At 72.2% G+C, this 44,100-nt stretch carries 39 protein-coding genes; 25 read left to right on the plus strand and 14 right to left on the minus strand.

Features of this window, described 5'->3' with window-relative positions; all coding sequences use genetic code 11:
* Positions 1 to 145 precede the first annotated feature (145 nt).
* From ligD to AB0A74_RS15395, 4 genes are all read left to right on the plus strand, one after another.
* On the plus strand, positions 146 to 1,090 hold the full coding sequence (gene ligD, locus AB0A74_RS15380) for a non-homologous end-joining DNA ligase (RefSeq protein WP_358249763.1): 945 nt from the start codon (positions 146 to 148) through the stop codon (positions 1,088 to 1,090).
* Between the two features lie 85 nt (positions 1,091 to 1,175).
* The gene (locus AB0A74_RS15385; protein WP_358249765.1) at positions 1,176 to 2,387 is read left to right on the plus strand and encodes a cytochrome P450; all 1,212 of its coding nucleotides are present in this window, start codon (positions 1,176 to 1,178) and stop codon (positions 2,385 to 2,387) included.
* A 135-nt stretch (positions 2,388 to 2,522) separates the two neighbouring features.
* Positions 2,523 to 3,302 (plus strand): ion transporter, encoded by a 780-nt coding sequence (locus tag AB0A74_RS15390; protein ID WP_358249767.1) that lies wholly within the window; start codon positions 2,523 to 2,525, stop codon positions 3,300 to 3,302.
* A 33-nt stretch (positions 3,303 to 3,335) separates the two neighbouring features.
* Positions 3,336 to 3,920, plus strand: coding sequence for an XRE family transcriptional regulator (locus tag AB0A74_RS15395; protein WP_358249769.1), 585 nt, complete (start codon positions 3,336 to 3,338; stop codon positions 3,918 to 3,920).
* A gap of 30 nt (positions 3,921 to 3,950) precedes the next feature.
* Here the strand turns inward: AB0A74_RS15395 and AB0A74_RS15400 are convergent, their stop codons facing one another.
* The 3 genes from AB0A74_RS15400 to AB0A74_RS15410 all read right to left on the minus strand — a co-directional run bounded on the left by AB0A74_RS15400 (position 3,951) and on the right by AB0A74_RS15410 (position 6,174).
* Positions 3,951 to 4,571 (minus strand): class I SAM-dependent methyltransferase, encoded by a 621-nt coding sequence (locus tag AB0A74_RS15400; protein ID WP_358249771.1) that lies wholly within the window; start codon positions 4,569 to 4,571, stop codon positions 3,951 to 3,953.
* Positions 4,572 to 4,634: 63 nt separating this feature from the next.
* Positions 4,635 to 5,156: a hypothetical protein gene (locus AB0A74_RS15405; protein ID WP_358249773.1), complete on the minus strand. Its 522-nt coding sequence runs from the start codon at positions 5,154 to 5,156 to the stop codon at positions 4,635 to 4,637.
* An 88-nt stretch (positions 5,157 to 5,244) separates the two neighbouring features.
* Positions 5,245 to 6,174 carry an FAD-dependent oxidoreductase gene (locus AB0A74_RS15410; RefSeq protein WP_358249775.1) on the minus strand — a complete coding sequence of 310 codons (930 nt, stop codon included), beginning with the start codon at positions 6,172 to 6,174 and terminating at the stop codon, positions 5,245 to 5,247.
* A gap of 314 nt (positions 6,175 to 6,488) precedes the next feature.
* Here AB0A74_RS15410 and AB0A74_RS15415 point away from each other — a divergent pair, with 314 nt between their 5' ends.
* The 3 genes from AB0A74_RS15415 to AB0A74_RS15425 all read left to right on the plus strand — a co-directional run bounded on the left by AB0A74_RS15415 (position 6,489) and on the right by AB0A74_RS15425 (position 9,899).
* Positions 6,489 to 7,550, plus strand: coding sequence for a chitinase (locus AB0A74_RS15415; RefSeq protein ID WP_358249777.1), 1,062 nt, complete (start codon positions 6,489 to 6,491; stop codon positions 7,548 to 7,550).
* A gap of 94 nt (positions 7,551 to 7,644) precedes the next feature.
* Positions 7,645 to 8,301, plus strand: coding sequence for an HNH endonuclease family protein (locus tag AB0A74_RS15420; protein WP_358249779.1), 657 nt, complete (start codon positions 7,645 to 7,647; stop codon positions 8,299 to 8,301).
* 137 nt (positions 8,302 to 8,438) lie between these two features.
* Complete coding sequence (locus tag AB0A74_RS15425) at positions 8,439 to 9,899, plus strand: aldehyde dehydrogenase family protein (protein WP_358249780.1); 1,461 nt, start codon at positions 8,439 to 8,441, stop codon at positions 9,897 to 9,899.
* Here the strand turns inward: AB0A74_RS15425 and AB0A74_RS15430 are convergent.
* Complete coding sequence (locus AB0A74_RS15430) at positions 9,887 to 11,032, minus strand: MFS transporter (protein ID WP_358249782.1); 1,146 nt, start codon at positions 11,030 to 11,032, stop codon at positions 9,887 to 9,889. The two genes, AB0A74_RS15425 and AB0A74_RS15430, sit on opposite strands and share 13 nt — an antisense overlap.
* 118 nt (positions 11,033 to 11,150) lie before the next feature.
* Between AB0A74_RS15430 and AB0A74_RS15435 the strand changes: the two genes are divergently transcribed.
* The 4 genes from AB0A74_RS15435 to AB0A74_RS15450 are packed head-to-tail and all read left to right on the plus strand — an operon-like array spanning position 11,151 to position 15,005.
* A complete protein-coding gene (locus tag AB0A74_RS15435) occupies positions 11,151 to 12,146 on the plus strand; it encodes an adenylate cyclase (RefSeq protein ID WP_358249784.1) in 996 nt (331 codons plus the stop codon).
* A 2-nt stretch (positions 12,147 to 12,148) separates the two neighbouring features.
* Positions 12,149 to 13,129, plus strand: coding sequence for a hypothetical protein (locus tag AB0A74_RS15440; protein WP_358249786.1), 981 nt, complete (start codon positions 12,149 to 12,151; stop codon positions 13,127 to 13,129).
* The gene (locus AB0A74_RS15445; RefSeq protein WP_358249787.1) at positions 13,126 to 14,352 is read left to right on the plus strand and encodes an adenylosuccinate synthetase; all 1,227 of its coding nucleotides are present in this window, start codon (positions 13,126 to 13,128) and stop codon (positions 14,350 to 14,352) included. The genes AB0A74_RS15440 and AB0A74_RS15445 overlap by 4 nt, the downstream gene beginning before the upstream one ends.
* A gap of 11 nt (positions 14,353 to 14,363) precedes the next feature.
* Positions 14,364 to 15,005, plus strand: coding sequence for an NUDIX hydrolase (locus tag AB0A74_RS15450; RefSeq protein ID WP_358249789.1), 642 nt, complete (start codon positions 14,364 to 14,366; stop codon positions 15,003 to 15,005).
* A gap of 381 nt (positions 15,006 to 15,386) precedes the next feature.
* Here AB0A74_RS15450 and AB0A74_RS15455 read toward each other — a convergent pair whose 3' ends face one another.
* The 3 genes from AB0A74_RS15455 to AB0A74_RS15465 form a co-directional block, all read right to left on the minus strand.
* The gene (locus tag AB0A74_RS15455; protein ID WP_358249791.1) at positions 15,387 to 15,788 is read right to left on the minus strand and encodes an Imm1 family immunity protein; all 402 of its coding nucleotides are present in this window, start codon (positions 15,786 to 15,788) and stop codon (positions 15,387 to 15,389) included.
* The gene (locus AB0A74_RS15460) at positions 15,776 to 16,993 is read right to left on the minus strand and encodes a DddA-like double-stranded DNA deaminase toxin (RefSeq protein WP_358249793.1); all 1,218 of its coding nucleotides are present in this window, start codon (positions 16,991 to 16,993) and stop codon (positions 15,776 to 15,778) included. The genes AB0A74_RS15455 and AB0A74_RS15460 overlap by 13 nt, the downstream gene beginning before the upstream one ends.
* 600 nt (positions 16,994 to 17,593) lie before the next feature.
* On the minus strand, positions 17,594 to 19,087 hold the full coding sequence (locus tag AB0A74_RS15465; protein ID WP_358249795.1) for an amidase: 1,494 nt from the start codon (positions 19,085 to 19,087) through the stop codon (positions 17,594 to 17,596).
* Between the two features lie 174 nt (positions 19,088 to 19,261).
* On the opposite strand from AB0A74_RS15465, the gene AB0A74_RS15470 reads away from it, so the two are divergent.
* The 5 genes from AB0A74_RS15470 (at position 19,262) to AB0A74_RS15490 (ending at position 27,808) form a co-directional block, all read left to right on the plus strand.
* Positions 19,262 to 20,038, plus strand: coding sequence for a protein phosphatase 2C domain-containing protein (locus tag AB0A74_RS15470; RefSeq protein ID WP_358249797.1), 777 nt, complete (start codon positions 19,262 to 19,264; stop codon positions 20,036 to 20,038).
* 47 nt (positions 20,039 to 20,085) lie between these two features.
* Positions 20,086 to 22,458, plus strand: coding sequence for an HAD-IC family P-type ATPase (locus AB0A74_RS15475; RefSeq protein ID WP_358249799.1), 2,373 nt, complete (start codon positions 20,086 to 20,088; stop codon positions 22,456 to 22,458).
* Positions 22,459 to 22,584: 126 nt separating this feature from the next.
* Positions 22,585 to 24,645, plus strand: a complete 2,061-nt coding sequence (locus AB0A74_RS15480; RefSeq protein WP_358249801.1) for a diguanylate cyclase — start codon at positions 22,585 to 22,587, stop codon at positions 24,643 to 24,645.
* Positions 24,646 to 24,917: 272 nt separating this feature from the next.
* Complete coding sequence (locus AB0A74_RS15485; RefSeq protein WP_358249803.1) at positions 24,918 to 27,305, plus strand: hypothetical protein; 2,388 nt, start codon at positions 24,918 to 24,920, stop codon at positions 27,303 to 27,305.
* Positions 27,306 to 27,403: 98 nt separating this feature from the next.
* Positions 27,404 to 27,808 (plus strand): helix-turn-helix domain-containing protein, encoded by a 405-nt coding sequence (locus AB0A74_RS15490; protein WP_358249805.1) that lies wholly within the window; start codon positions 27,404 to 27,406, stop codon positions 27,806 to 27,808.
* Between the two features lie 28 nt (positions 27,809 to 27,836).
* On the opposite strand, the gene AB0A74_RS15495 is transcribed toward AB0A74_RS15490, so the two are convergent.
* Positions 27,837 to 28,484, minus strand: coding sequence for a transcriptional regulator (locus AB0A74_RS15495; RefSeq protein ID WP_358249806.1), 648 nt, complete (start codon positions 28,482 to 28,484; stop codon positions 27,837 to 27,839).
* 53 nt (positions 28,485 to 28,537) lie between these two features.
* On the opposite strand from AB0A74_RS15495, the gene AB0A74_RS15500 reads away from it, so the two are divergent.
* Positions 28,538 to 28,972 carry a GNAT family N-acetyltransferase gene (locus AB0A74_RS15500; protein ID WP_343933586.1) on the plus strand — a complete coding sequence of 145 codons (435 nt, stop codon included), beginning with the start codon at positions 28,538 to 28,540 and terminating at the stop codon, positions 28,970 to 28,972.
* 44 nt (positions 28,973 to 29,016) lie between these two features.
* Here AB0A74_RS15500 and AB0A74_RS15505 read toward each other — a convergent pair whose 3' ends face one another.
* A complete protein-coding gene (locus AB0A74_RS15505; protein ID WP_358249808.1) occupies positions 29,017 to 30,351 on the minus strand; it encodes a glycosyl hydrolase family 18 protein in 1,335 nt (444 codons plus the stop codon).
* A 94-nt stretch (positions 30,352 to 30,445) separates the two neighbouring features.
* Positions 30,446 to 31,075 carry a TetR/AcrR family transcriptional regulator gene (locus tag AB0A74_RS15510; protein WP_358249810.1) on the minus strand — a complete coding sequence of 210 codons (630 nt, stop codon included), beginning with the start codon at positions 31,073 to 31,075 and terminating at the stop codon, positions 30,446 to 30,448.
* Positions 31,076 to 31,160: 85 nt separating this feature from the next.
* Between AB0A74_RS15510 and AB0A74_RS15515 the strand changes: the two genes are divergently transcribed.
* Genes AB0A74_RS15515 through AB0A74_RS15525 form a run of 3 tightly spaced genes read left to right on the plus strand, consistent with a single transcriptional unit; the run spans position 31,161 to position 35,544 of the window.
* On the plus strand, positions 31,161 to 32,891 hold the full coding sequence (locus AB0A74_RS15515; protein WP_358249812.1) for an ABC transporter ATP-binding protein: 1,731 nt from the start codon (positions 31,161 to 31,163) through the stop codon (positions 32,889 to 32,891).
* Positions 32,888 to 34,741, plus strand: a complete 1,854-nt coding sequence (locus AB0A74_RS15520; RefSeq protein WP_358249814.1) for an ABC transporter ATP-binding protein — start codon at positions 32,888 to 32,890, stop codon at positions 34,739 to 34,741. Before AB0A74_RS15515 ends, AB0A74_RS15520 begins: the two co-directional genes overlap by 4 nt.
* A 5-nt stretch (positions 34,742 to 34,746) precedes the next feature.
* Positions 34,747 to 35,544 (plus strand): class I SAM-dependent methyltransferase, encoded by a 798-nt coding sequence (locus AB0A74_RS15525; RefSeq protein WP_358249816.1) that lies wholly within the window; start codon positions 34,747 to 34,749, stop codon positions 35,542 to 35,544.
* Here AB0A74_RS15525 and AB0A74_RS15530 read toward each other — a convergent pair.
* Positions 35,541 to 35,939: a helix-turn-helix domain-containing protein gene (locus tag AB0A74_RS15530; protein ID WP_358249818.1), complete on the minus strand. Its 399-nt coding sequence runs from the start codon at positions 35,937 to 35,939 to the stop codon at positions 35,541 to 35,543. The two genes, AB0A74_RS15525 and AB0A74_RS15530, sit on opposite strands and share 4 nt — an antisense overlap.
* 105 nt (positions 35,940 to 36,044) lie before the next feature.
* Here AB0A74_RS15530 and AB0A74_RS15535 point away from each other — a divergent pair, with 105 nt between their 5' ends.
* Together AB0A74_RS15535 and AB0A74_RS15540 are read left to right on the plus strand one after the other, a co-directional pair.
* Positions 36,045 to 36,869 carry an NAD(P)H-binding protein gene (locus AB0A74_RS15535; RefSeq protein ID WP_358249820.1) on the plus strand — a complete coding sequence of 275 codons (825 nt, stop codon included), beginning with the start codon at positions 36,045 to 36,047 and terminating at the stop codon, positions 36,867 to 36,869.
* A gap of 483 nt (positions 36,870 to 37,352) precedes the next feature.
* Complete coding sequence (locus AB0A74_RS15540; RefSeq protein ID WP_358249822.1) at positions 37,353 to 38,201, plus strand: NmrA/HSCARG family protein; 849 nt, start codon at positions 37,353 to 37,355, stop codon at positions 38,199 to 38,201.
* On the opposite strand, the gene AB0A74_RS15545 is transcribed toward AB0A74_RS15540, so the two are convergent.
* Entirely contained in the window at positions 38,174 to 38,566 is a 393-nt protein-coding gene (locus AB0A74_RS15545; protein WP_358249824.1) for a RidA family protein, read from the minus strand. The genes AB0A74_RS15540 and AB0A74_RS15545 overlap by 28 nt on opposite strands.
* Positions 38,567 to 38,638: 72 nt before the next feature.
* Here AB0A74_RS15545 and AB0A74_RS15550 point away from each other — a divergent pair, with 72 nt between their 5' ends.
* Positions 38,639 to 39,529, plus strand: a complete 891-nt coding sequence (locus AB0A74_RS15550) for a LysR family transcriptional regulator (RefSeq protein ID WP_358249826.1) — start codon at positions 38,639 to 38,641, stop codon at positions 39,527 to 39,529.
* 8 nt (positions 39,530 to 39,537) lie between these two features.
* Positions 39,538 to 40,338 carry a methyltransferase domain-containing protein gene (locus AB0A74_RS15555; RefSeq protein ID WP_358249828.1) on the plus strand — a complete coding sequence of 267 codons (801 nt, stop codon included), beginning with the start codon at positions 39,538 to 39,540 and terminating at the stop codon, positions 40,336 to 40,338.
* 2 nt (positions 40,339 to 40,340) lie between these two features.
* On the opposite strand, the gene AB0A74_RS15560 is transcribed toward AB0A74_RS15555, so the two are convergent.
* Together AB0A74_RS15560 and AB0A74_RS15565 are read right to left on the minus strand one after the other, a co-directional pair.
* Positions 40,341 to 42,101 carry a DUF5107 domain-containing protein gene (locus tag AB0A74_RS15560; protein WP_358249830.1) on the minus strand — a complete coding sequence of 587 codons (1,761 nt, stop codon included), beginning with the start codon at positions 42,099 to 42,101 and terminating at the stop codon, positions 40,341 to 40,343.
* A 112-nt stretch (positions 42,102 to 42,213) separates the two neighbouring features.
* Positions 42,214 to 43,122 (minus strand): AraC family transcriptional regulator, encoded by a 909-nt coding sequence (locus tag AB0A74_RS15565; RefSeq protein WP_358249832.1) that lies wholly within the window; start codon positions 43,120 to 43,122, stop codon positions 42,214 to 42,216.
* A gap of 162 nt (positions 43,123 to 43,284) precedes the next feature.
* Here AB0A74_RS15565 and AB0A74_RS15570 point away from each other — a divergent pair.
* On the plus strand, positions 43,285 to 44,100 hold an 816-nt coding region (locus tag AB0A74_RS15570), incomplete at its 3' end, for a hypothetical protein (protein WP_358249834.1).

The following is a 44,100-nucleotide window of genomic DNA, read 5'->3' on the forward strand; positions in this document are numbered from 1 at the left end:
GGCTGTCCGGACGCGGTGGGGTGGGGGCGGGCGGTGGCGGGCGGGGCGTGGTTCGTTCGGCGGTGCGGGTCGGTGGGCGGGTGGTTCGTTCGGCGGTGGGGGTCGGCGGGCTGTGCGGGTGGGGGTTTCGGGTTAGGTTCGGCGCATGGGCCAGTCGCCTGCCGTCGAGTTGGAGGTCGGGGACCGCACGGTGCGGATCTCCAACCCCGAGCGCGTGTACTTCCCCGCCCGCGGCGAGACCAAGCTCGACCTGGCCCGCTACTACCTCTCCGTCGGGGACGGGATCGTGCGGGCGTTGCGGGAGCGGCCCTGCATGCTGCACCGGTTCCCGTCCGGGGTGAGCGGCGAGAAGGTGCACCAGAAGCGGTTGCCGTCGGGGGCTCCGCCGTGGGTCCGGACGGTCCGGGTGCACTTCCCCCGGTACGACCGGCACGCCGACGAGCTGTGCGTGACCGACGTGGCGGACGTGGTGTGGGCCGTGCAGATGTCCACCGTCGAGTTCCACCCGTGGAACTCCCGCCGCGCCGACACCGAGAAGCCCGACGAGTGGCGCATCGACCTCGACCCCATGCCGGACTGCCCGTTCTCCCGCGTCCGACGGGTCGCGCACGTCGCCCACGAAGTGCTCGACGAACTCGGCGCGGTCGGGTGGCCCAAGACCTCCGGCGGGCGCGGCCTGCACGTCTACGTGCGGATCAAGCCCGAGTGGGGGTTCTCCGACGTGCGGCGGGCCGCGCTGGCGTTCGCGCGCGAGGTCGAGCGGCGGGCCCCCGACGACGTGACCACGACGTGGTGGCGGCGGGACCGGGACCCGAAGGAACTGTTCATCGACTACAACCAGAACGCCCGCGACCACACGATCGCCGCGGCCTACTCGGTGCGCGGCAACCCCGAGGCGACGGTGTCCACCCCGATCCGCTGGGACGAGATCGACGACGTGGACCCGCGCGACCTCACCATCGCCACCGTCCCCGCCCGCTTCGCCGAGCTGGGCGACCTGCACGCGGGCATCGACGACGCGGTGTTCTCGTTGGAGCCGCTGCTGGAGTGGGCCGACCGCGACGGCGACGAGCCACCCGAAGAGACGTGAACCGCTCTCGGGTTACTCCGGATGCGCGGCGAATCCCTCGTCTGGACCGCACCTCGGGCCGGCGGGGTCGGAGGAGACTGCGGACATGAGCGATTCAGCCATCGCGCCGCCGGACCTGTTCACCCCCGACCTGATCGCCGACCCGCACCCCGTCCTGCACCAACTCCGCACGCACAGCCCGGTGCTGTGGGCCGAGCCCCTCCACGGCTACCTGCTGACCCGCCACGCCGACATCGTCGCCGCCCTCAAGGACCGCAGGCTGGTCCCCGCCAACATGGGACAGGGCCTGGACCGGCTGAGCCAGGAAGAACGCGACGAGCTGGCCCCGGTCTGGCAGTCCGTGCAGCTGTGGATGGGCCACACCAACGAGACCGACCACCTCCGCTTCCAACAGCTCCTCAAGCGCTACTTCACCCCCTCGACGGTGAACAAGCTGCGCCCCCGCGTCCGCGAGCTGGCCGGGGAACTCATCGCCGCGGTCAAGGACCAGGGCGGCATGGACGTCGTCCGCGACCTCGCCTACCCGTTGCCCGCCAACGTGATCGCCGAGATGCTGGGCATGCCCACCGACGAGCGCGAGCGGCTCCAGGCGTGGTCCAAGGACATCCTCGCCCTGTTCGCCCCCGCCGACATGGCCGCGCTGCGCCGGTGCCAGCGCAGCGTCCTGGAGATGCAGGACTACGTCCGCGGCCTGGTGGCGGCCCGCCGCGCCGACCCGCGCGACGACCTGATCAGCATGTTCGTCGCCGCCGAGGCCGAGGGCGTGGTCAACGAGGACGAGATCGTCGCCAACTGCGTGCTGCTGCTGTTCGCGGGCCACGAGACCACCGCGAACCTCATCGCCAACGGCCTGGTGCTGCTGTTCGAGAACCCCGACCAGTTCGAGCTGCTCAAGAGCAAGCCCGAGCTGATGGCGAGCGCGGTCGAGGAGATGCTGCGCTGCGACGGCCCGGCCAGCGTGATCATCCGGGTCACCGCCGAACCCGTCGAGTTCTCCGGCCAGGAGATCCCCGCGGGCAAGAACGTCTACCTGGCGATGCTGGCCGGCAACCGCGACCCGGAGGTGTTCGCCGACCCGGACAGGTTCGACATCACGCGCACCCCCAACCGGCACACGGCGTTCGGCCTGGGCTCGTTCTACTGCCTGGGCGCGGCGCTGGCCCGGATGGAGGCCGACGTGTGCTTCACGGTGCTGCGCGAACAGCTCCCGGACCTGCGCCCGGCCTACGACAAGGTGGACTGGGTGGCCACCCAGGTCGCCTCGCGCCGCCTGGCGTCGCTGCGCGTGGCGTTCTGACCCGCTCGGCGCGGCTCCTCCCACGGCGGGGAGCCGCGCCGAGTTGATCACCCGGCCAGGTGAACCGGCTCAAGCGGGCCGGTCGGTCCGCCGATGCACGTCCTTGCCACACCCACTGGGCGAGGAGTGTTTCGGATGGCTTTGCGCGAACGGGTTGCCGAGGTCGTGGACGGCCGGCGCTGCCAGCAGGTGGTCATCGCGGTGATCGTGGTCAACGCGATCGCGCTGGGATGTGAGACCTCGCCGTCGCTGGTGGCCTCCTACGGCGGGCTGTTGACCTCGATCGACCACGTGGCGCTGGCGATCTTCGTCGTGGAGCTGGCGGCGCGGCTCTACGCGCACCGGGCGCGGTTCTTCCGGGACCCGTGGAACTGCTTCGACTTCGTCGTGGTCGGGGTGTCGTTGCTGCCGGCGGCGGGGCCGTTGTCGGTGGTGCGGTCGTTGCGGATCCTGCGGGCGCTGCGGCTGGTGTCGATGGTGCCCAGCATGCGGCGGGTGGTCAGCGCGCTGGTGCGGTCGGTGCCGGGGTTGCTGTCGTTGACCGGGTTGCTGCTGCTGTTGCTGTACGTGGGCGCGGTGATCGCGCACAACCTGTTCACCGCGAGCGGGGACCCCCGGTTCGCCGACCTCGGGTCCACCCTGCTCACGCTGTTCCAGATCACCACCGGCGACGGGTGGTCGGACATGATGCGGGACCTGATGGTCGCCCAGCCGCTGGCGTGGATCTTCTTCGTCGGCTACCTGCTGGTGGGGACGTTCACCATGCTGAACCTGTTCATCGCGGTGGTGTGCAGCGCGATGGAGTCCGACGCGGACTCGCCCGACCAGCAGGTGCTCAAGGAGGTCCAGGCGTTGCGGGAGGAGGTCCGGCGGCTGTCGGTGGTGCGGCTGCCCGACCACGTCAGCCGCAACTGACCCCGTTTGCCGGGCGGTTGCCGGTTCGGCAAGATGACAGCGGTGGACGACTTCGACGACGTGCTCAAGGCGGTCGGGCCGCGGCTGCGGGCGATCCGCAAGCAGCGCGAGGTGACGCTGGCCGACCTGTCCGCCCAGACCGGCATCTCCGAGAGCACGCTGTCGCGGCTGGAGAGCGGGCAGCGGCGGGCCAACCTGGAACTGCTGCTGCCGCTGGCCCGCGCCCACGGCGTGCCGCTGGACGAGCTGGTCGGCGCGCCCGACACCGGCGACCCGCGGGTGCACCTCAAGCCGGTGCGCCGCGGCGGGCGGACGATCATCCCGCTGACCCGGCGGGCGGGCGGGCTCCAGGCGTTCAAGATGATCATCCCGGGGGTGCGGTCGCACGTCGAGCCGGAGTTGCGCGTGCACGAGGGCTACGAGTGGATGTACGTGCTGGACGGCAAGCTCCGGCTCTACCTGGGCGAGCAGGACCTGGTGCTCAAGCCGGGCGAGGCGGCGGAGTTCGACACGCACGTGCCGCACTTCTTCGACGCCGCCGACCGCAACCCGGTGGAGTTGCTGACCCTGTTCGGCCAGCAGGGCGAGCGGGCCCACCTGCGCGCCCGCTCGCGCTGAGTCGCGCTGGTCGGGTTGTCGGACGCCGGCTCAGCGGAGGCGGCGGACGCGGACGACGTTGTCGGTGCGGGTGCCGGGCACGCCGTCGGGGCTGTTGTGCTCGCGCTCGACCACGTCGTCGGTCTCGACCACCCAGTCCTGGTCCAGGTCGAGGGCGGCCAGGACGTCGGCGGTGGTCGGGAAGCGGTGGTCCTGGTGCGGGTGGTCGTGCTGCCAGGTCGGCCACCCGGCGTGCCCGCCGACGACCAGCACCCCGCCGGGGGCGACGGCGTCCTTGGCGCGCTTGAGCACGGTGTCGCGCTCGCCGTCGCGTTCGACGGGCGAGTGCAGGAACTGGGCGGAGACCAGGTCGAACTCGCCCGCGGGGAAGGTCTCGGCCAGGTCGTGGCGTTCGAAGGCGATCTCGACCCCGGCCTGCTCGGCGCGGGCGGCGGCCCGGGCCAGGGCGGTGGCGGAGATGTCCACGCCGGTGACCCGCCAGCCGCGCTGGGCGAGCCAGATGGCGTCCCCGCCCTCGGCGCACCCGAGGTCGAGCGCGGTGCCGGGCTCCAGATCCCGCACTTCACGCTCCAACAGCGGGTTCACCTTGCCGCTCCACACCTGGTCGCGGTCGAGGTAGAAGGTCTCCCAGAACTCTTCGGCAGTCGTCATGGCCGCACTGTGCACCGGGGCCGCGCCGGCGTGCCACATTTCTTGCCGATCCGGCAACCGGTGTCAGGGGCGCGGGGTGCGGACGGCGACTTTCGCGACGTCCTTCAATAGGTCCGCGCTGGGTTCGCCCTGCACCGGTTCCGACTCGGCGACCACGACGGTCGTGTCCAGTTGTTGCGAGTCGTAGTGGTGGGCGGTGAAGGTGATGGGGTCGAGTTGGAGCAGGGACGGGGACAGCGGGGTGATGTCGCCGGTGCCGTGGATGTCCTCCACGCGTTTCCACTCCGCCGCCACCTCGGGGCGTTCGAACTGCACCCACGCCACGGACACCGCGATCAGCGTCCCCCGGTCGTCGCGGACGGTCATCAGCAGCCGGGTCAGGGAGACGCACGGGGTGGCGGTCAGCAGGTCGCGGACCTGGCCGAAGGAGTGGGACACGCAGTCGGAGTCGTCCTGGGTGGCCCGGTCGACCACCTCCAGGCCCAGTGCCTGCCACGGTTCGTCGTCGGGTGCGGACAGGCCGCCGGCACCGGCCGCCACCACGCCCGCCAGCGCCGCCGCGGCCACCACGCCACCGGATCCCACGTCCGCTCACCCCCTCTCCGCGTGGAAAAACGGTAACCCACGAGTTGCCCGCGCCGACCCGATCACAAACCGACTCACGAACCCGGGGTCACGAACCGATCAACCGCACCACGTCCTCCGCGCACCCCCAGGACAGCGTGACCCCGGACCCGCCGTGGCCGTAGCACGACACGACCGCCTTGCCGTCACGCTCGACCCGGTCCACCCGCACGGCGGACCGCGCCGGCCGCAACCCGACCGCCCGCGACACCACGGGCGCGTCCCGCAGTTCCGGCACCAGGGCCCGGACCCGGTCGAGGATGGCGTGTTCGACCTCCGGGGACGGGGTGAGGTCGGTGGCCCCCTCGTCGGCGGTGCCGCCGCACACCACGTGGTCGCCGCGCGGGATCACGTAGGTCAGGCCGGCGGGGTTGTCGTCGTCGATGAGCCACCGGTGCAGGCCCGGGTTGGCCAGCCGGACCACCTGGCCGCGCACGGGGACCAGGTCGTCGTCGCCGAGCAGCGTTCCGGAGCGCAGGCCGGCGGCCACGACGACGGTGGGCTGGGGCAGAACACCGAGGTCGTCGATCTCGGCCTGCCGGAACGTCACCCCGGCCGTCGTGCACTGCCGGACCAGCCACGGCAGGTAGGTGGGCATCGACGCGACGGGCAGTGAGCACTCGACGCCGGACAAGACGCCGTCGGGCAGCGAAGTCGCGGGGCGGTGGTCGGGGACGGCCGCGGTCCAGGACAGGTCGGGGTCGGGGGTGCGGTGCAGGACCACGCCGGGACGCCGGTGCACGCCGCTGGACGGGTCGTGCGCGAGTTCCGCGAAGCGGCGCAACGAGACCCGGCCCCAGCGCAACACCGCGTCGGCCGGCGCGGCCCGGTAGGGGAACCACAGCCCGCCCGCCACCGCCGACACGGTGTCCCGCGGCGGGGCCGCCGCCACCACCTCGACCCGGTGCCCCTCCCCCGCGAGCCGCAGCGCGCAGGTCAGGCCGATCACCCCGCCGCCGACCACCGCGATCTCACCCATACCGCCCGTCCTACCAGAGGTTCCGCCGATCGTCGGGTTGTGGCCCGTTCGAACCGACTGCTTCCATGGGGTTTCCGATAGATCACTTCTGGCGGCGCAAACCGGCGGCACCCCCGCCGGGGGCCAGTGAGCGAGAACCCCGGAGGTTCGTTGCGCTGCCCAGGACGCCCCCGTCCAGGACATCCCGTCCGGACACGCCTGCGCGCGGCCGGCTCGCGCGGCCCTGTCACCGCCCTGCCGACGGACCTCGCCAGGAACACGACTCCGGCGGGACGGCCCTGCGGACCCGGCCCGTCGGGATTGGAGTGGCGAAGATGACCCATCGGATCAAGCGGCTGCTCGCCGTCGCGGCGGCGGCACTGCTGGCCCTGCCCCTGACCAGCGCCCTGCCCCTGACCAGCGCCGTGGCGCAGGCGGCGGAGGTGTGCGCGGTGAAGTCCCGGCCCACCGGCAAGGTGTTGCAGGGCTACTGGGAGAACTGGGACGGCGCGAAGAACGGCGTGCACCCGCCGCTGGGCTGGATCCCCATCACCGACAGCCGGATCGCGGCCAACGGCTACAACGTGATCAACGCGGCGTTCCCGGTGATCCGCTCCGACGGCACGGTGCTGTGGGAGGACGGCATGGACGTGGACGTGAAGGTCGCGACGCCGGCGGAGATGTGCGCGGCGAAGGCGGCCGGCGCGACGATCCTGATGTCGATCGGCGGCGCGGCGGCGGGCATCGACCTGTCCTCGGCGGCGGTGGCGGACCGGTTCGTCACCACGATCGTGCCGATCCTGCAGCGCTACAACTTCGACGGCATCGACGTCGACATCGAGACCGGCCTGGTGGGCACCGGCAACATCAACACGCTCTCGCCCTCGCAGGCCAACCTGATCCGGATCATCGACGGGGTGCTGGCGCGGATGCCGGCGAACTTCGGCCTGACCATGGCCCCGGAGACGGCGTACGTGACCGGCGGCAGCGTGGTGTACGGGTCGATCTGGGGCGCCTACCTGCCGATCATCAAGAAGTACGCGGACAACGGCCGCCTGTGGTGGCTGAACATGCAGTACTACAACGGTTCCATGTACGGCTGCTCGGGCGACTCGTACCAGGCGGGCACCGTGCAGGGCTTCACCGCGCAGACCAACTGCCTGAACAAGGGCCTGGTCGTGCAGGGCACCACGATCCGGGTGCCGTTTGACAAGCAGGCGCCGGGGCTGCCGGCGCAGCCCGGCGCGGGCGGCGGGTACATGTCCACCGGGTCGGTGGCGCAGGCCTGGAACACCTACAACGGGCAACTCAAGGGGCTGATGACCTGGTCGATCAACTGGGACGGGTCCAAGGGCTGGTCGTTCGGGCGCAACGTGAAGTCGTTGCAGGGCAGGTGATCGGCTGACCGGCGCACGGCGTTGCGCCGGTCAGGGCCGTTAGGGCGGTTCCGGGGCGCGGGTACCTCACGAGCAGGAGTCCTTGGAGGTGCCCGTGTCCCGGTATGCCGTGTTGGCGTTGCTGTTGGTGTCCGGGTGCGCGTTCGCGCCCGGTGCGAGCACACCGATCGACAAGGTGCCGGAGGGCACGGTGGACACCGCGACCGCGCGGGTGCAGCTGGGCGCGTTGGCGGTGGCCGAACCCGGCGGCATGGACGGGTACGTGCGCGACTGCGACAACGGGGCGGCGTGCGTGTTCGGCCGGCCGTGGTCCGATGTGGACGGTGACGGGTGCGACCAGCGCAGCCAGGTGTTGGCGCGGGACATGGTGGGTGTGGTGCGCAAAGAGGGGCGGTGCGCGGTGAAGGAGGGGACGCTGCACGACCCCTACACCGGGCAGACCGTGACCAGCGTGTCCAAGGTGCAGATCGACCACGTGGTGCCGTTGGCGGAGATGTGGCGCAGCGGCGCGTCGGGGTGGCCGCCGGAGCGGCGCGTGCAGGCGGCCAACGACCTGCGCAACCTGGTCGCCACGCAGGGGAAGGTGAACCAGGACAAGGGTGATCGCACGCCGGACGAGTGGCTGCCGCCCAACGCCGGGTACGCCTGCCCGTACGCGCGGATCTACATCGGGGTGAAGGCGGCGTACGGGTTGAGCGTGCGCGCCGCCGAGCGGGCGGCGCTGGAGCGCGTGTTGGCGGGCTGCCCGTAGCCTTTTTGACAGTTGTCAGGGCTGAAGATCCGTGCACGCACGGCCAAACGGCGTACACATTGGCACAACCACGCCCCGGTTGTTGTGCCTAGGCTCGACGCACCGACCAACCCCTGCCTTGGTCAGGAGGCGCAGCCATGACCATCCACCGCACCCTGCTGATCGGCGGCGACGAAGTCCCCGCCGCGTCCGGCCGCACCGTCGACGACACCTCCCCCTACACCGGGGAGGTCTACGCGACGGTCTCGGCGGCCGGGCCCGAGGACGTGGCGGCGGCCGTGGCCGCGGCGGACCGTGCGTTCCCCGCGTGGGCTGCGCTGGGGCCGTTCGCGCGGCGGCGGATCCTGTTGGACGCCGCGGACCTGCTGGAGCAGCGGGCCGACGTGGCGGTGGAGCTGATGGCCTCGGAGGTGGGCGGGACGCAGCGGTGGGCGCGGTTCAACGTGTTCCTGGCGGCGAACGTCCTGCGGGAGGCGGCGGCGTCGGTGACCGCGCCGCTGGGTGACGTGCTCAGCGCCGAGGAGCCGGGGGCGTTGGGGCTCGCGGTGCGCGAGCCGGTGGGGGTGGTGGCGGCGTTCGCGCCGTGGAACGCGCCGCTGATCCTGGGGACGCGGGCGTTCGCGGCGCCGGTGGCGGCGGGCAACACCGTGGTGCTCAAGCCGAGCGAGGAAGCGCCGTTGGCGTCGGGGTTGTTCCTGGCGGACGTGCTGCGCGACGCGGGCCTGCCGCCCGGGGTGCTCAACGTGGTGACCAACGCGCCGGAGGACGCGGCGGCGGTCGGCGAGGCGTTGATCCGCGACCCGCGGGTGCGGGTGGTCAACTTCACCGGGTCCACCGGGGTGGGGCGGGTCGTCGGCACGTTGGCCGCTTCCTGCCTGAAACCGGCGGTGCTGGAGCTGGGCGGGAAGAACGCGATCATCGTGCTGGACGACGCGGACCTGTCGCACGCGGTGGACGCGGCGGTGTTCGGGGTGTTCATGAACTCCGGGCAGATCTGCATGTCCGGGGACCGGGTGCTGGTGCACTCGTCGCTGGCGGCGGAGTTCACGTCGCGGTTCGTGGAGCGGGTGGCCGCGCTGCCCCACGGTGATCCGCGGGAGCCGGAGACGGTGATCGGGCCGTTGGTGAACGCGGCGGCGGCGTCGCGGGTCGCGGCGCTGGTGGCGGACGCGCGGACCAAGGGCGCGTCGGTGCTGGTCGGCGGTGGCGAGCCGGAGGGGGCGGTGCACCCGGCGACGGTGTTGACCGGGGTGACGCCGGCGATGGAGGTCTACGCCGGGGAGGCGTTCGGGCCGGTGTGCGCGGTGGAGGCGTTCTCCTCCGACGACGAGGCGGTGGCGCTGGCCAACGCCACCGAGCACGGGTTGACCTGCGGGATCTTGACGGAGAACGGGACGCGCGGGTTGGTGTTGGCGCGGCGGGTGCGCACGGGGATCGTGCACGTCAACGACCAGTCGGTGGGCGACGAGCCGCAGGCGCCGTTCGGCGGGGTGGGCGCGAGCGGGTACGGGCGGTTCGGCGGGCGGTGGGGCGTGGAGGCGTTCACCACGACGCGGTGGATCACGCTGGCCACGCAGCACGCGCACTACCCGTTCTGAGCTTTCCCCGTTCCGGGGATGATCGCCACGGCCGCCGCCGCCAGGGTCGCGGTCAGCGCGAGCAGGCCGCCGCCGAGGGTGGTGGCGGTGGCGATCGCCCCGACCAGCAGCGGGCCGCCGGCGTCGCCGACCTCGCGGCCCACCTCGGCGCTGCCCATGGTCTGGCCGAGGCGTTCGGGCGGGGTCGCGGCGGCCAGGGCGGCGAACCCCAACGGGGTCGCGGCGCCCGCGCCCGCGCCGATCGCCAGCGCGGCGGCGAACAGCGCCACCGGGCCGGTGAAGGCGGCGGCTACCGCGTAACCGGCGGCGGCGACGAGCAGCCCGGTGGCCATGCCGGCGGTGTCCCGGACGCGTCCCTGGTCGCGGAGCCTGCCGACCAGGGGCTGGACGAGGGCCGCGGCGGCGGCCATCGTGGACACCGCCAGGCCCGAGACCAGTGGGCCGTAGCCAGCCGCCCGGACCGGAAGGAAGCCGACGCCGACGGCGAGCGCGGCGGTGGTGGCGGCGAGGGCGGCGGTGGGGCGCAGGAAACCGGGGTGCGTCAGTCGGCGGGCCAGGTCTTTCAGAGTCTGGCGGGCGCGGGGCAGGGGCGGGACGGCCGGGACGGTGATCGCCGCCCACGCGGCGACGAGCAGCGCCAACGCGGCCAGGGCGGCGAACAGCGCCGGGTAGCCGCCGAAGTGGATCAGGACGCCGCCCAGGACCGGGCCGAGCGTGTAGCCCAGGCCTTTCCACGCGCCGTAGCCGCCGAACGCGCGGCCGTGGCGGGACTGCGGGGTCAGGCGGGCGACCAGGGCGCTCGCGGCCGGGGAGAACGCCGCGGCGGCGGCGCCCTGGGCCAGGCGGGCCACGCCCACGGCGGCCGGGTCGCCGGCGACGACGAACGCGGCGGAGGCCAGGGTGAAGGCGATCAGGCCGCCCAGCAGGACCGGGCGCGGCCCGACGCGGTCGGCCAGCGACCCGAAGACGGGTTTGAGCACGATCTCCGCGCCGTCGTAGACCGCGAGCAGCAGGCCCAGGGTGAGCAGGGAGGCGTTGGTGTAGCCGCCGAGGCCGGCGGCGATGCCGTGCGCGCCGAACGCGGTGACGAACCCCGCCGCGTACAGGGGGGCGACGGTGACGCGGCTGAGCACGGGCCGGGACGCTACCCCACGGGTCCGGGCAGGCGGTGCGGGTGGGTTGCCGCGCGGGTCGGTGGTGACCGGTCGGCCGACGCTTGCCACGCAGGTTTGAGTCAGTTAGACTCAAACCATGTTCACGAGGGAAGAGGCGCTCCACCGAGTCGAAGGAGCCAGCCCCGCCCGCCTGTTCGGACCACCCGTCCCCGACCGCCGGGCCGAAGCCAAACGCCTCTACCGCGCCCTCGCCGGCGCCCTGCACCCCGACCGCGTCGCCCCCGACGACACCCGCGCCCACCGCGCCTCGGCCGACCTCACCCGCCTCTACCACGACTGGCGCCACGCCGAACCCGTCACCCTGCGCACCGGCCAGGGCACCTACCGCCTCACCGACCCGCACGCCGTCGGCAGCGTCGCCAACCTCTACCGCACCACCGGCCGCCACATCGTCAAACTCGCCCGCAACCCCAAGCTCAACCCGCTCCTGCACGCCGAGTGGCACGCCCTGCGCACCCTCGACCGCTTCACCGACCACCACCGCTGGCTCAAGCCCTACTACCCCACCCTCCACGACACCGGAGACGTCGACCGCGGCCAACGCGCCTTCACCGTCCTCGAACCCCTCGTCGACGGCTTCGTCACCCTGACCGAGGTCAACGCCGCCCACCCGCACGGACTCGACGGCCGCGACTACGCCTGGATGCACCGCCGACTCCTGCGCGCCCTCGCCGGCGCCCACAAAGCCGGACTCGTCCACGGCGCGGTCACCACCGACAACGTCCTGGTCCACCCCGAACAGCACGGCATCGTGCTCGTCGGCTGGTCCTTCGCCGTCGAACCCGGCCAACCCGCCCTCGCCACCGACCGCACCACCACCTACCCACCCGAAGTCACCCGCAAGCAACCGCTCACCCCCGCCACCGACGTCCACATGGCACACCAGCTCATGCTCGACGTGTTGGCGCACAACGAAAAGCGGCAACGCACCTTCGCCCGCGGCTGCATGCAACCCGACCCGGCGGCCCGCCCCGAGACCGCCGACCTGCTCGACGAGTACGACCAACTCCTGGAAAACACCTACGGCGCAAGGGTGTTCCGACCCTTCGCCCTCCCCCGACGAGGAGCCTGACCATGGGACACGGACGCTGGGACGACAACGCCTACGCCGCCGCCCGCACCTTCCGCGCCGCCAAGGGCCTGGACGACTTCGGCTACACCGCCAAGCTCAAGTCCGGCCCCCGCGACAAGTGGAAGGCCGACCCCACCCTCGACCCGTACGGCGTCACCGTCCGCGAATGCCGCGACTCACCCGACCACGCCGACTCGACCCCCATCGCCGTGCTGTTCGACGTCACCGGCTCGATGGGCCAGGTGCCCAAGATCATGCAGCGCAAGCTCGGCAAGCTGCACGGCCTGCTCCAGCGCAAGGGCTACCTCACCGACCCGCAGATCCTCTTCGGCGGCATCGGCGACGCCGACAGCGACCGCGTGCCCCTCCAGGTCGGCCAGTTCGAGTCCGACAACCGCATGGACGAACAACTGCGCACCATCTTCCTGGAAGGCAACGGCGGCGGGCAGAAGAGCGAGTCCTACGAACTCGCCGCCTACTTCATCGCCCGCCACGTCACCACCGACGCCTGGGAGAAGCGCGGACGCAAGGGCTACCTGTTCCTCATCGGCGACGAGCTCAACAAGCCCCGCCTCGAAGCCCGCCACATCCGCCGACTCATCGGCGACGACGTCCACCAGGACATCGACCCCGCCTCGGTCTACCGCGAACTGGCCCGCAAGTGGCACGTCTACTTCGTGCTGCCCGACCAGTCCCACTACTACGACGACCCCGACATCGCCGACCACTGGCGCGGCCTGCTCGGCCAGCACTTCCTCAAGCTCGACGACCCCGGCGCGGTGTGCGAGCTGATCGCCGCCACCATCGGCATGGAGGAACGCGTCGTGGACCTCGACCAGGCCATGGTCGACCTCGCCGAGGTCGGCTCCGCCGCCGAGAGCCGCGCCGTGGGCAAGGCCCTGGTCCAGGTCGGGTCGCGCGCCGTCGCCACCTCCGGCGCGCCCGACGACCTCGACGGCCCCGACGACGTCACCCTCGCATGACACCGCACGTGATCGTGGTCGGCCTGGGCTTCGGCGACGAGGGCAAGGGGGCGGTGGTGGACGCCCTGTGCGCCCGCGGACCGGCCACCACCGTCGTCCGCTTCAACGGCGGAGCCCAGGCCGCCCACAACGTCGTCGCCGACGGCCGCCACCACACCTTCAGCCAGTACGGGTCCGGCACGCTCGCGGGCGTGCCGACCCACCTCTCCCGGCACGTCCTGGTCGAACCCATCGCCCTGGCCACCGAAACCCGCGAACTCGCCGCCCTCGGCGTCCCCGACCCGCTGGCCCTGCTCACCGTCCACGCCGACGCCCTGCTCACCACCCCCCTGCACATCGCCGCCAACCGCGCCCGCGAAGACGCCCGCGGCAACGCCCGGCACGGCTCGTGCGGCAAGGGCATCGGCGAAACCGTCTGGTACTCCCTCCTCACCGGCCACCACCCCGGCGACATCGTGGAACACCAGGAAGTCCTGGGCGACCCCGGCCCCGCCCCCACCGTGGGCGACTGCCGCAACCCCACCCGCCTCCGCCACAGGCTCGACACCCTGGCCCGCTTCTACCAACCGCTGATCGGCGACGGCACCCAGGTGGACGACCTGGTCCACCTCTACACCGCCTTCGCCGACGCCGTCCGCATCGTCGAGGGCGACCACGTGGGCTTCCTGGCCGACACCGGCCCGCTCGTCTTCGAAGGCGCACAAGGCGTGCTGCTGGACGAAACCCACGGCTTCCACCCCCACACCACCTGGTCCACCACCACCCCGCGCAACGCCCTCGACCTCCTCGGCGGACGCCCCGCCCGAGTCCTCGGCGTCACCCGGACCTACCACACCCGCCACGGCGCGGGCCCGTTCCCCACCGAGGACAACACCCTGCAATTTCGTGAGCTCCACAACGACACCGGCGTCTACCAGGGCGCATGGCGCACCGGCCACTTCGACGCGGTCCTGTTCCGCCACGCCCTCGCGTGCGCCCGCCCCGACGCCCTCGCCGTGACCCACCAGGACACCCCGGCCACCCACCTGGCCACCGCCTACCACTCCCCCACCGGCCCCACCACCACCCTGCCCACCACCGACCCCGACTACCTGCGGGCGTGCACCCCCGTGCTGGGACCCTTCTCCCCCGACTGGTTCGACCACCTCGACATCCCCGTCGAAGTCACCGGCCACGGCCCCGACCGCGCCTCCTACAACATCCGCACCCCCACCCCCGCCTAGGCTGGGCAACCATGAACGCGCCGCGCATCGAATCGACCCTGGTGTCGGTGGACGTCCTCACCCTCCGCTTCGACGCCGAGGCCCACACCGTCCTGCTCGCGATAGCGCCCCGCGCGTTCGACCCGTTCGCCGGCGAGCTGGCACTGCCCGGTGTCCTGCTGGGCAAGGGAGAACGCCTACGCGACGCCGCCCACCGCGCCGTCACCACCAAGCTCGGCCTACCGGAGGTGACGGCCACCGGCCAACTCGCGACGTTCGACGAACCCTCCCGAGACCCCCGCGGCCCCACCCTGTCCATCGCCCTCTGGGCCACCCTCGACCCGGCCGCTTCGGCCTCCGGCCCCACCTGGACCCGCCTGTCCGAAGTCCCGGCCCTGGCGTTCGACCACAACCGCATCGTCACCGACTGCCGCCCGATCCTGGCCGACAAGCTCTGGCGAGACCCCACCTTCACCGCCGGCCTCCTGGGCCGGGAATTCACCACGGCCCACGCCCTGGACGTCACGGAGTCCCTGACCGGCGACCGCCCCTACCCCGCCAACCTGGGCCGCACCATGGACCGCATCCCAGGCCTGGAACGCACCACCCAACACGCCGCCGCCCTCCCCCAAGGCGGCCGCCCCCCACTGGTCTGGCGCTGGACCACCCCCTGACCCGGACAGTGGCGACGATCAAGACGCGCAAGCACGGTGACGGCACGACGGCGTACCGGCTGAAGTGGCGGTACTCGGGTAAGCGCGAAGGCGCTCCGCAGAGCATCACCTACGACGACCACGGCGACGCCAAGAGCGCTGGACCTGTACCGGAAGAACGCCGACGACGACATCCGGCGCGTGATCGGAAACCGGCGGGTGGTGTTGGCCACCAGCCTCGCCGGCGCGGCCCCGGGCCGTTCCCGCCGCCCGGCCGCCCGGCCGCCCGCAAGACGACCGACACGGCACCCAAGACCCGCAAGGACCCTGAGCGCACCGGCAAGGCGCGGAAGGCCAAGGGTGAGGACAGCAGCGCCACGACCGCCCGGGCGCGAGCAACGATCAACGCGGTTGCCAGTCGATACCGGCCGGCCGCGCACCCCCGCTGGTCATGTACTCGTGCGCGGCCCGACGAACCACATCCAACGGAAGTTCCCCATCCACGGGGTATTCGGTGGGCGAGGACATGTAGAAGTAGATCGGTGTTTCAGCGGCCGTGTCGGTTCCCCTGCTGAACCACGTCTCACGGTTGCGAGCCGAGTAGTACAGCGCACCGCGTTCCTGTTTGCCGTCAATGGCCACGTCGAAAATCGCGTGCCCCGGATCGTCGGCCACGAGCAGTTCCACGACGTGCCGACCACCCCACCCGGCCACAGTGTCCAACACGTCGTCCAACTCGGCCGCCGTGTTGATGATCGTCGGTTCGTCCGTGTCGCCGTCGAACCAGGCTTCTAGCGCCACCACGGCCGGGCCCCTCCTGTGTATCGCTTGCGGAACGGCTGCCCCTCGGGGGTCACCCCGTGCACCGTCAGTGTGAACCCCTCCGGGAGCAAGATCGGCACGAGGGTGTCACATCCGAACCGACCACGGCACGGCGTGTAGTTGATCACCACGGTGGCATGGCGGATTCCCTCCCGCACCATGCGTGCCGCCAACTTCATTTCCACATCCGCCGCACGTGCGGCCCGACCCGGCATGTCCAGCTTTTCCAACTGTTCGTCCGCCGAATCCGCGTCGGCGTCCCTGCCGCTCACCATCGGCTCGACGGTGCCATCCGGTCTGATCCATCGGCCGTGGGTCTTCTGACCACTGCTCACGCGCGTGATGGGTGGAGGCAGTTCCCGCTGTAGCTCCTCCACCAGTTCCGGCGGAACCAGGGGCGGTTGGTCGGGTGGGGCCTGGCGGTCCGGGGGTGGCTGTTGCGGCGGTTGTGCGGGCCGCTGAGCGATCGGATCGGGTGCGGGAGTCGTCTGCCCGTCAACGCCGTCAGGGCGGCCTGTGCTCGGTCCATACCCGCCCCGAGGACCTTCCACAGGCCTTGGACCCCGTTGATCACTTCGTGGAAGTTGGCCAGCATCTGTTCGGTGTCCGACTCCAGTTCGACGGCCCGCGCAGGTGGGCCGCCAACAGGTCGTGTGCTTCTTCAGCCAAGTCCTGGGCCTGTCCCAACGCGTCCCTGCACTGCGACGCCTTATCGCACGCCTGGGACACGCTCTGAGCCACTTCCCCGATCGAGGCCACCCCGTCCCCCTCTCCCGCGCGCCAGCGTGGCACACGGTTACGACAGTGACCGCGCCGCTACAGCAAGTGCCGGACTCGCTCACTTGCCAAGGCACAGAGAACGTGGGCAAGCGGGCCGCAGGTGCGCCTCGCTGGTCAGCGTTGAGCACACGGGTTCGAAGTCCGGCGTGCCCGCCTACTTGCCCACCGTTCCTACACCTGGGCAAGTGGACAAGCTGGACGGGCGTACCGAATATCGTCCGCTCGTGTTCTCGGAAAGAGAACGGCCACACGCGGGCAAGCGCGCCAATTGCATTCCAGCCGTAGCCCCTGCCTTTGAGCTGTGCATATGTTGCGACCAGGCCGACCCACAGTGGCCTAGGGGCCGGATCGGTGACGCCTACCCAAATGTGGGCCCCATCATCCATGACATCCGGAAGGCATGACATGACGCAGGAAAACGGTCAGCGGGTTTCGATCCGCGAACTGATCCGCACGCACGGCACCGTCAAGATCGGCTTCGACGCGGAGGGCCGAGACCACATCGCCAACCAGGGCATCCGCATGTCGACGACTTCACCGCCTACTCGATCGAATCGCCCACGGCGACAACGGAAACGACCTCGGTCTGACCGGCTTGGCTGGCCCACGCTCCCCGAGGACAGCCGCCACCGCATGCGCGTCCTGGGCCGCCGCGGAGCCAGGCCACCCTCCGCACCTACACCGAAGCCCGCGCCTGGGTCGATCGGAGAGCCCATAGGGGGCACTGCCAACTTGGGTACCTGTACCCGCCCGGCCATCACCGGCCAGGCGGGTACAGGTACCGACCAGCCCGTGTTCCGCGTGGGATCACCGACCGGCCGCTACCCGCCACATCAGGCCACGACTGGCCACAAGGATCGTCCCGACCAGCGTCAACGCTGATGGGCCGCCAGGAGACCCACAAAGGTGCCTCTGGCAGGTCGTGCCGGGGGGAAGACCGACGTCCTTCCTCCCCCAGGGACCTCCCAAGCACGCTTTGATCTTGAGAGCGCGTCAGCGCGTCATGGTCAAGAGCGCGAAGCGCCCGGCAGGTAAGAGGGCGGCCGGCGGGAGGCCGAGGCGGACTCGAAGGCGGCGGCCAGGCTCAAGAGCTTGGCGTCCGACCCGTGGCCGGCCATGAACGACAGCCCCACCGGCAGCGCGCCCGCGAACCCCGCCGGCACGGTCACGTTCGGGTACCCCGACACCGCAGCCGGCGACGACGACCCCAGCACGAACGCGTCCCCCTCCGCGTAGTCCGTCTCCCACGCCGGCGAGTTCGTCGGCGACACGATCACGTCCAACCCGTGCTCCGCCATCACCTCGTCGATCGACCGCTTCGCCAACGCCGTCGCCGTCCGCCGCTGCTCCACGTACCCCGGATCGGTCACCGGCGGCGCATCCCGCGCCATCAGGAACAGCTCCTGCCCGAACCGGCTCAGCTCCACCGGATCGCGCTCGTTGAACGCGATCAGCTCCCCCAACGTCCGCGGCGCGCCCACCCGCGTCGCCAGGTACCCGTCCAGCTCGTGCCGGAACTCCGACAGCAACGCCGGGAACTCCGCCGCCCCGATCTCCTCCTGGTACGGCAACTCCACCTCGACCACCACCGCGCCGGCCCGCCGCAGCACCTCCACCGCCGACGTCACCACCCGGTCGGTCTCGGCGCTCTTCCCCGCCTGCCGCCACACCCCGACCCGCGCCCCGCTCAACGCCCCCGGCGCCAGCTCGTAGGACACCTCCCGCCGGTCCAGCACCGACATCAGGATCGCCGCGTCCACCACGTGCCGCGCCATCGGTCCCGCCGTGTCCTGGTGCGCTGAGATCGGCACGATCCCGTCCGCGCTCACCACCCCCAGCGACGGCTTGAGCCCCACGATCCCGTTCGCCCCCGCCGGGCACACGATCGAGCCGTCCGTCTCCGTCCCCACCGCCACCTGCGCCAACGACGCCGCCACCGCCGCGCCCGACCCCGACGACGACCCGCACGGGTTCCGGTCCAGCACGTACGGGTTGTTCGTCTGACCGCCCACCGCCGACCAGCCCGACGTCGAGTTCGTGGACCGGAAGTTCGCCCACTCCGACAGGTTCGTCTTGCCCAGCACGACCGCGCCCGCGTCACGCAACCGCGTCACCAGCTCCGCGTCGTCCCGCGGCGGCACCCGCAGCGCCCGCGAACCGGCCGTCGTCGCCAGACCCCGCGTGTCGATGTTGTCCTTCAGCAGCACCGGGATGCCGTCCATCGGACCGCGCGCACGACCGTCCCGCCGCCGCCGGTCGCTCTCCGCCGCCTGGCGCAGCGCGGTCGGGTCGACCGCGACGACCGAGCGGACCTTGCGGTCCACGGTGTGGATGCGGCGCAGGTACGCCAACGTCAGCTGCACCGAGGTCAGCGTGCCCGCGTCGAGCCGGCGGACGAGTTGCGGGATGGTCGCCGCGTCGAGGTCCAGGCGCGCCTCGTGGGCGTGGACGGGTTGAGCGCCGAGGAGCACGGCCGTCGCCGCCGCGAGCAGTGGTCGCATGTCCACAGCCGTAGTGGTCCGGTGGTCACCTGGTCAAGCGATTCGCGGTGAGAGAGCAAGTTTCAGTTAACACTGAAGTTATCGTGACCACTACCCCGGAAATCTCGGACCACACTCAGGCTCGGCGCGGATCATCGGAGGTGGACACCCGTCTCTGGATTCCGGAGGCCCGCCATGACCGTCCTGCCACCCACTGCCCTGCCACCCACCGCCCTGCCCACCGCCGGCTGGGCCACCGCCCGAGGCGCACGGCGCGTGGCCGCCGACGCCGCCGCGGTCCGGACCGCCCCCACAGCGTTCGCCGCGGCCGTCGCGGACGGCATCGGCGACACCGAAGCCGCCGCCACCGCCGCCCGTTTCGCCGCCGCCGAAGCGGTGGACGCCGCGTGGCGCGTCGGCGTGTCCGAGGCCATGGAGGAGGTCCGCCGAGCCCTGCACGAGGCCGAACTGGCCACCCACCCCATCGCCGTCCCCCTCCCCCGACCCGCCGCGGACAGCCTCGCACAGCCACCCGCGCCCGACGTCGGTCGGGCGCACGCGCCACGGCGCTCGGGTGACACCACGCTCGCGGTCGCGGCCGGCACCGCCCACCAGTGGTCCGTGGCCTGGGTCGGGGACTGCCGCGCCTACTTCCTGCCCGACAACGGCCCCGCGACGCTGCTCACCACCGACCACACCATCGGCCGGTACCTGCGCGACCGGGGCATCGAAGCCAACCCGCGCATGGACCTCGTCGTCACCACCACCGCCCGCAAGGGCGGCCACGGCGTGGTCCGCGGCGCCGGGCCGGGTCGGCTGGTCCTGCTCACCAACGGCGTCCACCACACCACCGACGACGCAGCCGTCACACGGCTCGCGCTCAGCGCCGCCGACCCGGCCGAGGCCGCTCGCGCGCTGGTCGCCGTCGCCGCCGAGGACAACGCCGCCGCGGTCGTGGTGGACGTGCGCTGACCGGGCGGCCCCGGCGGTTCCGGGGCACGATGGCGGCGGAGGTGGGGATGTCCGACACGCTCGTCACCGCGGGCGGCCTGACCCGCGCGCAGGTCGCCGAACGGGTGGCCGCGGGCCGCACGAACGCCGTGGGCGCGCGGACCAGTCGCAGCACCGCGCAGATCGTCCGCGCGAACGTCATCACCCCGTTCAACGGCCTGCTGGCCACGCTCTTCGTGCTCGTCCTGCTCACCGGCCACTGGCAGAACGGCCTGTTCGGCCTGGTCATCGTCGCCAACACGGCCATCGGCGTGGTCCAGGAGCTGCGCGCCAAGCGCACCCTCGACCGCCTCGCCGTCCTCAACGCCCCGCACGCCCGCGTCGTGCGCGAAGGACAGGTCTCCGAGGTCGAGGTCGCCGAGGTGGTCGCCGACGACCTGATCGAACTGCGCACCGGGGACCAGGTCGTCGCGGACGGCACGCTGACCGCCTCCGACGGCCTGGAGATCGACGAGTCCCTGCTCACCGGCGAGTCCGACCCGGTCGCCAAGGACACCGGCGACGAGGTCCGCTCCGGCTCGATCGTGGTCGCCGGCAGCGGGCGGTTCGTGGCCACGGGCGTCGGCGCGGACGCCTACGCCACCCGCCTGGCCGCCGAGGCACGCCGGTTCACCGTCGTGCGCTCGGAGCTGGTCCAGGGCACGAACAAGCTGCTCAAGTGGATCTCGCTGCTGATGCTCGTGGTCGGCCCGCTGCTGCTGTGGAGCCAGTTCGAGACGCCGGACACCGACACCTGGCAGGAGGCGGTGACCGGCGCGGTCGCGGGCCTGGTCGGGATGGTGCCCGAGGGCCTGGTCCTGCTGACCAGCCTCGCGTTCATGCTCGCGGCCGTGTCGCTGGCCCGCCGGCGGACGCTGGTGCAGGAACTCCCGGCGGTCGAGGTGCTGGCCCGCGTGGACACCGTGTGCCTGGACAAGACCGGCACCCTGACCCACGGCGACATCGTGTTCGACCACCTGGTCACCGAGGACGAGCACGACGTGCGCGAGGCCCTGGCGCTGTGCGCGTCCGCGCCCGACGCCAACGCCACCTCCGCCGCGCTGGCCGACGAGTTCACCGACCCGGCCTGGCGGCGCACCGGCGGGGTCCCGTTCTCCTCCGCGCGCAAGTGGTCCGCGGTGTGCGCGGACGGCCACGGCACCTGGGTCCTCGGCGCACCCGAGATGGTCTTCCCCGACAACGCCGACGATCCCCTGCTGCGCAAGGCGGCGGACATCGCGGGCGGGGGCAAGCGGGTGCTGGTGCTCGCCTCGACACCGGCCCACCACACCGACACCACGCTGCCCGCCGACCTCACGCCGCGCGCGCTGGTCGTGCTGGCCGAACGCATCCGCGACGACGCCGCCGACACGCTGCGGTACTTCGCCGAGCAGGGCGTGGCGCTGAAGGTGATCTCCGGCGACAACCCGCGCACCGTGGGCGCGGTGGCGGTGTCCGTCGGCGTGCCGGGGATCGGGCACGCGACCGACGCCGTGGACGCCCGCACCCTGCCCGAGGACCCGGACGCGCTCGCGGACGTGTTGGAGCACAAGGTGGTCTTCGGCCGGGTCACGCCCCACCAGAAACGGGCCATCGTCGGTGCGCTGCAACGCAAAGGCCACGTCGTGGCCATGACCGGCGACGGCGTGAACGACGCGATGGCGTTGAAGGACGCCGACATCGGGGTCGCGATGGGCAACGGCGCGGCGGCGACCCGGGCGGTGGCCCAGCTGGTGCTGCTGGACAGCCGGTTCGCGCACCTGCCCGACGTGGTCGCCGAGGGCCGGCGGGTGATCGCCAACATCGAGCGGGCCGCGAACCTGTTCCTGGTCAAGAACGTCTACTCGCTGGTGCTGGCGCTGGTCGTGGTGGCGACGGCGTTGGCCTACCCGCTCGCGCCGATCCAGTTGACGCTGATCTCGGCCACCACCATCGGCATCCCGGGCTTCGTGCTGGCGCTGGCGCCCAACCGCCGCCGTTACGTGCCGGGGTTCCTGCGGCGGGTGCTGCGGTTCGCGGTGCCGACCGGTGCGGTCATCGGGCTCGCGGCCTACGCCGGCGATCTGACGATCCGCGGTCTGGAGCCGACCGGCGGGCGGGGCGCGGGGCAGACGGTGGCGACGGTGGTCGTGCTGATCGCGTCGCTGTGGACGTTGTCGTTGCTCGCGCGTCCGCTCAACCGGTGGAAGCTCGCCCTGCTCGCCGGGCTGGCCGGGGTCGCGGCGCTGATCCTGGCCGTGCCGGCGTTGGGCACCGGGATCTTCCTGCTCGCCGTGACGCCGCAGCGCCTCCTGGTCGGCGCGGTGATCGGGGTGGTGGCGGGGCTGCTGGTCGAGGTCGTCGGGCGGGTGGTGCTGCGCCCGGTGCGCGAAAGTGAGGCCCGCTCGGCTGAATCCTTTTAACACCAATGGAGCACCGGTCCGGGTTTCCCGCCGGAGTGCGGGTGCGGCATGATCGGGATCCGGTGGACGCCGCTGCCGCAGACCGGAGGCCCACCCCCACGCAGGCGACACCGCGGAGTTCACATAATGAGTGCGCACGGCCCACGCCCGGCACCGGGCCGGGCCTGGCTCGGCTACCTCGCGGTCGGGCTGGTCGCGATCGTGGCGTACTACCTGATCCCCCGGCAGGGGTTCGGCGTCGCCGCGCGGGTCGTCGTGTACTGCCTGACCAGCACGTCGGCGGCGGTCGTGGTGCTGTGGGCGGCGGTGCGCAACCGGGCGGGCGCGCGGGTGCCGTGGCTGCTGCTGGGGTTGAGCCAGGTGGTGTACTCGCTGGCCGACTGCACCTTCTACGTCAACCACTACCTGTTGGGGCTGACCGGTTTCCCGTCCGCGGCGGACGTGTTCTACCTGGGGCACTACCCGTTGATCGTGGTGGCGCTGGTGCTGCTGATCCGGCGGCGCAGCCCCGGTCGCGACCTGCCCGGCCTGCTGGACGCCTCGGTGCTCGCGGTCGTCGCGGCGATGCTGTCGTGGCTGTACCTGATCGGTCCGCGGGCGCGGCTGGACCAGCCGCTGCCGGTGGCGCTGGCGTCGGTGGGCTACCCGGTGATGGACCTGGCGATGTTCGTGGTGGCGCTGCGGCTGTTCCTGGGCACCGGGCGGCGGACGGGGTCGTTCGCGCTGCTGTCGGCGAACCTGCTGGCGATCCTCACCGCCGACACGCTCTACGTGCTGCAACAGCTCAACGGGACCTACCAGGCGGGCAACTTCCTCGACGCGATCTGGCTGGGCGGCAACCTGGCCCTGGGCGCGGCGGCGCTGCACCCGACGATGGCGCGCCTGGCCGAGCCGACCGCCGCGCGGGACAACGTGCTGGGGTGGGGCCGGATCGCGGCGCTGTGCGGGGCGGCGCTGATCGCGCCGGCGATGCTGGTGCTGCAACACGCGACCGGCGGGTTCCACGACATCCCGGTGATCGCGGCGGCGTGCGCGATGCTGTTCGTGCTGGTGATCGCCCGGCTCGCGGCCATGGTCGCCGACCAGCGGCGGCTGGCCATCACCGACGCGCTGACCGGCCTGCACACCCGGCGGTTCTTCGTGGCGCAACTGCCGATCGAGGTGGAGCGGGCGCGGCGCGGCGGCGGGTCGGTCGGGGTGTTCATCGCCGACGTGGACCGGTTCAAGTCCATCAACGACGGCCACGGCCACCCGGCGGGCGACCGCGTGCTGGTGGAGGTGGCGGACCGGTTGCGGCGGGCGGCGCGGGCCGGTGACGTGGTGGCGCGGTACGGCGGTGAGGAGTTCGCCCTGCTGGCGCCCGGCGTGCGGCCGGCGGAGCTGGCGTCGATCGCGCGGCGGCTGCGGGAGAGCGTGGCGGGCAGCCCGATCGCGGCGTCGGACGCGGTGCTGCTGGACGTGACGGTGTCGGTCGGCGCGGCGTGCTACCCGCAGCACGGCGGCGACCCGGCGGCGGTGATCGCGGCGGCGGACCGGTCGCTGTACGCGGCGAAGGTGGCCGGGCGGGACCGGGCCGTGGTGTGCGCGGAGGAGGTCGACCAGCCGTCGGTGGACCACCTGTGCCGCATGGCCGACCAGGTGGACCTGAGGCTGGGGTCCCGGCACGACAGCCGCGCGGTGGGCCGGTGGGCGCGGCTGCTGGCGACCGAGCTGGGGCACGACGAGCACGGCATCCGGGTGGCCGGCTTGGCCGGGCGGCTGCGCGACGTGGGCAAGATCGTCGTGCCGGACGCGGTGCTGCTCAAGCCCGCGGCCCTGGACGCCGGGGAGTGGTCGGTGGTGCGCCAACACGCCGAACACGGGTTCCGGCTGACGGACACCGTGCCGGGCTTGTTCGCGGTGGCCCAGACGATCAGGCAGCACCACGAGCGTTACGACGGTTCCGGGTACCCGCAGGGGTTGTCGGGTACGGCGATCCGGTGGGAGGCGCGGGTGGTGGCGGTGTGCGACGTGTGGGCGGCCCTGCTGGCCGACCGCCCCCACCGCCCGGCGCGCTCGGCGGAGGAGGCGCGAGACCTGCTGCGCTCGGGCCGCGGGACGCTGTTCGACCCGGACGTGGTGGACCTGTTCCTGAACCTCCACGCGGAGGGCCGAATCGACACGCCCGACCTGGGCCGCGTCGGCTAGCGCCGTTTTTCCTCCAATGCGCGAGTCCGGCTTCGTCACAGAGTTCACCCATCCAGCGGTACGCCGGTAATCACGCAGGTCAGCACCCGTTTGACAGTGGAATAAACACTCGCAAAATTGCGGGTTCTCGCTCTCCGTCATGCGCCTCCGACACCACGGTGAGATTCGCGGTAGCCCATCCGAGTAAACGACGCGCGAAAGTCTCCACAGAGTGGGTGCCCATGGTGAAGACTCGACCGCCTCCGTGAGGCCTAATAGGACGGGCAGCTGTCATGACTGGTGGAGGACCGGGCGAGACGTCGAACGGCGTCTGGGGCGACGCGGGGCCGGTCGTCCAGGCGCAGTCGGTCCGCGACGTCCACTTCCACTCCCCCGCGGCGTCCGGCCCGCGGCTGCACCGCCGCCCCGTCGCCGACTGGCACCCCTACACCCTCCAGGTCCACCAGGCGCTGCCGCCCGCCGACGACGCGGAGTCCTTGCCGTTGCTCCCGGGCTACCTGCGCCGGCCGCACGACGACCTGCTCGACGCCGAACTGCGCGACCTGACCAGGAGCAAGTTGATCGTCCTGGTCGGAGGGTCCTCGACCGGCAAGACGCGCGCCCTGTACGAGGCGATCTCGCGGCACGAAGCGCTCCGGCAGTGGGGCGTGATCCACCCGCGCACGGGCGACGACCTGTACCAGCTCATGCAGAGTGACACGATCGAGCCGTACAACATCCTGTGGCTCAACGAACTGCACCACTACTTCTCCGGTCCCCACGGGCAGACGGTGGCCGCCGAGCTGCACGCGCGGATCACCAGTGAGAGCGCGGTGCGGCCGATCCTCGCGGTGGCCACCCTCTGGCCGGAGTTCTGGGCGGCGCTCAGCTCCGAACCGGTGTCGCTGAACGACCCCCACCCGTGCGTGCGGTCGTTGCTCGGCGGCGCCGTGCGGATCACGGTCGCCGAGCGGTTCAGCGCCGACTCGGTCGGCGCGCTGCTGACCGCGCCCTCGACCGACCCGCGGCTGCGCGAGGCCGCCCGCACCGCGGCGCCACAAGGTGCGGTCATCCAGACCCTGGTCGGCGGACCTTCGCTGGTGCGCCGGTTCGAGACGCCCGACACCATCGTGGACCGGTACGCGACCGCCGTCGTGTCCGTCGCGCTGGACGCGCGCCAACTCGGCCACCGCGACCCCTTCCCGCACGGGCTCCTGGCCGCCGCGGCGAGTGCCTACCTGGCCGAAGAGGACCGCGTGGGCGCCGCACCGGACTGGTTCGAGCAGGGGCTGCGGCGGGCCACCCGCGACCGGACCCACGGGATCTCCCTGCTGCTGCCCGCCCGGCTCAGCGACAACCAGCCGGGCGCGGCCGACAGCTACGACGTCCACGACTACCTTGAGCAGCACGGCCGCCGTTCGCGCCGCTACCGGAAGATCCCGCCGGTGTTGTGGAAGAGCCTCCTGGACCACACCCGGTCCCCCGCCGACCGGGCCGCGATCGGGTTGAGCGCGTACGAACGCCTCGTCTACACCTACGCCGAAGCGTTCCTGAGGTCGTCCATCAAGGAGGGTTACCGGCAGGCGAAGCGGTGCCTGGCCGACTTGCTGCACGCACAGCACCGGTTCGAGGAGGAAGTGCACACGCTGGCCATGTTGAGCCGTGCCGATTTCGCCGCCCACCAGCGGCTGATCGACCTGCTTGTCGAACACCGCGCGATCGACGACCTGAAGATCCTCACCGACCGCGGCGACAGCTACGCGATCGCCAAGTTGGCCGACGTCTACGTGGACCTGGGACGCGCGGACGAGCTGGCGCAGATGTTCGAGCGCACGGGTGAAGGCCTGGTGCGCTTGAAGCTGGCGCAGCTGCTCGAACGCCAGGACCGGATCGACGAGGCGATCGACGTGCTGACCCCCGGTGACGAGGCCGCCCACCTGCTGATGGTGGCGATCATGGCGAGGCACGACCGGGTCGGAGCGCTCGAAGCCTTCCACCACGACGACACGAACTGCCTGCTCGGCGACCTGTGCGCGCGCCACGCCCAATCCCAGCTGGTCGACCTCCTGGCCAAGCGCGGCGAACCGGACCGGGCGAGGTCGTTGGCCACCCGCGGACCGGTGCCGGACCAACGCCACCAGGCGCTCCTGCTGTGGAAGTACGACTACACCGACGCCGCGGAGGCGGTGCTGCAACCGCTCAGCGACGCCGGAGACGTCCGGTCGGCGCGCTACCGCACCGACCTGAGGCCCCGGCCCGCGGCACGCGCTTCGGCGGACGGCTCCGATCTGCGCTACGACCCGCCCAGCACCCAGTACCGGCTGGCCAACTACCTGGCGAGCCACGAGATGATCGAACAGCTCCGCGAACTCGCCGACAGCGGCTACGACTACGGGCGTTGGCGCCTGCTCAACCTGTTGGCGGAGCGCGGAGATCCGCGGGGTCTCGCCGAACTGGCCGACAAGGGCGACGTCACCGCGTCCCGCAGGCTGGCCGAGATCCTCGCGCGCCAGGGGCGGGTGGCCGAGTTGAGCGGCCGCGCCCTTCGCGGCGACGTCGCGTCCAGGAACGAACTGGTGTGGCTGGCCACCGCCACGAGCCGCTCGGGGGCGACCGAAGCGGCGAACCTGGTGCGCCACGGCCTGAAACCGGACGGGACGAGCGCCAGCCGGCTCTGGTGAGACCCCGCTACCGACCGTCCACCGCGGCCGCCTTCGGGTTCCCGCAAGCGTCCAGCGCGACCGCGTTGGACAGCACTCGGAGAGAGAGTTCGACTCGCATGTCAGACAAATCCGGTGACGCGAACGTGTCCGCCTCCGTGCTGCTCAACGCGTTGGCCGACGCACTGGCCGCAGCCAGCTCCGTTCTCAGGCAACACGCCGACGCCCCGAGTCCGCGCCAGGCCACGACCGGAGGAAGCAGGGAGCCCGGTGCCGTCGACCGGGCTCGTGTCGTGCACCCGCTCCTGGGTCCGCGTCAGGCGGAGATCATCGGCCTGCTCGAACAGGCACATCCGGATGGCGCCGGCACGGGAGACCTGAGCCGGCGCATGGGATACGACGAGCCGAACGTCCACCTGGCCCTCCAAGCGTTGACCGGACAAGGCTTGGTCGAGAAGGACGTGACGACTCGCCCCCATCGCTACCGGCTTTCGGCAGACCTCCTCCGCCCCGGTGACCAGTAGACCGCCGGGTTCCGCGTCCGGGCGGTTCCTAGGCGAGGTCGGCCAGGGTGTTCCAGAACATCAGTTCGTAGCCTTGGAGCAGGCGGACGTGTTCGACTGCCGTGTCGAAGGAGACGCCGGCGTCCAGGCCTGCCTGCGCCGCGTCCAAGCCCTGTTGTTCCAGTTCCGGCACCGGGGTGGCGAAGAAGTCGAAGAACGCCGTGTCGTCCGGGGTGAACCCGTAGTGGGTCTGGAGGCCGGCGGAGATCCGGCCGCAGTACTGGCCCCAGGCGGCGAAGTTGGTCAGCATCGCCACCGCCGCCACGGCCGGGTCGGTGTTGAGCGCCAGCCACGCCACGTAGGAGGCGTAGGCCTGGCAGCCCGGTTGGTGGCGGTAGGTCTTCGGGTTGACGCCCGCCTTCGCCGTCAGCGGCTCCAGGAGGGGCAGGACCAGGGCTTCGCCTTGGGCCAGGGTGGTGAAGAAGCCGCGACCGGCCGGGGTGTCCGCCTTGGCCGCCAGGGTCAGGAAGCTGCGCCAGTCGCCCGGCACGATCCACAGTTCCTCGGCGGCCAGCGCGCCGATCGAGGTCAACGGGGCCGTGCCCGCCTCGACCAGCGGGACGAAGCGGTTCTCGCCGTGGTCGTCCGCGACCTCGTCCCTGATCCTGTCCAGCAGTTGCCTCGCCGACTGGGTCATCGTTCCTCCGCACTGGGTCCGGGTTCGCAGCCTAGCCCCGTAGGGTGTCGCGCATGATCACCCTGGGGCCACTCCTGCCGGCCGACCGCGCGGCCTGGGAGGAACTGTTCGTCGGCTACAACGCTTTCTACGGCCGGACCCTGCCCGACCTCCTGCTCGACCGCGCGTGGCGGGAGTTCCAGCGCGACGTGCGCATGCACGCCCTCGGCGCACGCCACGACGACCGACTCGTGGGCATCGCCCACTTCCTGGTCCACGCCAGCACCACCGCCCCGGACGTCTGCTACCTGCAGGACCTGTTCACCGCGCCGGACGCCCGCGGCCTGGGCGTCGGGCGGGCGCTGATCGACGGGGTGGTGGAGTGGGCACGGGAACGCGAGTGCTCCCGCGTCTACTGGCACACGCACGAATCCAACGACACCGCCCGCCGCCTGTACGACCAGGTCGCCGAGAACCGAGGGTTCATCTCTTACGTGGTACCGCTTTGACTCGCGGGTGGCCCGCCACCGGAGCGGCGGGCCACCCGCGAGGATCACGCCGGCAGGCGCCAGACCTGGTTCGTGCCGCCGAAGCAGTCCCAGATCTGCAGGCGCGTGCCGTCCGCCGAGCTGGGGCCGGTCGCGTCCAGGCACCGGCCCGAGTTCGGGTTGCGCAGGGTGCCGTTGGACTGCGGCTGCCAGATCTGGGCGCCGGTGCCGTTGCAGTCCCACAGTTGGACCTGAGTGCCGTTGGCCGTCCCCGCCCCTGTGACGTCCATGCACTTTCCCAACGCGCGCAACGTCCCGCCGCTCACGGTCCAGCGCTGGGCGTCGGTGCCGTTGCACGTCCACAGCTGCACCGCGGTGCCGTTGGCCGACGACGCGCCGGCCACGTCCACGCACTTGCCGCCGATACCGGTGATCGGACCACCGCCCGAGCCTCCGCCAACGGCGACCTCGTAGATGGCCGACACCAGGGACGTGCTGCCGGTCGTGTCCTGGGACAGCTCCCAGTTCATGATGCCGCCGGCGTTCGCCATCGCCCACGCCGTCTTGCGCTTGATCGTCGGGATCCCGTTGTAGCACTGCTGCGCCCCACCGACGGTGTAGCAGTCGCGGTTGGCGTTGGCCGGGTCCATCGCCACCAGTTGCGCGTACGTGTAGTACCCGGGACGGCTGTAGAACGGCACGCCCAGCACCGTCTTGGACGCCGGCAGCCCGCGTGCCTTCCACTCGTTGGCCGACGCGATCGACCAGTCGTAATTGGCGTGCGGGCTGCCGCCGTCGTAGGCCATGATGTTGAGCCAGTCCACCTGGCCGAACACCGCCGGTTGCACGCCCTGGGCGGTGCCGCCGCCGGACACGACCGCGGCGGTCAACAGCTTGCCCCGGCTGTGCATGGCACCGGCCAGTTGTTGCACCAGGGCCGTGAAGTTCGCCGCCGAGACACCGGGATCGGGGTACTCCCAGTCGATGTCCACGCCGTCCAAGCCGTACTGGTTGACCACTTCCACGACGCTGTTGACGAACGTCGTGCGGCTGGACGCGTTGGCGGCCAACGCCTCGAAGGCCGAGTCGTCGCCGTTGTTCCACCCGCCGACCGCCAACGACACCCGCACCCCGGCCGCGTGCCCGAGGTTGACCAGGGCGGACAGCTTGCCCGGGTCCGGGATCGCCTGGAGCGTGCCGTTGGCGTTGGGCAGGGCGAACGCGTAGTTGATGTGGGTGAGCTTGCTGTACTGGACGTTGTTGACGTTGCCCGACCACGACGGCAGGTACCCGACGCTGCGGAAGCCGTTGGGCAGGGCCGCCGCGGTCGCGTCCGGCGCCATCACGACCAGGCTCGCCGCCGCCGTGACCAAGGCGCTGATCAGCGCACGTGTCCTCATCGACACAGTTCCCTCCACTCGGGCGGCAGCCGAGCGAACGTTACTGCACCGACTTGAATCAAGTCACGATGTAAGTGGTACCGGAAAAGGCGGCTCAGTCCCGGTCCAGGCCGCGCAGCAGCGGCAGGTACACCTCGTCCACCATCTCGGCGAGCACCTCGTGGTCCACCGACCCGCCGCAGGCGATGAACTCGTTGCGCACCAGGTCCAACGGCGTGCGGGCGGCCCGGTGGGACAGCCTGACCGGCGGCAGTTCGCCGCGCGACACGGCCCGCTGCACGATCAGGGCCACCGCGGCGGTCAACGCCGTCGGGCGGGCGAGCCTCTCGCGCAGCAGCTCGGCCATCTCCGGGTGGCGGAACGCGTCGGCCATGACGCCCGCGATCATGCCGTTGACCATGGCGTCGGCCCGCCGCGCGATCCGCTCGAACAGGGCGAGCAGGTCATCACGCAACGAGCCGGTGTCGGGCACCTCGTTCTCGACCGGCACGCGGCTGTCCCACGCGGCCAGCGCCAGCTCCGCCCGGCTCGACCACCGCCGGTACAGCACGGGTTTGCTGGTGCCGGCGCGGGCGGCGACGCCCTCCATCGTGAACCGCCCGTAGCCGTGCTCGCGCAGCTCGGCCCAGGCGGCGTCGAGGATGGCCGCTTCCAGCTCCGCGCCCCGGCGTCGCGTCTTGGGATCGGCCGCGCGGGGGTGCGCGGTGCCCGTCGAGTCCGTCACCCTACCCCTAAGATACGTTGCGTTTCTTATCCAACCGGTCTACCGTGCCTCTCATTAGACACGATCGGTTTCTTATGGGGGAAATTTGCTCACCCGCCTGCTCCGCATCTACCTGCGGCCGTATAGGCGAGAGCTGGCCGCCGTGTTGGCGCTCCAGCTCGTCGGCACCGTCGCCTCGCTGTACCTGCCCAGCCTGAACGCCGACATCATCGACTTCGGCATCGCCACCGGCGACACCGACTACATCCTGACCACCGGCGGCTGGATGCTGCTGGTCACCGCCATCCAGATCGTGTGCTCGGTCGGCGCGGTCTACTACAGCGCCCGCACGGCCATGGGGTTCGGCCGCGACGTGCGCTCGGCGGTGTTCCACCGGGTCGGCGAGCTGTCCGCGCGCGAGGTCGCCGCGTTCGGGCCGTCCTCGCTGATCACCCGCAACACCAACGACGTGCAACAGGTCCAACTGCTCGTGGTCATGGTGTGCACGATGCTGGTCACCGCGCCGATCATGTGCGCGGCGGGCATCGTGATGGCCCTGCAGGAGGACGTGGGCCTGTCCTGGCTGCTGGTCGCGTTCGTGCCCGCCATGGTCATCGCGGTCGGCTTGATCGTCAGTCGGATGGTGCCGCTGTTCCGGGGGATGCAGGAGCGCATCGACGACGTCAACCGCGTGCTGCGCGAGCAGCTGTCCGGCATCCGCGTGGTGCGGGCGTTCGTGCGGGAACGCGCCGAGACCGCGCGGTTCGCCGACGCCAACTCCGCGCTGACCGAGACCGCCCTGCGGGTGGGCCGGTTGCAGGCGATGACCTTCCCCGTGGTGATGCTGCTGTTCAACGGCTCCAGCGTCGCCGTGCTGTGGTTCGGCGCGCTGCGCCTGGACACCGGTGAGATGAAGATCGGCGCGCTCACCGCGTTCCTGAGCTACCTGATGCAGATCCTCATGTCGGTGACCATGGCGACCTTCATCTCGATGATGGTCCCGCGCGCCGCCGTGTGCGCCGAGCGGATCAACGAAGTCCTGGACGCCGACCCGTCCGTGACGCCGCCGGTCACACCCGTCACCGAGCTGCCCGCCCACGCCGAGGTCGAGTTCCGGGACGTCGAGTTCCGCTACCCCGGCGCGGCCGATCCCGTGCTGCGCGGGGTGAGCTTCCGGGCCGAGAAGGGCAGGACGACCGCGGTCGTCGGCAGCACGGGCGCGGGCAAGACCACCCTGCTCAACCTGGTCCCGAGGCTGATCGACGTCACCGCCGGCGCGGTGCTGGTCGACGGCGTGGACGTCCGCGAGGCCGACCCGGACGCGCTGCGCGCCAAGCTCGGCCTGGTCCCGCAGAAGCCCTACCTGTTCACCGGCACCGTGGCGAGCAACCTGCGCTACGGCAACCCCGCCGCCACCGAGGACGAGCTGTGGGCGGCGCTGGAGGTCGCGCAGGCCCGCGACTTCGTCGAGGCCATGGGCGGGTTGGACGCGGCGGTCACGCAGGGCGGCACCAACGTCTCCGGCGGCCAGCGGCAACGGCTGTCCATCGCGCGGGCGCTGGTGCGCAAGCCGGAGGTGTACCTGTTCGACGACGCCTTCTCCGCCCTCGACGTGGCCACCGACGCCCGCCTGCGCGCCGCGCTCCGGCCGCACACCACCGAGTCCGCCGTGATCGTGGTCGCCCAACGGGTGTCCACCATCCTCGATGCCGACCGGATCGTGGTGCTGGACAACGGCTCCGTGGTCGGCGTCGGCACCCACGCCGAACTGCTCGACACCTGCCCCACCTACGTCGAGATCGTCCAGTCCCAGCTCACCGTGGAGCAGGTCGCATGAGTGCCCCCACCACCACCAGGCCGCCCGCCCGCGTGGGCGGCGGCCCGTTCCCCGGCATGGGCATGCCCGTCGGGAAGGCGCAGAACTTCGGGCCGTCCGCGCGGCGGCTGGCCCGGCGGATGCGCGGCGAGCGCGACGTCCTGGTCGCCGTGCTCGTGCTGGCCGTCATCAGCGTCGGGTTGAGCGTGGCCGGGCCGAAGATCCTCGGCCACGCCACGGACATCGTGTTCAACGGCGTCCTCGGGCAGGCCCGCGGCGGCCCCGGCATCGACTTCGCCGCCCTGGGCGAGGTGCTGGCCTGGGTGTCCGCGCTGTACCTGGCGTCCTCGGCGTTCGCCTGGGTGCAGGGCCGCATCCTCAACGACGTGGTGCAGCGGTTCGTGTTCCGGCTGCGCGAGGAGGTCGAGGAGAAGCTGCACCGGCTGCCGCTGCGCTACTTCGACGCCCAGCCGCGCGGCGAGTTGCTGTCCCGGGTCACCAACGACATCGACAACGTGGCCACCACGTTGCAGCAGACGCTCAGCCAGCTGTTGGTGTCCGGGCTGACCGTGATCGGCGTGCTGGTCATGATGGTGACGATCTCGCCGTTGCTGGCGTTGATCGCGCTGGCCGTCGTGCCCGCGTCGGTCGTGCTCACCGGGCGCATCCGCAAGCGGTCGCAGAAGCTGTTCATCGCGCAGTGGCGGCAGACCGGCGCGCTCAACGCCCACATCGAGGAGGCGTTCACCGGCCACCAGTTGGTGAAGGTCTTCGGGCGGCAGCAGGAGTCCGAGGCGGAGTTCCGGCGGCGCAACGACGAGCTGGTGGAGTCCTCCACCGGCGCGCAGTTCGTGTCCGGCCTGATCATGCCGTCGATGATGTTCCTGTCCAACCTCAGCTACGTGGCGATCGCCGTGGTCGGCGGGCTGCGCATCACCTCCGGCGCGATGACGCTGGGCGAGGTGCAGGCGTTCATCCAGTACTCCCGCCAGTTCACCCAGCCGCTGACCCAGGTGGCGTCGATGGCCAACCTCATGCAGTCCGGGGTGGCGTCCGCGGAGCGGGTTTTCGAACTGCTCGACGCCGAGGAGCAGACCCCCGACCCGAAGGACGCGGTCCAGCCCGCGGACCGGCGCGGCCGGGTGGAGTTCCACGACGTGGCCTTCTCCTACACCCCCGACCAGCCGCTGATCCGGGACCTGTCGCTGGTCGCCGAACCCGGCCAGACCGTGGCCATCGTCGGACCGACCGGCGCGGGCAAGACCACCCTGGTCAACCTGGTCATGCGGTTCTACGAGCTGGACGGCGGGCGGATCACGCTCGACGGCGTGGACGTGACCGCGATGCGCCGGGAAGACCTGCGCTCCCGGACCGGCATGGTCCTGCAGGACACCTGGCTGTTCGGCGGGACGATCCGGGACAACATCGCCTACGGCCGGCCCGGCGCGACCGACGAGCAGGTGGTCGAGGCGGCGCGGGCGGCGTTCGTGGACCGGTTCGTGCGCACCCTGCCCGACGGGTACGACACCGTCATCGACGAGGAGGGCGGCAACGTCAGCGCGGGCGAGAAGCAGCTGATCACCATCGCGCGGGCGTTCCTGGCCGACCCGGCGCTGCTGATCCTGGACGAGGCGACCAGCTCGGTGGACACCCGCACCGAGTCGCTGGTGCAGCACGCGATGGCGGCGCTGCGGTCGTCGCGGACCAGCTTCGTCATCGCGCACCGCCTGTCCACCATCCGCGACGCCGACCTGATCCTGGTCATGGAGGCCGGGCGGATCGTGGAGCAGGGCACGCACGAGGAGCTGATCGCCGCGGAGGGCGCGTACCACCGGCTCTACGCGGCGCAGTTCGCCGAGGGCGCACTGTAGAACCCTTGGGGAATCGCCGGCCCGGGTCCACGCTGGAGGGCGTGGACCTGGGTTTTCGCGGTGACGTGGTCGAGTTCTACCAGCGCTACCGGCGCGGCTACCCCGACGCGGCGATCGACGCGGTCGTGGCCGAGTTCGGTCTCGGCGCGGCCGACGTCGTGGTGGACCTGGGGTGCGGCACCGGGCAGCTGACCGTGCCGTTCGCCCGGCGCGTGCGGGCGGCGGTCGGGGTGGACCCGGAACCGGACATGCTGGCCGCCGCGCGCCGGGCGGCCGACGCGTCGAACGTGAGCTGGGTGCTCGGGGCGGACACCGACGTGCCGGCGCTGGGCCGGCTGCTCGGGACGGTCGGCGCGGTGACCATCGGCCAGGCGCTGCACTGGATGGACCACGAACGGCTGTTCCGCGCGGTTCACCCGGTGGTGCGACCCGGTGGCGGGGTGGCGGTGTTCACCAACGGCACTCCCCTGTGGTTGCAGGACACCGGCTGGTCGCGGGCGTTGCGCGCGTTCATGGAGCACTACCTGGGCACGCGGCTGACGTTGACCTGCGGGGCCGACGAGCACACCCAGCGGCGCTACGCTGACGCCCTGGGTGAGCACTTCACCGTCCGCCATCACCTGGTCGAGTACGAGGACGACCTGGACGTGGAACACATCGTCGGGGGCGTGCTGTCCGCGCTGCCGGTGGACAAGCTGCCCTCCGACCGCGCGGCGTTCACCTCCGCCCTGCGCGACGTCCTGGAACCGCACGCGCCGTTCACCGAACGGGTGGACGTGCGCATCCTGACCGGCCGCCGCTAGGACGCCCGGTCGTGCCGCTCGCGGGCGGCCAGCACCTCCGGCGCGTGGTCGCCGACCCACGTGAGCAGGCCGTGGACCCGGGCGGCCAGGTCCCCGCCCAGCGGGGTGAGCGAATAGGTGACCTGCGGGGGCCGGGTCGGTTCGACCTCGCGGTCCACCAGGCCGTCGCGCACCAGTTCGCGCAGGTTCTGCGCCAGCACCTTCTCGCTGATCCCCGGCAACGCGTCACGCAACCGGTGGAACCGCAACGGCCCCGGCCACAGCTGGAGCACGATCAACCCCGCCCACCGGCTCGCGACGTGCCGGTAGAGCACCCGCCCCGGGCAGTCCTCGCTGTGGAACGCGTCACCACCGCGCACCGGCGCACCGCCGTCACCCTCGCCGCCTACCCCCACACCCTGAGCTTACGTCGAGGTCAGTCCTTCCCGGCCACCGCGCCGCCGCCCTAGCGTCACCGCCGACCGATGAGGAGGAAAGCGTTGAGGCACAACAAGGTTCTGGTGACCGGTGCGACCGGCAACGTCGGCGGCTCGATCACCGCGCGGCTGGTGGGGACCACGACCGTCCGAGGCCTGTCCCGCCGACCGGAGGCGCTGCCCGACGGCGTGGAGGCCGTCCGAGGCGACCAGTTCGACCCGGACACCGTGGCCCGCGCGGCCCGGGGCACCGACGCGGCGTTCCTGGTGTGGCCGGCGCTCACGGCGAACGGCGCGCGGGAGGTGGTCCAGGCGCTGGCCGCGCACACGCCCCGGATCGTGTTCCTGTCGAGCGGCGCGGTGGACGACTCGCTGGAGGTGCAGGAGAACGTCATCGGCCGGTTCCACGCCGACGTGGAGCGGGCGATCGCGGACACCGGTGTCGAGTGGACGTTCCTGCGCCCCCACGGCTTCGCCACCAACACCCTCGCGTGGCGACCCGCGATCCTGGCCGGCGACGAGGTGCGCGGCGGCTTCGGCCGGACGGCGGTGACGCTGGTCCACGAGGACGACATCGCGGCGGTCGCGGTGAAGGCGCTGCTGGAGGACGGTCACCAGGGGGCGAAGTACGTGCTGACGGGTCCGGAGCTGGTGACGCGGGCGGACCAGGTGACGCTGATCGGCGAGGTCTTGGGTCGGCCGCTGCGCTGGGTCGAGACGTCGCCGGAGGAGGAGTTCGAGGCGGCGCGGCGGTGGCTGCCGGAGGAGGTGGCGCAGGCTTTCGTGTCCGGCTTGGCGCGCTCCACCGAACAGCCGGCGCCACCGACGACCACGGTCGAGGACGTGACGGGCACCCCGGCCCGCACGTTCCGCGCGTGGCTGGCCGACCACGCCGACGATTTCCGCTGAGTGTGAGGTGGGGTTGGCGGGGACGTGGTGCCGGGGTGCCCGGGGTCCGGTGCGCGGGGTCCGGTGCCCGGGGTCCGGTGCCCGGGGTCCGGGTGCGCGGGGACCGGGTGCGCGGGGACCGGGTGCGCGGGGACCGGGTGCGCGGGAAGGGTGCGGCTGATCCGGCCCCCCACCCACCCCCGCCCTGACCGCCAGGCACAAGCCAGGCGCGCGCGGGGCGCGCCGGCGCGCTTCGCACGCCCATCCCAAGCGCTGCGCGCTCGGGGTGGGCGGCCGGCTCCGCCGGGCAGGGCCGGCCGCCGCAGGCGGGTTGCAGTTGGAGCTTTGCTGGGGAGGCTTGGTGGGGGTGGCGGGCGGGGAAACGGATCCCGCGCCTCCGCACCCCGCCCTCACCGCTCCCCACCGAAGGTCACGCCGCCTACTTACGCCGATCGGCGTAACCAATACCCCGATCGCGCGATACACCCCGCAAGGAGGTCCGCGATGGATCTGGTGGTGGTCACGGGAGCGACAGGCAGGCAGGGGGGCGCGGTGGCCCGGCATCTCCTCGCCGCCGGGTGGCGGGTCCGCGCCCTCACCCGCGACCCCGCCGCGCCCGCCGCCCGCCGGCTCGCCGACCTGGGTGTGGAAGTCGTCCGGGGCGACATGGCCGACCACGACTCGCTCCGCCCCGTCTTTCGCGGCGCGCACGGCGTCTTCAGCGTCCAGAACCCCATGATCAGCGGCCACGACGGTGAGATCCACCAAGGACGCACCGTGGGCAACGCGGCAGCGGAGGCGGGTGTGCGGCACCTCGTCTACGGGTCCGCCGGCACCGGACGGCCCGGCACGGGCGTCGGCTCGTGGGAGTCCAAGGTCGTCGTCAAGGCGCACCTCCACTCCCTCGGCGTGCCGCTGACCGTCCTGCGCCCGATGGCGTTCATGGAACTGATGACCGACAGGGACTTCTACCCACCCGTCTCCACCTGGCACCTCATGCCCAAGCTCATGGGCCCCGACCGACCGGTCCCGTGGCTGTGCGTGGACGACCTCGGGGCCGTGGCCGCGCGGGCGTTCGCCGAGCCCGACCGGTTCGTCGGGCTGGACCTCGCGCTGGCCGGTGACGTGCGGACCATCGACGAGTGCCGGGAGCAGTGGCGCGGCACCTTCGGCAAGGCGCCCAAGGGCTTCCCGATGCCGGTGTGGCTGTTCCACCGGTTCGTCGGACCCGACCCGACCACGATGTGGCGGTGGCTGCGCACGAACCCCACCGACGTGGACCCCGCCCGCACCCGCGAGGTGCTGCCCGAAGCGCGGACCGTGGCTCAGTTCCTGGCCGAGCGGCGCGCGTAGACCTCGATCTCGATCTTCATGCGCGGGTCGGCCAGGCCGCACACCAGCATGGTCGCGGCGGGCCGGACCTCGCCGAACGCCGCGCGCAGCACCGGCCAGCACGGCTCGAAGTCCGCGCGGTCGGGCAGCATGTACCGCACGCGCACCACGTCGGCGAACGTGCAACCCGCCTCGGCCAGGGCGTGGCCGATGTTGGTCAGGCACTGCTCGGCCTGCGCGACCACGTCGTCGGAGATCGTCATCGTGGCGTAGTCGAACCCGGTCGTGCCGGACACGTGCACCCAGTCCCCGTCCACCACGGCGCGGGCGTAGCCGATCTGCTCCTCGAACGTGGAACCGCTGAGGATCGCGCGTCGTTCCGTCATGCCGCACAAGCTAGGTGAGCAGCACCGATACGTCCAATACACCACACACCATGACGTGATATCCCTGAACGTATGACCCGCCCGGAACTGGCCCTCCCCCAGCTGCACGCGTTCGTCGTGCTGGCCGAGGAACTGCACTTCGGCCGCGCCGCCGCCCGCCTGGGCATCGCGCAACCCCCGCTGAGCCAGCAGATTCGCCGCCTGGAGGACCGGGTCGGGCACCCCCTGTTCACCCGAAGCCCGGACATCGGCCTGACCGCCGCGGGTCGCGAGCTGCTCCCGGCGGCCCGCCGCGCCCTGGACGACCTCGCCGACGGCCTGGCCGCCGCCCGCGCGGTCGGGGGCGGGCTGGCGGGTCGCCTGCGCATCGGGTTCGCCGCGTCCCTCGCGCTGACCGTCCTGCCGGGGTTGCTGCGCGCCTACCGCGACCGGTTCCCGGACGTGCGCCTGGACCTGCACGAGATGACCACCGCAGCCCAGGTCAGCGCCCTGCACGACCGGACCGTGGACGTGGGGTTGCTGCGCGAGGACCCGCGCGATCCCGACCTGCACACCGCGCTCGTCCACACCGAGCGTTTCGTGGCCGTGCTGCCCTCCACCCACCCCTTGGCCACCCACCGCGCGGTCGCCCTGCGATCGATGGCCGACGAACCGTTCGTGCTGCTCCCCCGCTCGGCGGGCCCCCGCTTCCACGACCGCGTCATCGACGTGTGCCAGGCGGCCGGGTTCACCCCGCGGGTGGCGCAACGGGCCGTCGAGTGGCAGACCGTCTGCGCCCTGGTCGGCGCGGGCCTGGGCGTCTCGCTGGCCCCGGAGGGCATCCGCCGCCTCCGCCTCAAGGGCGTGGCGTTCCGCAACACCGCCTCCGACGCGACCACGGACGTCCTGGCCGCCTGGCGCAAGGACGATCCGAACCCCCTTCTAGGTCATTTCCGCACCCTGGTCCACGAATTCGGATCATGATGGGAGCCATGACCGACTCGCAGGCCACCTCCCAGACCATCGACGCGTTCGACCAGGGCGGCGACCACTTCGCCGCGTGGACCCCGCTGCTGTGGGACCCGATCGGGGCCGCGACCGTCGCGCTCGCGCCGCCCCAGCCGGGCGAGAAGGTGCTGGACGTGTGCTGCGGCACCGGGTCGTCGGCGATCCCCGCCGCGCGCCGGGTCGGCGAGACCGGTTCGGTGGACGCGATCGACCTGTCCACTTCGCTGCTGGAGCACGCCAGGGGACGGGCGGCGGACCTGCCGAACCTGCGCTTCCACCGCGCCGACGCGACCGAGTGGACCGGCGGCCCGTACGCCCGGTTCCAGTGCGTCTTCGGCGTGTTCTTCCTGCCGGACATGGACGCCGACACGCGCCGCTTGATCGGGCTGGTGCGCCCGGGCGGTGCGGTGACCATCACCACTTGGCGGGAGAACGGCGTCCAGGACGTCGTCGGTTCGCTGTTCCAGGCGATCACCGAGGTCACCGGCGTGACGCTGCCGCCGAAGCAGTCCCACAACGCCGCCGCGCGCGTGGACTCCGAGGACAAGCTCGCCGGCTGGCTGACCGGCCTGGGCCTGCGGGACGTGGCGGTCCACCCGGTGGACCACGACGCCCCGCTGACCCCGGACTCGGCGTGGGACTTCCTGATGGGCTCGGCCGCCCGGACCGCCTTCGCCGACAAGGACGAGGCCACGGTCGCCGCGATCCGCGCCCGCTACCGGGAGCTGATGGCCTCGATCCCCGTCTTCCGGGCCCGCGCCCTGGTCGGCACCGGCACGGTCTGACGTCACGCCGGTTTCATGCGGAAGTCGTAGCGGGCGGGCAGGGTTTCGTCGGGGCAGGCCTGGCGCCACAGCGCGTCCAGGCTCACCTCGCCCTCCCGCAGGTCGTCCACGTCGAACCCCGCCCGCAGCACCGCCGCCGCACGCTCCCGCGAGCCCGCCGCCAGCGCCGCGCGCACCTCGGCCAACCTGATCCGGCCGTGCGACCGCACCGACTCCGGCACCGCGTCCACGAACGCCAGCGCCTGCGCCGCACGCCCCGACGACAGCAACGCCGACACCGCCTCCACCGCCAACTGCCACCGCGACGGGTCGGCGGCGTGCGCGGCCACCAGCAGGTCCGCCGAACCGTCCAGCACACCCAACGCCCGCAACGCCCACGACGTGTCCCGGTGCGCCAACGACGCCAGGTAGTGCGCGCGAGCCGCCTCGACATCGCCTTCGGCGTGGGCCATCACGCCCAGGTGATAGGCGGTCGCCCAGTTCTGCGGGGAGGACTCCAGCAGCTTGCGCCAGTGCTCCCCCACCACGTACGACACGGGGTCGCCGACCGGCAGGAACCCGGCGTCCAGCAACGCCACCCACGGCGCCTGCTCCGGACCCGTCGCGGTGAACGGGGTCGCGGGCGTGGAGATCCCGGGACTCACGCGGTCCTCCAACGCGCCCCACCCGCTGCCCGACAGCAGCACCTCGCCCACCGGCAGGTCGGCGGTCTCCTCGAACGCCGCCAACGCCCCACCCAGGTCACCGGGCCGCACGGGACCGTAGGACTCCACCCACGTCCACTGCGCACCCCCGGGCAACGGCAGGTGCTCGTACTGGGTCGTCGCCAACCCGGCCTGGATCTCGCAGTACGCCCCGCCGCCCAGCCACTCCTGCCAGTGCCGCCCGCCCACGGTCTCGCCCCAGCAGAACAACTTCCGCCCCCGCAACCGACCCGTGGACGCCTGCACCAGCCCGCCGACCGCCTCCACCCACGGCTGCCCCACCTCGTCGGGCACCTCGTAGAAGTAGTCCACGGCCTTGGCCTCCCGCCCCGGCGCCAGGTCCCGCGCCGGCACCCGCTCGACACGGCCGGTGTAGGAGGCCAGGAACGCCGTGTCCGCCGGCGCGCGCACCACCGTGTCCGGCGTCTGCGGCACGGCCGCGTTGGACCACCAGTACATCGGCACGGTCTCGGCCCTCGGGTTGCGGATGCGCACCCCGACCACCAGGACCGGCGAGTCCGGCGGCAGCCAGGCGTCCACCTGGAAGACCACGCCGCGCATCCGCTCGTACTCCCACATCCGCAGCACCCGCGTCCCGTCGGGCCGGGTGACGACGGCCGTGTGCAGCGGGTCGCAGGTGAACGGGCAGTGCCCGCGGGTGCCGATGTTCCACTCCACCCCGCCCGCGAACCACGCCCCGCGCAGCCCCAGGTTCGCCGGTTGCAGCACCCGCGGCTGGAACAGCAGCTCCCGCCCGTCCGCGACCAGCGACCACAGCCGCCCGCCCAGTCCGGGCAGGAAGGTCGCGCGCACACGGGAGTTCTCCAGCACCACCGCGTCCACGGTGGACGGCCGCGGCGCCCGCCCGTAACCGTCCTGCAGCAGGTACGGGAAGACCGTCCGCACCCCGCCGTACGCCGCGCCGGCGGCGATGTGCGGCGGCACGTCGGAGAAGTCCAGCCGGTAGGGCGGGTCGAGCAGGCCGGCCAGCGGCGGGAGCGGGTTGGTCGGGCCGACCCCCGACATGCGCAGGGTCAGCGCTTCGCGGCGCGGCGTCATCAGCCGTTCTTCTTCCAGTCCACGGTCCGGGAGTGTGCGCAGCGGTCTGGCCGGCGCGCACCGGTCGCGCGCGAAAGTCCAACCGCCGGCGCGACAATTCCAGCCGGGCCGCTCAGTCGGACCGGGGCTCCTCCGGCCGGTCGCCGGAGACCAGCGGCGGGTTGTCGTGGTCGGGGACGCGGTCGCTCCACCCGCCGGGCACGGCCCGGAACCGCTGCTCGCGGAACCGCAGCGGCGCGACGCCGACCCGCCGGGTGAACAGCCGGCTGAAGTAGGCGGCGTCGTCGTAGCCGACCGCGGCGGCGATGCCGTGCACGGGCATGGCCGTGGTGGCCAGCAGCTCCTTGGCGCGGTTGAGCCGCACCGCCAGCAGGTACTCCTTCAGGCCCGACCCGGTGCTGCGCCGCACGGCCGCGCGCAGCTCGCCCACGGTCATGCCGTGCCGGGCGGCGACTTGGGCGACCCCGACCGGCAGCAACGCGTCCGCGGCGAGCCGGTCCAGCAGCGAGTCGCCCGACGGCGTCCGGTCGCTGCGCACTCGGCGCAGCTCCACCAGCAGGTCGTGCACCGCCGCCGCGGCCTCGACCTGCGCCAGCGGGCTGCCGCCGCGCGCGGCGCGCACCACCCGGCCGACGATCACCCGCACCTGGTCCACGTCGTTGAGCGGCACGACCGGGTCGTCCGGGGTCACGTACCCGAGTTCGACGTACGCCTCCGCGGCCGGGCCCTCGAAGTCGACGAACAGCTCCTCCCAGCCGCCGTCCTCGGCGGGCCCGTAGTGGTGCTCGCGGCCCGGCGACAACCACAGCAGCACCGGACCGACCACGTCGTGCCGGACCCCGTCCGCGCCCGCGAACCAACCCTTGCCCTCCACGACGACCACGGCGACGTGGTGGTCCAGCACGCGCGGCCCGACCACCGGCAGCACGCCGCGCTGCATCCCGACCCCCAGGCACACCAGGCCGAGCCGGCGGTGCGCCGGCGACGGCGTGAAGTAGCGCATCCAGGAGCGGTACGACAAGGCGGTCCTCCCGCATGACCCGGACCGGCCGCCGGGGCGGCTCACGATTATGTGGGGTCGCGGCGGCGGGCACCAACGGGCGTTCCCCCGATCTCCGCGCGCACCCCGGGCGCGGAGCGAGTACGACGGGGGGTGACCGACCACGAACGGAGGGTGCCGCCGATGACCGTCGCGACCGGTTCGCCGGAGCACGTGGCCCACGTGGACGACCTGGCCCGCCGCCTGGTCGCTGCCGGAGTCCCGCGGGTGCGCGAGGAGTCCATCCCGATGCGACGCTGGACCCCGCGCCGCTGCGAACTGCGCCCCTTCGGCCCGGCGGTCCCGGTGGCGTACACGGCGCGGACCGGCCCGGAAGGCGTGACCGGTCCACTGTCGAGCCGCGCGCGGGCCGGGGTCGTCGGCCTGGCGCGCATCCCCGCGACCGAGCGGAACGTCCTCGACTGGGACGGTGCCCCCGTCCCCGACCCGTCGCTGGCGCAGGAGGAGATCCGGGACGCGCTGGCGCGGTTCGAGACCGCGGGCGCGGTCGGGGCGGTGCTCGTGGTGGACGAGCCGGACACGTTCCTGCTGCGCGACGGCCGCCACCGCGGCATCCCTGCGGTGTTCGTCGGCCCCGACCACGGGCTGCGCGAGGGCGAGGAGGTGACGGTGGTGCTGGAGGCCGACATCGACGTGGTCACCACCCGCAACCTGGTCGCCCTGGTCCCCGGCGCCACTCCCGACCTGGTCGCGCTCCAGTCCGCCACGGACGGTCCGGACGCGTTGGCGGACAACGACTCCGTGCTGGCGGCCGTGGCGGAACTGGTGCGCGCGGACCTGACCGCGGGCGTGCTGGTCCTGCTCACCACGGGCCGGCTGGCGACCGAGGAGGTGTGGGGCGTGCCGGCGTTCCTGGCCGAGCACCGCGACGACGTCGTCCCCCGCCTCACCGCCGCGGTGAGCGTGGCCGGGCCGTGCTTCGCCACCGGCCACCGGGCG

This window comes from Saccharothrix sp. NPDC042600, assembly GCF_040647305.1.
GTDB lineage: Bacteria > Actinomycetota > Actinomycetes > Mycobacteriales > Pseudonocardiaceae > Actinosynnema > Actinosynnema mutabilis.

Excerpts from the sequence above, each read along its gene's own strand:
- AB0A74_RS15520 (WP_358249814.1), top strand. The coding sequence starts at position 32,888 with ATGAGTGCCCCCACCACCACCAGGCCGCCCGCCCGCGTGGGCGGCGGC.
- AB0A74_RS15425 (WP_358249780.1), top strand. The coding sequence starts at position 8,439 with ATGACCATCCACCGCACCCTGCTGATCGGCGGCGACGAAGTCCCCGCC.
- AB0A74_RS15560 (WP_358249830.1), bottom strand. The coding sequence starts at position 42,101 with ATGACGCCGCGCCGCGAAGCGCTGACCCTGCGCATGTCGGGGGTCGGC.
- AB0A74_RS15470 (WP_358249797.1), top strand. The coding sequence starts at position 19,262 with ATGACCGTCCTGCCACCCACTGCCCTGCCACCCACCGCCCTGCCCACC.
- ligD (WP_358249763.1), top strand. The coding sequence starts at position 146 with ATGGGCCAGTCGCCTGCCGTCGAGTTGGAGGTCGGGGACCGCACGGTG.
- AB0A74_RS15445 (WP_358249787.1), top strand. The coding sequence starts at position 13,126 with ATGACACCGCACGTGATCGTGGTCGGCCTGGGCTTCGGCGACGAGGGC.
- AB0A74_RS15415 (WP_358249777.1), top strand. The coding sequence starts at position 6,489 with ATGACCCATCGGATCAAGCGGCTGCTCGCCGTCGCGGCGGCGGCACTG.
- AB0A74_RS15400 (WP_358249771.1), bottom strand. The coding sequence starts at position 4,571 with ATGACGACTGCCGAAGAGTTCTGGGAGACCTTCTACCTCGACCGCGAC.
- AB0A74_RS15440 (WP_358249786.1), top strand. The coding sequence starts at position 12,149 with ATGGGACACGGACGCTGGGACGACAACGCCTACGCCGCCGCCCGCACC.
- AB0A74_RS15465 (WP_358249795.1), bottom strand. The coding sequence starts at position 19,087 with ATGCGACCACTGCTCGCGGCGGCGACGGCCGTGCTCCTCGGCGCTCAA.
- AB0A74_RS15500 (WP_343933586.1), top strand. The coding sequence starts at position 28,538 with ATGATCACCCTGGGGCCACTCCTGCCGGCCGACCGCGCGGCCTGGGAG.
- AB0A74_RS15550 (WP_358249826.1), top strand. The coding sequence starts at position 38,639 with ATGACCCGCCCGGAACTGGCCCTCCCCCAGCTGCACGCGTTCGTCGTG.
- AB0A74_RS15480 (WP_358249801.1), top strand. The coding sequence starts at position 22,585 with ATGAGTGCGCACGGCCCACGCCCGGCACCGGGCCGGGCCTGGCTCGGC.
- AB0A74_RS15485 (WP_358249803.1), top strand. The coding sequence starts at position 24,918 with ATGACTGGTGGAGGACCGGGCGAGACGTCGAACGGCGTCTGGGGCGAC.
- AB0A74_RS15435 (WP_358249784.1), top strand. The coding sequence starts at position 11,151 with ATGTTCACGAGGGAAGAGGCGCTCCACCGAGTCGAAGGAGCCAGCCCC.
- AB0A74_RS15555 (WP_358249828.1), top strand. The coding sequence starts at position 39,538 with ATGACCGACTCGCAGGCCACCTCCCAGACCATCGACGCGTTCGACCAG.
- AB0A74_RS15450 (WP_358249789.1), top strand. The coding sequence starts at position 14,364 with ATGAACGCGCCGCGCATCGAATCGACCCTGGTGTCGGTGGACGTCCTC.
- AB0A74_RS15390 (WP_358249767.1), top strand. The coding sequence starts at position 2,523 with ATGGCTTTGCGCGAACGGGTTGCCGAGGTCGTGGACGGCCGGCGCTGC.
- AB0A74_RS15395 (WP_358249769.1), top strand. The coding sequence starts at position 3,336 with ATGACAGCGGTGGACGACTTCGACGACGTGCTCAAGGCGGTCGGGCCG.
- AB0A74_RS15385 (WP_358249765.1), top strand. The coding sequence starts at position 1,176 with ATGAGCGATTCAGCCATCGCGCCGCCGGACCTGTTCACCCCCGACCTG.
- AB0A74_RS15410 (WP_358249775.1), bottom strand. The coding sequence starts at position 6,174 with ATGGGTGAGATCGCGGTGGTCGGCGGCGGGGTGATCGGCCTGACCTGC.
- AB0A74_RS15475 (WP_358249799.1), top strand. The coding sequence starts at position 20,086 with ATGTCCGACACGCTCGTCACCGCGGGCGGCCTGACCCGCGCGCAGGTC.
- AB0A74_RS15495 (WP_358249806.1), bottom strand. The coding sequence starts at position 28,484 with ATGACCCAGTCGGCGAGGCAACTGCTGGACAGGATCAGGGACGAGGTC.
- AB0A74_RS15460 (WP_358249793.1), bottom strand. The coding sequence starts at position 16,993 with ATGTCATGCCTTCCGGATGTCATGGATGATGGGGCCCACATTTGGGTA.
- AB0A74_RS15545 (WP_358249824.1), bottom strand. The coding sequence starts at position 38,566 with ATGACGGAACGACGCGCGATCCTCAGCGGTTCCACGTTCGAGGAGCAG.
- AB0A74_RS15540 (WP_358249822.1), top strand. The coding sequence starts at position 37,353 with ATGGATCTGGTGGTGGTCACGGGAGCGACAGGCAGGCAGGGGGGCGCG.
- AB0A74_RS15490 (WP_358249805.1), top strand. The coding sequence starts at position 27,404 with ATGTCAGACAAATCCGGTGACGCGAACGTGTCCGCCTCCGTGCTGCTC.
- AB0A74_RS15505 (WP_358249808.1), bottom strand. The coding sequence starts at position 30,351 with ATGAGGACACGTGCGCTGATCAGCGCCTTGGTCACGGCGGCGGCGAGC.